This is a genomic window from Pseudomonas sp. AC172 (assembly GCF_979258595.1).
Map to the genome: position 1 here is coordinate 4,280,001 of NZ_OZ409868.1, position 56,740 is coordinate 4,336,740.

53 protein-coding genes, 4 tRNA genes and 1 pseudogene (1 of these 58 running past the window's edge) are annotated in these 56,740 nt (G+C 58.9%); 32 read left to right on the top strand and 26 right to left on the bottom strand.

Annotated elements, in window-relative coordinates; translation table 11 throughout:
- Positions 1–290: 290 nt before the first annotated feature.
- From msrQ to ACZ0A4_RS19280, 6 genes are all read right to left on the bottom strand, one after another.
- Positions 291–914: a protein-methionine-sulfoxide reductase heme-binding subunit MsrQ gene (gene msrQ, locus ACZ0A4_RS19255; protein ID WP_463576003.1), complete on the bottom strand. Its 624-nt coding sequence runs from the start codon at positions 912–914 to the stop codon at positions 291–293.
- Complete coding sequence (gene msrP, locus ACZ0A4_RS19260; RefSeq protein WP_463576004.1) at positions 914–1,927, bottom strand: protein-methionine-sulfoxide reductase catalytic subunit MsrP; 1,014 nt, start codon at positions 1,925–1,927, stop codon at positions 914–916. Before msrP ends, msrQ begins: the two co-directional genes overlap by 1 nt.
- A 64-nt stretch (positions 1,928–1,991) precedes the next feature.
- Positions 1,992–2,849 carry a CDP-diacylglycerol--serine O-phosphatidyltransferase gene (gene pssA, locus ACZ0A4_RS19265; protein WP_016983477.1) on the bottom strand — a complete coding sequence of 286 codons (858 nt, stop codon included), beginning with the start codon at positions 2,847–2,849 and terminating at the stop codon, positions 1,992–1,994.
- A gap of 150 nt (positions 2,850–2,999) precedes the next feature.
- Complete coding sequence (gene ilvC / locus ACZ0A4_RS19270; RefSeq protein ID WP_053123857.1) at positions 3,000–4,016, bottom strand: ketol-acid reductoisomerase; 1,017 nt, start codon at positions 4,014–4,016, stop codon at positions 3,000–3,002.
- 48 nt (positions 4,017–4,064) lie between these two features.
- Positions 4,065–4,556, bottom strand: coding sequence for an acetolactate synthase small subunit (gene ilvN / locus ACZ0A4_RS19275; protein WP_003176102.1), 492 nt, complete (start codon positions 4,554–4,556; stop codon positions 4,065–4,067).
- Positions 4,557–4,558: 2 nt separating this feature from the next.
- Positions 4,559–6,283, bottom strand: coding sequence for an acetolactate synthase 3 large subunit (locus ACZ0A4_RS19280; RefSeq protein ID WP_463576005.1), 1,725 nt, complete (start codon positions 6,281–6,283; stop codon positions 4,559–4,561).
- Positions 6,284–6,682: 399 nt separating this feature from the next.
- Between ACZ0A4_RS19280 and ACZ0A4_RS19285 the strand changes: the two genes are divergently transcribed.
- The gene (locus tag ACZ0A4_RS19285; RefSeq protein ID WP_463576006.1) at positions 6,683–7,099 is read left to right on the top strand and encodes a DUF4124 domain-containing protein; all 417 of its coding nucleotides are present in this window, start codon (positions 6,683–6,685) and stop codon (positions 7,097–7,099) included.
- A gap of 18 nt (positions 7,100–7,117) precedes the next feature.
- On the opposite strand, the gene ACZ0A4_RS19290 is transcribed toward ACZ0A4_RS19285, so the two are convergent.
- The 3 genes from ACZ0A4_RS19290 to mrcB are packed head-to-tail and all read right to left on the bottom strand — an operon-like array spanning position 7,118 to position 10,543.
- Complete coding sequence (locus ACZ0A4_RS19290) at positions 7,118–7,453, bottom strand: YqcC family protein (protein WP_201231345.1); 336 nt, start codon at positions 7,451–7,453, stop codon at positions 7,118–7,120.
- Positions 7,453–8,202, bottom strand: a complete 750-nt coding sequence (locus tag ACZ0A4_RS19295) for a lipoprotein (RefSeq protein ID WP_038369017.1) — start codon at positions 8,200–8,202, stop codon at positions 7,453–7,455. The genes ACZ0A4_RS19290 and ACZ0A4_RS19295 overlap by 1 nt, the downstream gene beginning before the upstream one ends.
- Before the next feature lie 16 nt (positions 8,203–8,218).
- Positions 8,219–10,543: a penicillin-binding protein 1B gene (gene mrcB / locus ACZ0A4_RS19300; protein WP_463576007.1), complete on the bottom strand. Its 2,325-nt coding sequence runs from the start codon at positions 10,541–10,543 to the stop codon at positions 8,219–8,221.
- Positions 10,544–10,661: 118 nt separating this feature from the next.
- On the opposite strand from mrcB, the gene ACZ0A4_RS19305 reads away from it, so the two are divergent.
- The 4 genes from ACZ0A4_RS19305 to ACZ0A4_RS19320 all read left to right on the top strand — a co-directional run bounded on the left by ACZ0A4_RS19305 (position 10,662) and on the right by ACZ0A4_RS19320 (position 14,040).
- Positions 10,662–12,218, top strand: coding sequence for a bifunctional aminoglycoside phosphotransferase/ATP-binding protein (locus ACZ0A4_RS19305; RefSeq protein WP_463576008.1), 1,557 nt, complete (start codon positions 10,662–10,664; stop codon positions 12,216–12,218).
- 89 nt (positions 12,219–12,307) lie between these two features.
- Positions 12,308–12,652, top strand: coding sequence for a pentapeptide repeat-containing protein (locus tag ACZ0A4_RS19310; RefSeq protein ID WP_007909940.1), 345 nt, complete (start codon positions 12,308–12,310; stop codon positions 12,650–12,652).
- 298 nt (positions 12,653–12,950) lie between these two features.
- On the top strand, positions 12,951–13,223 hold the full coding sequence (locus ACZ0A4_RS19315; protein WP_003228231.1) for a TfoX/Sxy family protein: 273 nt from the start codon (positions 12,951–12,953) through the stop codon (positions 13,221–13,223).
- A gap of 16 nt (positions 13,224–13,239) precedes the next feature.
- Positions 13,240–14,040, top strand: coding sequence for a Crp/Fnr family transcriptional regulator (locus ACZ0A4_RS19320; protein ID WP_463576009.1), 801 nt, complete (start codon positions 13,240–13,242; stop codon positions 14,038–14,040).
- Positions 14,041–14,267: 227 nt separating this feature from the next.
- On the opposite strand, the gene ACZ0A4_RS19325 is transcribed toward ACZ0A4_RS19320, so the two are convergent.
- The 4 genes from ACZ0A4_RS19325 to ACZ0A4_RS19340 are packed head-to-tail and all read right to left on the bottom strand — an operon-like array spanning position 14,268 to position 17,814.
- On the bottom strand, positions 14,268–15,119 hold the full coding sequence (locus ACZ0A4_RS19325; RefSeq protein ID WP_463576011.1) for a ChaN family lipoprotein: 852 nt from the start codon (positions 15,117–15,119) through the stop codon (positions 14,268–14,270).
- A gap of 21 nt (positions 15,120–15,140) precedes the next feature.
- Positions 15,141–15,908, bottom strand: a complete 768-nt coding sequence (locus ACZ0A4_RS19330) for a heme ABC transporter ATP-binding protein (RefSeq protein WP_463576012.1) — start codon at positions 15,906–15,908, stop codon at positions 15,141–15,143.
- Positions 15,908–16,945, bottom strand: coding sequence for a FecCD family ABC transporter permease (locus ACZ0A4_RS19335; protein ID WP_463576014.1), 1,038 nt, complete (start codon positions 16,943–16,945; stop codon positions 15,908–15,910). The genes ACZ0A4_RS19330 and ACZ0A4_RS19335 overlap by 1 nt, the downstream gene beginning before the upstream one ends.
- Complete coding sequence (locus tag ACZ0A4_RS19340) at positions 16,942–17,814, bottom strand: heme/hemin ABC transporter substrate-binding protein (protein WP_463576015.1); 873 nt, start codon at positions 17,812–17,814, stop codon at positions 16,942–16,944. Before ACZ0A4_RS19340 ends, ACZ0A4_RS19335 begins: the two co-directional genes overlap by 4 nt.
- A gap of 166 nt (positions 17,815–17,980) precedes the next feature.
- Between ACZ0A4_RS19340 and ACZ0A4_RS19345 the strand changes: the two genes are divergently transcribed.
- Positions 17,981–18,298 (top strand): Rieske (2Fe-2S) protein, encoded by a 318-nt coding sequence (locus ACZ0A4_RS19345; protein WP_463576017.1) that lies wholly within the window; start codon positions 17,981–17,983, stop codon positions 18,296–18,298.
- On the opposite strand, the gene sfsA is transcribed toward ACZ0A4_RS19345, so the two are convergent.
- Entirely contained in the window at positions 18,295–19,008 is a 714-nt protein-coding gene (sfsA, locus tag ACZ0A4_RS19350) for a DNA/RNA nuclease SfsA (protein WP_463576018.1), read from the bottom strand. The genes ACZ0A4_RS19345 and sfsA overlap by 4 nt on opposite strands.
- Positions 19,008–20,180: a pyridoxal phosphate-dependent aminotransferase gene (locus tag ACZ0A4_RS19355; protein ID WP_463576019.1), complete on the bottom strand. Its 1,173-nt coding sequence runs from the start codon at positions 20,178–20,180 to the stop codon at positions 19,008–19,010. Before ACZ0A4_RS19355 ends, sfsA begins: the two co-directional genes overlap by 1 nt.
- A gap of 334 nt (positions 20,181–20,514) precedes the next feature.
- Here ACZ0A4_RS19355 and dksA point away from each other — a divergent pair, with 334 nt between their 5' ends.
- The 16 genes from dksA (at position 20,515) to ACZ0A4_RS19435 (ending at position 41,465) form a co-directional block, all read left to right on the top strand.
- Positions 20,515–20,958, top strand: a complete 444-nt coding sequence (gene dksA / locus ACZ0A4_RS19360) for an RNA polymerase-binding protein DksA (RefSeq protein WP_008080850.1) — start codon at positions 20,515–20,517, stop codon at positions 20,956–20,958.
- A gap of 197 nt (positions 20,959–21,155) precedes the next feature.
- Positions 21,156–22,052: a tRNA glutamyl-Q(34) synthetase GluQRS gene (gluQRS, locus tag ACZ0A4_RS19365; protein ID WP_463576020.1), complete on the top strand. Its 897-nt coding sequence runs from the start codon at positions 21,156–21,158 to the stop codon at positions 22,050–22,052.
- Positions 22,053–22,129: 77 nt separating this feature from the next.
- Positions 22,130–22,306, top strand: coding sequence for a hypothetical protein (locus ACZ0A4_RS19370; RefSeq protein ID WP_003176118.1), 177 nt, complete (start codon positions 22,130–22,132; stop codon positions 22,304–22,306).
- Complete coding sequence (locus tag ACZ0A4_RS19375; RefSeq protein ID WP_178087436.1) at positions 22,290–25,244, top strand: sensor histidine kinase; 2,955 nt, start codon at positions 22,290–22,292, stop codon at positions 25,242–25,244. Before ACZ0A4_RS19370 ends, ACZ0A4_RS19375 begins: the two co-directional genes overlap by 17 nt.
- A 22-nt stretch (positions 25,245–25,266) precedes the next feature.
- Positions 25,267–26,703 (top strand): sigma-54-dependent transcriptional regulator, encoded by a 1,437-nt coding sequence (locus ACZ0A4_RS19380; protein WP_064392482.1) that lies wholly within the window; start codon positions 25,267–25,269, stop codon positions 26,701–26,703.
- A 735-nt stretch (positions 26,704–27,438) separates the two neighbouring features.
- Entirely contained in the window at positions 27,439–28,842 is a 1,404-nt protein-coding gene (locus ACZ0A4_RS19385; protein WP_463576022.1) for a polynucleotide adenylyltransferase PcnB, read from the top strand.
- A 4-nt stretch (positions 28,843–28,846) separates the two neighbouring features.
- Positions 28,847–29,332: a 2-amino-4-hydroxy-6-hydroxymethyldihydropteridine diphosphokinase gene (gene folK / locus ACZ0A4_RS19390; RefSeq protein ID WP_463576023.1), complete on the top strand. Its 486-nt coding sequence runs from the start codon at positions 28,847–28,849 to the stop codon at positions 29,330–29,332.
- A 398-nt stretch (positions 29,333–29,730) separates the two neighbouring features.
- Complete coding sequence (gene panB / locus ACZ0A4_RS19395; RefSeq protein WP_093434905.1) at positions 29,731–30,531, top strand: 3-methyl-2-oxobutanoate hydroxymethyltransferase; 801 nt, start codon at positions 29,731–29,733, stop codon at positions 30,529–30,531.
- The gene (panC, locus tag ACZ0A4_RS19400) at positions 30,528–31,388 is read left to right on the top strand and encodes a pantoate--beta-alanine ligase (RefSeq protein WP_463576025.1); all 861 of its coding nucleotides are present in this window, start codon (positions 30,528–30,530) and stop codon (positions 31,386–31,388) included. Before panB ends, panC begins: the two co-directional genes overlap by 4 nt.
- A 211-nt stretch (positions 31,389–31,599) precedes the next feature.
- On the top strand, positions 31,600–31,980 hold the full coding sequence (panD, locus tag ACZ0A4_RS19405) for an aspartate 1-decarboxylase (RefSeq protein ID WP_463576027.1): 381 nt from the start codon (positions 31,600–31,602) through the stop codon (positions 31,978–31,980).
- Positions 31,981–32,211: 231 nt separating this feature from the next.
- Positions 32,212–33,876: a glucose-6-phosphate isomerase gene (pgi, locus tag ACZ0A4_RS19410; protein WP_102900508.1), complete on the top strand. Its 1,665-nt coding sequence runs from the start codon at positions 32,212–32,214 to the stop codon at positions 33,874–33,876.
- A 214-nt stretch (positions 33,877–34,090) separates the two neighbouring features.
- The gene (gene acs / locus ACZ0A4_RS19415) at positions 34,091–36,028 is read left to right on the top strand and encodes an acetate--CoA ligase (protein ID WP_463576028.1); all 1,938 of its coding nucleotides are present in this window, start codon (positions 34,091–34,093) and stop codon (positions 36,026–36,028) included.
- Positions 36,029–36,079: 51 nt separating this feature from the next.
- A complete protein-coding gene (locus ACZ0A4_RS19420; RefSeq protein ID WP_463576030.1) occupies positions 36,080–36,952 on the top strand; it encodes an oxygenase MpaB family protein in 873 nt (290 codons plus the stop codon).
- A 138-nt stretch (positions 36,953–37,090) separates the two neighbouring features.
- Positions 37,091–38,107: a class I SAM-dependent rRNA methyltransferase gene (locus ACZ0A4_RS19425; protein WP_463576031.1), complete on the top strand. Its 1,017-nt coding sequence runs from the start codon at positions 37,091–37,093 to the stop codon at positions 38,105–38,107.
- Positions 38,108–38,217: 110 nt separating this feature from the next.
- Positions 38,218–41,169: a DUF748 domain-containing protein gene (locus ACZ0A4_RS19430; RefSeq protein WP_463576032.1), complete on the top strand. Its 2,952-nt coding sequence runs from the start codon at positions 38,218–38,220 to the stop codon at positions 41,167–41,169.
- Positions 41,169–41,465, top strand: coding sequence for a DUF2845 domain-containing protein (locus ACZ0A4_RS19435; protein ID WP_463576033.1), 297 nt, complete (start codon positions 41,169–41,171; stop codon positions 41,463–41,465). The genes ACZ0A4_RS19430 and ACZ0A4_RS19435 overlap by 1 nt, the downstream gene beginning before the upstream one ends.
- A gap of 209 nt (positions 41,466–41,674) precedes the next feature.
- Here the strand turns inward: ACZ0A4_RS19435 and ACZ0A4_RS19440 are convergent, their stop codons facing one another.
- Positions 41,675–42,028 carry a BON domain-containing protein gene (locus ACZ0A4_RS19440; protein ID WP_064118703.1) on the bottom strand — a complete coding sequence of 118 codons (354 nt, stop codon included), beginning with the start codon at positions 42,026–42,028 and terminating at the stop codon, positions 41,675–41,677.
- A 296-nt stretch (positions 42,029–42,324) separates the two neighbouring features.
- A complete protein-coding gene (locus ACZ0A4_RS19445) occupies positions 42,325–42,756 on the bottom strand; it encodes a pilin (protein ID WP_034153877.1) in 432 nt (143 codons plus the stop codon).
- 226 nt (positions 42,757–42,982) lie between these two features.
- Here ACZ0A4_RS19445 and pilB point away from each other — a divergent pair, with 226 nt between their 5' ends.
- Genes pilB through yacG form a run of 5 tightly spaced genes read left to right on the top strand, consistent with a single transcriptional unit; the run spans position 42,983 to position 47,594 of the window.
- Positions 42,983–44,683: a type IV-A pilus assembly ATPase PilB gene (pilB, locus tag ACZ0A4_RS19450; protein WP_463576034.1), complete on the top strand. Its 1,701-nt coding sequence runs from the start codon at positions 42,983–42,985 to the stop codon at positions 44,681–44,683.
- A 2-nt stretch (positions 44,684–44,685) separates the two neighbouring features.
- On the top strand, positions 44,686–45,903 hold the full coding sequence (locus ACZ0A4_RS19455; RefSeq protein ID WP_463576035.1) for a type II secretion system F family protein: 1,218 nt from the start codon (positions 44,686–44,688) through the stop codon (positions 45,901–45,903).
- Position 45,904: 1 nt separating this feature from the next.
- Positions 45,905–46,777 carry a prepilin peptidase gene (locus ACZ0A4_RS19460; protein WP_463576036.1) on the top strand — a complete coding sequence of 291 codons (873 nt, stop codon included), beginning with the start codon at positions 45,905–45,907 and terminating at the stop codon, positions 46,775–46,777.
- On the top strand, positions 46,774–47,397 hold the full coding sequence (gene coaE / locus ACZ0A4_RS19465) for a dephospho-CoA kinase (RefSeq protein WP_463576037.1): 624 nt from the start codon (positions 46,774–46,776) through the stop codon (positions 47,395–47,397). Before ACZ0A4_RS19460 ends, coaE begins: the two co-directional genes overlap by 4 nt.
- Positions 47,394–47,594 carry a DNA gyrase inhibitor YacG gene (gene yacG, locus ACZ0A4_RS19470; protein ID WP_007959585.1) on the top strand — a complete coding sequence of 67 codons (201 nt, stop codon included), beginning with the start codon at positions 47,394–47,396 and terminating at the stop codon, positions 47,592–47,594. Before coaE ends, yacG begins: the two co-directional genes overlap by 4 nt.
- A 5-nt stretch (positions 47,595–47,599) precedes the next feature.
- Here yacG and ACZ0A4_RS19475 read toward each other — a convergent pair whose 3' ends face one another.
- Both ACZ0A4_RS19475 and ACZ0A4_RS19480 read right to left on the bottom strand, forming a co-directional pair.
- Entirely contained in the window at positions 47,600–47,815 is a 216-nt protein-coding gene (locus ACZ0A4_RS19475; RefSeq protein WP_038369048.1) for a hypothetical protein, read from the bottom strand.
- Between the two features lie 65 nt (positions 47,816–47,880).
- On the bottom strand, positions 47,881–48,570 hold the full coding sequence (locus ACZ0A4_RS19480) for an energy-coupling factor ABC transporter permease (RefSeq protein WP_463576038.1): 690 nt from the start codon (positions 48,568–48,570) through the stop codon (positions 47,881–47,883).
- Between the two features lie 117 nt (positions 48,571–48,687).
- Between ACZ0A4_RS19480 and ACZ0A4_RS19485 the strand changes: the two genes are divergently transcribed.
- From ACZ0A4_RS19485 to ACZ0A4_RS19505, 5 genes are all read left to right on the top strand, one after another.
- Positions 48,688–49,314: a DUF1780 domain-containing protein gene (locus ACZ0A4_RS19485; RefSeq protein WP_007909887.1), complete on the top strand. Its 627-nt coding sequence runs from the start codon at positions 48,688–48,690 to the stop codon at positions 49,312–49,314.
- On the top strand, positions 49,311–49,838 hold the full coding sequence (locus ACZ0A4_RS19490) for an MOSC domain-containing protein (protein ID WP_463576041.1): 528 nt from the start codon (positions 49,311–49,313) through the stop codon (positions 49,836–49,838). Before ACZ0A4_RS19485 ends, ACZ0A4_RS19490 begins: the two co-directional genes overlap by 4 nt.
- 51 nt (positions 49,839–49,889) lie before the next feature.
- Entirely contained in the window at positions 49,890–50,063 is a 174-nt protein-coding gene (locus ACZ0A4_RS19495) for a DUF3094 domain-containing protein (protein WP_007909875.1), read from the top strand.
- A 66-nt stretch (positions 50,064–50,129) separates the two neighbouring features.
- A complete protein-coding gene (locus tag ACZ0A4_RS19500) occupies positions 50,130–51,428 on the top strand; it encodes an NAD(P)/FAD-dependent oxidoreductase (protein ID WP_016986237.1) in 1,299 nt (432 codons plus the stop codon).
- A 292-nt stretch (positions 51,429–51,720) separates the two neighbouring features.
- Positions 51,721–52,128, top strand: coding sequence for an HvfA family oxazolone/thioamide-modified RiPP metallophore (locus ACZ0A4_RS19505; RefSeq protein WP_016986236.1), 408 nt, complete (start codon positions 51,721–51,723; stop codon positions 52,126–52,128).
- Between the two features lie 63 nt (positions 52,129–52,191).
- Here the strand turns inward: ACZ0A4_RS19505 and ACZ0A4_RS19510 are convergent, their stop codons facing one another.
- From ACZ0A4_RS19510 to clpB, 7 genes and pseudogenes are all read right to left on the bottom strand, one after another.
- Positions 52,192–53,055: a methyl-accepting chemotaxis protein gene (locus ACZ0A4_RS19510; protein WP_371044025.1), complete on the bottom strand. Its 864-nt coding sequence runs from the start codon at positions 53,053–53,055 to the stop codon at positions 52,192–52,194.
- Positions 53,047–53,817 (bottom strand): annotated as a pseudogene (locus tag ACZ0A4_RS19515) (MCP four helix bundle domain-containing protein); the annotation flags it as partial. The pseudogene ACZ0A4_RS19515 and the gene ACZ0A4_RS19510, both read right to left, overlap by 9 nt.
- Positions 53,818–53,981: 164 nt before the next feature.
- Positions 53,982–54,058, bottom strand: a tRNA-Pro gene (locus tag ACZ0A4_RS19520).
- A gap of 97 nt (positions 54,059–54,155) precedes the next feature.
- Positions 54,156–54,231, bottom strand: a tRNA-Lys gene (locus tag ACZ0A4_RS19525).
- 5 nt (positions 54,232–54,236) lie between these two features.
- Positions 54,237–54,313, bottom strand: a tRNA-Pro gene (locus tag ACZ0A4_RS19530).
- 9 nt (positions 54,314–54,322) lie between these two features.
- A tRNA-Asn gene (locus ACZ0A4_RS19535) sits at positions 54,323–54,398 on the bottom strand.
- 297 nt (positions 54,399–54,695) lie between these two features.
- A protein-coding gene (clpB, locus tag ACZ0A4_RS19540; protein ID WP_242207025.1) for an ATP-dependent chaperone ClpB crosses the window boundary here: on the bottom strand, positions 54,696–56,740 show its 3' portion. Its footprint extends 520 nt past the window's final position; the window shows 2,045 of its 2,565 coding nt (coding positions 521–2,565); its start codon lies off the right edge, out of view; its stop codon occupies positions 54,696–54,698.

The following is a 56,740-nucleotide window of genomic DNA, read 5'->3' on the forward strand; positions in this document are numbered from 1 at the left end:
CGCATTCTACAGCAGCCTCATTTGCTGTCAAGTGATTATTTTCAGAAGTTTTCGAAGAATTCTTCAACAACTTCAACCACTTGCGCTTCCGATCTCTCGTCAGCGGGAGGCGAATTCTACAGCGTTACACGCTGCTGTCAACACCTCTTTTTCAACTTCCTTTTGGCTTCGATGAACTGAAGCGCCCCACTGTCGAAACCTACATAACTCTTTGAATCTCAAGGAGTTTTCCGTTTCGACTGCGCCGGAAGTGGGGCGAATTATAGACATCTGAAATCTGCCGTCAACCGTTAATTTCGCTTTTCTTGCAAAACCGGCTTTTTGGCCAACAATCGCGGGATACGACGCATCACCGGCGGAATACGCAATATCAGAAGCACCGCCCCTATAGAGGCATAGACCGCCCATTCCTCAAGATCGGCGCGCACGATCCACAGCATATGCAGCAAACCCAAGCCCAGAATCACGTACACCAGGCGGTGCAGCTTCTTCCAGCGCGAGCCCAAACGACGCTGACTGTAGCGATTGGACGTCACCGCCAACGCCAACAATCCCAGAAACCCCAACGCCCCCACTATTATGTAAGGCCGCTTGCGCAACTCGACCGCCAGCTGCGACCAATCGAACCCCAGGATAAATGCCATATAGCTACACAGATGCAAAACCACATAGGCAAAACACCAAAGCCCCAACTGCCGGCGAACCGCAATCCACCCCGCCCAACCAGTGAGCTTCTGAAGCGGCGTCATGCCCAGAGTGATCAGCAACAACACCAACGTCCCCAAGCCCAGCCGATCCACCAACACCTTGCCGGGATCAGGCCCGAGTAAATCCTCGAGCGCTTGATACAACCACAGCATTGGCCAGATAGCCGCAGCAATGAATACGCCTATACGCCAGAACGGAAATCGCATCAGTAGTTCTTCCGCAGATCGAGCCCTGTATATAAAGAAGCAACTTCATCCGAATAGCCGTTGAACATCTGCGTATCACGCACATTCGGCTTGAACAGACTGTTCGGCAGACGCCGCTCCCGTGCCTGCGTCCAGCGCGGGTGATCAACTGTCGGGTTAACGTTCGCGTAAAACCCGTACTCATCTGCCGCAATGCTTTGCCAAGTGGTTTTCGGCTGCTCGCTGACCAGACTGATACGCACGATGGATTTGACGCTCTTGAAGCCATACTTCCACGGCACCACCAGACGTAGCGGCGCACCATTCTGATTTGGCAGCTCGCGGCCATACATGCCCACTGCCAGAATCGCCAAGGGGCTCATCGCCTCGTCCAATCGCAAGCCTTCTACATAAGGCCAATCGATCAAGGCAAAACCTGAGCGTTGCCCGGGCATGCTCTTGGGATCCTGCAAGGTTTCAAAGCGAATGTATTTGGCTTTGGACGTTGGCTCGACCTGCTTGAGCAACGCCGAGATCGGAAAGCCAATCCACGGAATAACCATCGACCACGCCTCGACACAGCGCAAACGGTAGATACGCTCTTCCAACTGGTAAGGCTTCATGAAGTCTTCCAGCGCATACCGCCCCGGCTTACCCACCTCCCCGTCTACCACCACACTCCATGGTTCGGTTTTCAACGATCCGGCATTCGCTGCCGGATCGCCTTTGTCGGTACCGAACTCATAGAAGTTGTTGTAGTGGGTGGCGTCTTTATAAGGCGTGATCGCCTCATCCTTGACGTTGACCGCTCCCCATTTAGTAGAAGACAGCTTGTCGTTAAACCAGGCAGGCGCTTTACCGGGTTCGACATCGGCGTACCGCACGGCATCGTCGGCACTGGCCCAACGCGGCAGGCTACTGACGGCGATAACGGCAGCAGTGGCCCCGAGTAATTGGCGGCGAGAGAGATAAGCGGATTCAGGCGTGACATCCGACTCTTGGCAGTCGGACGCTTTGGGGACTTTGATCAACATGGCAACTCCGCAGGCTTTGGAGGACAGATGCACCCATAGACTGCGGAGTATGCGGGAAATTACATCACTCGGCTTTTTTGTGCCGACGAAGATGCAACAGGTACTGCACCGGGCCAGAAGCGGCGTATGCGAGGAACACCAGCAGCAGAATGCGCGGTGGATCGCTGAAGACCACGGCGAACACCAGCACCACCGCAAGGATCGCCACGAACGGTACGCGCCCCTTCAGATCCAGCTCTTTAAAGCTGTTGTACTTGATATTACTGACCATCAGCATGCCGGCCGCCGCGACCATCAGCGCGACCAGAAACGACATCTTCGAACCCTGAATGCCGTAATCGCTGAACGCCCAGACAATACCCGCAACCACACCGGCTGCTGCCGGACTGGCCAGACCGATGAAGTAGCGTTTATCAGCGGTGCCCACTTGGGTGTTGAAGCGCGCCAAACGCAACGCAGCGCCCGCAACATAGATGAAGGCGACCATCCAGCCAACCTTGCCCATGTCGCCCAACGCCCAGCCGAACGCCAGCAGCGCCGGTGCAACACCGAACGCGACCATGTCCGACAGCGAGTCGTATTCAGCACCGAAAGCACTTTGCGTATTGGTCATGCGTGCCACACGACCATCAAGGCCGTCGAGCACCATGGCGACGAAAATCGCGATCGCGGCGAACGCGAAATACTTGCTCGCATTCGCCGAGTCACCGGCACTCAACGCAGCCTGGGCACTCATGGAGTTGATGATGGAGTAAAACCCTGCGAACAGGTTCGCAGTGGTGAACAGATTCGGCAGCAGATAGATACCACGATGCCGGACTTTACGACCTTCTGCGTCGTGCCCTTCTTCGATGTGTTCATCGATGGGCAGCAGGCTTTCGGCGTCAGAAGCCTTGTTCGGCTCTTCGGGACGTTCGCTCATGGACATTACCTTGCAACGGTTTGAAGAAAATTCGACAGGTGCTTGAGGACGACAGTTCGGCCACAAACGCTGCAGCTTTATACCAGAACCACCGCCTCAAACGAAAAAACGCGGCCGAGGCCGCGTTTTTTTCATACAAGGGACAACGACTTAGTTTTTGGCTTTGTCGACGATCTTGTTGGCACCGATCCACGGCATCATGGAGCGCAGTTGCTCGCCGATGATTTCGATACCGTGGGCGGCGTTGTTACGACGCTTGGCGGTCATCGAAGGGTAGCCGGTTGCGCCTTCGCTGATGAACATTTTGGCGTATTCGCCGTCCTGAATACGTTTCAGGGCGTTGCGCATGGCCTGACGGGATTCGGCGTTGATCACTTCCGGGCCAGTCACGTACTCGCCGTATTCGGCGTTGTTGGAGATCGAGTAGTTCATGTTGGCGATACCGCCTTCGTACATGAGGTCAACGATCAGCTTCAGTTCGTGCAGGCACTCGAAGTAGGCCATTTCCGGCGCGTAGCCAGCTTCAACCAGGGTTTCAAACCCGGCTTTTACCAGTTCAACGGTACCGCCGCACAGAACGGCTTGTTCGCCGAACAGGTCGGTTTCAGTCTCGTCCTTGAAGGTGGTTTCGATGATGCCGGTACGACCGCCACCAACGCCAGCGGCGTAAGACAGTGCAACGTTTTTGGCGTTGCCCGAGGCGTCCTGGTAGATCGCGATCAGGTCAGGGATACCGCCGCCTTTCACGAACTCGGAACGTACGGTATGGCCTGGTGCTTTCGGCGCGATCATGATCACGTCGAGGTCGGCACGCGGCACAACCTGGTTGTAGTGGATCGCGAAGCCGTGGGAGAAGGCCAGGGTGGCGCCTTTCTTGATGTTCGGCTCGATTTCATTCTTGTACAGCGACGACTGGAACTCGTCCGGGGTCAGGATCATGACCAGGTCGGCAGCCGCAACAGCGGAAGCAACGTCAGTCACTTTCAGGCCGTGAGCTTCAGCTTTGGCAACGGTGGCCGAACCTTTACGCAGACCAACAGTAACGTCAACGCCGGAATCTTTCAGGTTGCACGCTTGGGCGTGGCCCTGGGAACCGTAACCGATGATGGCAACTTTCTTGCCCTGGATGATCGACAGGTCGCAGTCTTTTTCGTAATAAACTTTCATGAAATTCCCCTATATATCCAGGCCGTTCAGGCCATTCACTAATTTGGTTTAGATGCTGAGTACTTTGTCGCCGCGGGCAATGCCGGTCACGCCGCTGCGGACGGTTTCCAGAATCGATGCGGTGCCGATGGACTGAATGAAGCTGTCGAGCTTGTCGCTGGTACCGGTCAATTGAACGGTATACACGCTGGCACTGACATCGACGATCTGTCCACGGTAAATATCGGTGGTGCGTTTGATCTCGGCGCGCTGGGCGCCAGTGGCCTTGACCTTGACCAGCATCAGTTCGCGCTCGATGTGAGCACTTTCCGACAGGTCCACCAGCTTGACCACTTCGATCAGCTTGTTCAGGTTTTTGGTGATCTGCTCGATGACTTCATCGTGGCCAACAGTGGTCAGCGTCAGGCGCGACAGGGTCGGGTCTTCGGTCGGAGCCACGGTCAGGCTTTCGATGTTGTAGTTGCGCTGCGAGAACAGGCCGACTACGCGAGACAAAGCGCCGGGTTCGTTTTCCAGAAGCAAGGAAATAATGTGCCGCATGATTAAGTACGCTCCGTCTTGCTCAGCCACATATCGCGCATCGAGCCGTCTTTGATCTGCATCGGATAGACGTGCTCGCTGGTGTCGACCGAAATATCGATCACCACCAGGCGATCCTTCATGGCGAACGCTTCTGCCATCTTCGACTTCAAATCTTTCGATTCGGTGATGCGTACGCCAACGTGGCCATAGGCTTCAGCCAACTTGACGAAGTCAGGCAGCGATTCCATGTAGGAGTGCGAGTGACGGCTGCCGTAGCTCATGTCCTGCCACTGACGCACCATCCCCAGAACACCGTTGTTCAGGATGACGATTTTCACTGGCAAGCCATATTGCAGGCAGGTCGACAGTTCCTGAATGTTCATCTGGATACTGCCTTCACCGGTGACGCAGGCAACGTCGTCATCCGGGAAGCTCAACTTGATGCCCATGGCCGCCGGGAAACCGAAGCCCATGGTGCCCAGACCACCGGAGTTGATCCAGCGATTCGGCTTGTTGAACGTGTAGTACTGCGCCGCGAACATCTGGTGCTGGCCCACGTCGGAAGTGATAAAGGCATCGCCCTTGGTCACTTCGCAGAGGGTTTCGATCACGGTCTGCGGCTTGATCACGCTGCCGTCGCCCTTTTCGTAAGGGAACAGGCCGCGATCACCGCGCCATTCATCCACCTGCTTCCACCAACTGGCCACGGACTCCTTGTTCGGGGTCTCGCCGATTTCCTTGAGGATCGCGACCATTTCGGTCAGGACGCTCTCAACCGGACCAACGATAGGCACGTCGGCCTTGATGGTCTTGGAAATCGAAGCCGGGTCGATGTCGATGTGGATGATCTTGGCGTTCGGGCAGAACTTCGCCGGGCCGTTGATCACGCGATCGTCGAAACGCGCGCCGACCGCGAGGATCACGTCAGCATGGTGCATCGCCAGGTTGGCGGTATAGCTGCCGTGCATGCCAAGCATGCCGATGAACTGACGATCAGTCCCCGGGAAACCGCCCAGGCCCATCAACGTGTTGGTCACGGGCAGGTTAAGCATTTTCGCCAGTTCGGTCAGCGGTGCGGAACCGTTGCCGAGAATCACGCCGCCGCCGGAGTACATGACCGGACGCTTCGCCGCCAGGAGCATTTCTGCCGCCTTGCGGATTTGCCCGGAGTGACCGCGAACGGCCGGGCTGTAGGAACGCAGCTTGGCTTTCTTCGGGAAGATGTATTCGAACTTCTCGGCCGGGTTGGTCATGTCTTTCGGGATATCGACCACGACCGGGCCCGGACGACCGGATTGCGCCAGGTAGAAGGCCTTCTTCATGACTTCCGGGATTTCCGAAGCGTGCTTGATCATGAAGCTGTGCTTCACGATCGGCCGGGAGATACCGATCATGTCGGTTTCCTGGAACGCGTCGGTGCCGACCATGGTGCTTGGCACCTGACCGGAAATGATCACCATTGGAATCGAGTCCATATAGGCCGTCGCGATACCGGTAATGGCGTTTGTGGCGCCAGGACCGGACGTCACCAATACCACGCCGGCTTTACCGGTGGCACGGGCATAACCGTCAGCCATATGGGTTGCCGCTTGTTCGTGACGAACCAGGATGTGAGTCACTTCCGGTTCTTTGAACAGGGCATCGTAAACATGCAGGAGAGCACCACCCGGGTACCCGTAGATATATTTGACGCCTTCGTCACGCAAAAAGCGGACGAGCATCTCACCGCCAGATAAAAGCTCCACGTTGTTCACCTCTAAAACGCCAGAATACCGTCCACAAAAAAGGGGCGGGTCTTAATAGGTTTACTTCTCGGCAGAGCATGAGCGACGGTGGTCGCCGACTACGTCAGCACTGACTGAGCAAGTATTGGGATCGTCCCAAGTGTTGCGGGCCTTTCCCACCCAGCGCGAGGTAACGCGTTGCGGGTGTAACAGGTCGGCGCGGATGTGCGCCTCATGATCTACCGAGTGGGTCTGCTTCTGGCAGTCCCTCTACAGCGGACTTTGGATTCTTCTGTTTCGCCCTCTCCAAGTCAAGCCGTCTATGTGGTTAATTGTGGGTAAGCACATGAGAACGCAAGAAAAAACCTGAAAACCGCTACTCTGTTAGTGTCAATTGCGCATTTTTGCCAAGGAATCAGCATGCGAACGCTCCTCCTTACTCTGCTGATCGGCCTCAGCCCATGGTGCATGGCCGCTCAAATCTACAAATGGGTCGATGCTCAAGGCGTTACGCACTTCGATGCGCAGCCGCCGCAGGGTCAGCCATCGACGACAATGCAGACGCCCTCCTCGCCCCCACCGAAACCCGCGGAAATGCCAGGCAGTGGCACGCTCGGTGATCAGAAGGCTATCGATGACAAAGTGAAGAAGCAGGTTGCGGATCAACAGGTGCAGCTCAAACAGTTTTGTGAGCAGGCACGGACGAACCTTGCGCAGTTGCAGAATAATCCGCGATTACGGGAAGAAGTGGAGGGACAATTGCGGAGGCTGGACGACGCACAGCGCCAGGAGCGCATCATAGAAGCGCAGAAACAGATAGCAGAAAACTGCCAGTAATGACTGGCAGCTTCCGGGTTAGCGCGAGGCAGTGATCAGCAGGTCAAACTCTTTGAGCAGCACCTGCAGCTGACGATCCTTGCCCTGCAGATTGCGCTGGGCGAAGACCATTTCAGCCATTTCCTGAATCCCTGAGGCATTCGGCAATGGCAGATCCTGTTCGAGGATCATCTTCATGCGTGGCAGGAAGATCCATTGCAACCATTGCTCGAAGTCCAGCGTATCGACCGAAAAAGGCTCGACACTGCTCAAAGCTTCGGCCGACGGCGAAACTTCGTCCCACCAACCCTGAGTGCGCAGTTCACGCTCGATCAGCAACAACTGATCGGCGATTTTCGGGAAACGGGCATCCATCACAGCGAAACCTTGGCCTTCTGGCGGGCCTGAGCGGCACCGGCCGAGTCGCCTTGTTTCTCACGGGACTGAGCAATGATTTCCCACAGGTTGGCTTGCAGGTCCGGGCGACCGTTGGCCATGGTCAGCGCACGACGGGCGAACTGCTCGGCTTGCGGCGCATCACCTTGAGCCATGCGCACCTGCGCCAGGCGATAAAGCACTTGCGGCTCACGCGGAGCGACACGCTGGGCACGCTCCAGGCTCGACGATGCACCGTTGAGGTCGCCGCCGGCCTGTTGCTGTTGCGCAGTGGTCAGCAAAGCGAGTACCGGACCGTCCAGTTGCTCGTCGGCCGACAAACCGCCGCCACTGCTGGCCGAAGGAATGCCGCTTGGCGTCGACGGCATGCTGTAGCTGCCGGAGTTGATCGGCGCCGATTCAACAGCCGAAGGATTGTACGGCCCCGGCGTAATACCACCAGACGCCGGACCCGGCACAATCGGCGAGGAGCTGATCGGCGCAGAAGTCGTCGCGCCACCACCCGGCACCATCACCACCACGCCAGTATCACCTTGCGGAATCGCCTGAGTCTGGCCCTGCGCAGGACGCTTGACCGTCGTTTGACGGAAGCCGCCATTGGCCGAAATACGTTCGCTGTTGGACACCGCAGTACCGGAATCAACCACCGGAATCGAACCACGCTGTACGGAAGAGCAGCCGCTGAGCAAAGCCACGGCGGTCACCGCTGGAATCAACCACTTGTTCACTTGAAACCCTCTTTGCTTAATTCATCCAGCCCTTGACCCAATCCATCACCGATTCGCCGGAAGCAGGCGTTTCGCCCGCACACGCGGCGCCGGGTGGCGGTTCGCTGCCGCGAATATACGGCATCTGCACCGCCCCCGGGCAGTTGGCGTCGGAGCCCTGCCCGGTGCGCGAATCGACCCACGCCTGCACGACGTTGTCCGGCTGCGGCATATCCAGCGGCAGCGGATCGGCTTTGCGCATGAAACTGGTCCAGACCTGCAGCGCACCGGTCGCACCGGTGAACGGTGTCTTGCCGTTATCGTCGCGCCCCAGCCAGACCACCGCCAGCAGATCCTGACTGAAACCGGCGAACCAGCTGTCACGGGAATCGTTACTGGTACCAGTCTTGCCCGCCAGTGTCAGGGTTTTCGGCAACACGTTATAAACCGAGCTGCCGGTACCTTCACGCATCACGCGTTGCATGGCGTTCTGGATCAGATAAATGGACGCCGGATCGAAACGCTGTTCGATCTGGAACGGATAACGCTTGAGCGGTTCGCCCTCGGCGGTCAGTACGCTGCGAATCCCGCGCATCGGCGTATTGAAACCACCGTTGGCGAGGGTCTGGTACATGGTCGCGACTTCGATAGGCGTCATGCCGCCGGCACCCAGCAACATAGATGGGAATGCCGGGAATTCGCGCGTCACGCCCAAACGGCCCAAAGTCTTGAGCACGTTCGGCACGCCCACTTCCAGACCCAGACGCGAAGTCGACAGGTTGTAGGAATGCGCCAACCCTTGATACAGGAACACAGTGCCGTGGGAACGGCGGTCATAGTTCTGCGGTTTCCACACCTGACCGTTCGCGCCTTTGACCGACAACGGATCGTCGGACAGCCAACTGGTCAGCGTGTACTGGCTCGGTTTTTCCAGCGCAGTCAGATAAACCGCCGGTTTGATCAACGAACCGATCGGTCGCACCGCATCCAGCGCACGGTTGAACCCGGCGTAACTGGCCTGACGGCTGCCGATCATCGCCTGGACTTCGCCGGTTTCCGGATTGGTCACGACCATCGCGGCTTCCACATCATCGGAGCCTTTGCGACCGGACAGACGTTTAAAGGTGTCGTTGACCGACGCCTCGGCTTTCATCTGCAGGATCGGGTCGAAGCTGGTGAAGATGCGCAGGCCCTCTTCGGTCAAGTCTTCGTCGCGATAGTCTTCACGCAACTGACGTTTGACCAGATCGATAAAGCCGGGGAACGAGCTGTCGGCCAGTTTGCCGCGAGTGGTCACGCCCAACGGCATGTTCTTCGCTGCGGCCACTTGCTCGGCCGTCGCTACGCCTTGTTGCTCAAGCACATCGAGCACCAGATTGCGGCGTTCCAGCGCGCGCTCCGGGTTGCGACGCGGGTTGTAGTAGGACGGGCCTTTGACCATGCCGACCAGCAACGCCACCTGATGCAGTTTCAGCTCGGACAATGGCTGGCCAAAGAAGAACTGACTGGCCAGACCGAAACCGTGCACCGCACGCTGACCATCCTGCCCGACGAAGACTTCGTTGAGGTAGGCCTCAAGAATTTCCTTCTTGTCGTAATGCAGTTCCAGCAGCATCGCCATCATCGCTTCGGTGAGCTTGCGGGTCAGGCTGCGTTCGTTGGTCAGGTAGAAGTTTTTCACCAACTGCTGAGTCAGCGTACTGCCGCCCTGCGTCATCTTGCCGCCTGAGGTGTTGACCCAGATAGCCCGGGCAATCGACTTCGGCGACACACCCCAGTGGCTGTAGTAATCGCGATCCTCGACCGCGACCAGGGTTTCGAGCAGATATGGCGGCACCTGATCAAGCTTGATCAGAATGCGGTCTTCGAGATTCTTCGGATAAATACCACCGATCATCAGCGGCTCGAGGCGCACAACGGACAATTTCGAACCGTTGGTCGCCGACAGCTCAGCCACATAATCGCCGGAGAAACGCACACGCACCGGCTGCGGTTTTTCCAGGCCTTCATAGAACTGGAAGCCACGGGTATTCAGATCGACTGTGCTACCGCTGACGGCTGCGGCACCGGGGCCATTGCTCACGGCTTCGCGGCGGTAGCCGAGGGCATCGAGCTCGGTAAGGAAATCGTCCTTGCTGAGCTTTTGTCCGACGAACAGCTCGAGCGGCCGAGCGTAGACCTTCGCCGGGATGGTCCAGCGCTTGCCGGAGAACTTCTCCTGCACCACGGCATCGAGGTATACGGCGAAGCCGGCCAGCACGACAAGGCCGACCAGACTGAGTTTAATGGCCCAGCTCAACCACGGGCTAAGGCCCTTGGAGGGTGGTTTTTTCTTGGTACGGGGGGATCGAGTTCGAGTCATGGCGGCGGATTATACGCACTTTATTCATACTCAACAGGAGCGCTCCGAGGTTTGCGTCAGGCTGGCGAGCGGCCATAATGGCGGCCTCGAATTTCCCCCAGTCTCTGAAGGATCGCCCGTGAGCCAGTCACTGATCGCTGCCCTGCAAAACCCGGCCCTCTACCCGCACCCTGTCGAAGGGTTTCAGGTCATCGAAACGCATATCTCGTGGGTAATCCTCACTGGCCCGTTCGCTTATAAGGTGAAGAAGCCTGTGAACTTCGGCTTCCTCGACTTCACCGGCCTCGAATCACGCGCACATTTCTGCGCTGAAGAGCTGCGTCTGAACCAGCGCTTGACCGCTGATTTGTATCTGGAAGTGTTGCCAGTCACCGGCAGCGTTGAAGCACCGCAAATAGGCGGCGACGGCCCGGCGATCGAATACGTGCTGAAAATGCGTCAGTTCCCGCAGAGCGGTTTGCTCAGCACTCTGCAAGCCAACGGCGAACTGACCACTCAGCACATCGACGAGATGGCTGAGCAGATTGCGCGCTTCCATCTCACTGCACCAAAAGTCCCGGCCGAACACGACGCCGGTACCCCAGCCAGCGTGATGGCACCCGTCTCGCAAAACTTCGAGCAGATCCTGCCGTTCCTCAGCGATAAGAACGATCTGCTACAACTCGAGGCGCTGAAAGCCTGGGCCGAGAGCAGCTTCGAGCGTCTCAAGCCACTGTTCGCCCAGCGCAAAACCGAAGGTTTCACCCGGGAATGCCACGGCGATATCCATCTGGGCAACGCCACCGTCATCGACGGCAAAGTGGTGATCTTCGACTGCATCGAGTTCAACGAACCGTTCCGTTTCACTGACGTCTGGGCCGACACCGGTTTCCTGGCGATGGACCTGGAAGACCGCGGCCTGAAATCTCTGGCGCGCCGCTTCATCAGCCAATACCTGGAATTGACCGGCGATTACCAAGGCCTGGAAGTGCTGAACTTCTATAAAGCCTACCGTGCACTGGTTCGCGCCAAGGTTGCGCTGTTCAGCATGCCCGCGGACGCGACGCCAGTGCAGCGCGCCACCACCCTGCGCCAGTATCGCAACTACGCCAACCTGGCCGAAAGCTACAGCACCATTCCTTCGCGCTTCATGGCCATCACCCACGGCGTTTCCGCGGTCGGCAAGAGCCACGTGGCCATGCGTCTGGTCGAAGCGCTGGGCGCCATTCGCCTGCGTTCGGACGTTGAACGCAAGCGCCTGTTCGGTGAGCAAACTGTCGCCAACGACGTGCAGGCCGGCATTTACAGTGCCGACGCCAGCGCCGCGACCTACGCGCGTTTGCATGAAATCGCTGAAATCATCCTGCACGCCGGTTTCCCGGTGGTGATCGATGCGACTTATCTGAAGCGCGAACAACGCGACAACGCAGCAAAAATTGCCGAAGCCACCGGCACGCCGTTCCTGATCCTCGACTGCAACGCCCCGCAAGCGGTGATCGAGAGCTGGCTGGCGATTCGTCAGGCGGACAAACAGGATCCGTCCGACGCCACACTGGCCGTGATCGAAGCGCAGCAGGCCAATCGTGAAGCGCTGACGCCGGAAGAAATCCTGCGCAGCAAACGCGTGCAGACCAATGAATCCGGCACGCTGGACACGGTGGTTGCGCAGATTCGTCAGCGCCTGCCAGGCCTGTAAAAACTATTTCGGCCGTGAAGCCCTCGCTTGCTTCACGGCCGTCAAATAGTGGCACTATACTGGCGTCATAAAACCAACGGTGATATGACATGAGCCAGCCGAAACTTCTCGACACCCCGCTATATGCCTTGCTGCACAAAGACGACATCACAGGTTTCAACAAGGAGCGTCCACAGGACGGCCCGATTGACATGGTCGGCGGCGATTTTCGCGGTCTTGATCTGCGTGAGCTGAATGCCGATGGCGTGGATTTCCGGGACGCGTACTTCCGTTCTGCCGATTTGCGTGGCATCGATTTCCGTAACGCATCGCTGGAAGGTGCAAGCCTGGCCCATGCGCAGATTTCCGGGGCGTATTTCCCGCCGGAGCTGAGTGCTGACGAGATTCTGATGTCGATGAATTTCGGTACGCGTTTGCGTTATCGCACCCGCTGAAAGTTCTTTGCCTCTCTGACACAACGCCTCCCTCCTGTGGGAGCGAGCTTGCTCGCAAAGGCGTAGTGTCAGTGCCCCTACCGTAAGAGTCAGACCGCTTTCGCGAGCAAGCTCGCTCCCACATTTATCAGCATTTCTCCCCTTCTCCCTGCGCCCGCAGAGCTTTCGCAACCTTATACAGCGCCCTTTCTTAGAAGCGTTTGCGTTGAATCCGACCAAACAACCACGCTTTTCCTACTGATGGCTACACTCCTGAGAAGCTCGCCCACGCACCATTCGGCCGTCGCAAGGAGGCTTGATGAATGATGAACTGCAACACCTGAAGAATCTTGGCAAGACGTCGGCGCAATGGCTGCATGCCGTGGGCATCCACAGCGCCTCGGACTTGCGTCGCCTGGGCGCGGTGGACGCCTACCGGGCCGTGCGTACCCGCGGGTTTCGCGCATCGAAGGTGTTGTTGTATGCGATCGAAGGCGCGCTGATGGATGTGCACTGGAACGACATCCCCGCTGAACGCAAGGACGCCCTGAACAAACAACTCGAAGCCATTTCCTCGCGCCACAAGAACTGAACGGGCATAGGCCGTTATGTATTTACTGGGGGAACAATCGGCCTGGGCCGATGCCTTGATCAATCGTTTGCAGAGCTTGCCTGCGCTGTGGTTGCGCGACCTGGCGCCTTGCGGGCCGCTTATGGAGCTGGAGGTGTCGGATGATTTACTCGCGCAGTTACCCGCCGACCAGTTATTCCTGCTCAATGAAGGTGTGATCAGCGGCTGTCTGGGCGCACGCCCACTGCTTTATTGGCAGGAGGGCGATTTGATCGGCCTTCAGCAGGGTGAGGACTGGGCTGATTGCCGTTTGTGCAGTGATGGGGCATTGCGTTTGACGCCCTATCGGCGCCGTGAGGTTTTTCAGCACTTGTATGCCGACGCTCATCGCGCAGACCAGTTTTTGGAGTATCTGCTAGGGCAAATGGCAATCCTCGCCCATGCCGTCGCAGACCTGAAACCGCGCGAGTTCCGCAGTACCAATGGCTTCAAACGGGTCGAGGCGGGTGAAATTCTGATCAATCAGGGTGACGTGGCTGATCACGTGTTTGTGATCATCGACGGGCATGCCGAAGCGTTTGTGGACGGGCAAAAAGTCGGAGACGTGGCCAAGGACGAGGTTTTCGGTGCCATGGCCGTGTTCACTGGCGAACCACGCAATGCCACGGTCGTGGCCCGAGAGACGAGCACCGTAATGCTGATTCCCGGTGATCAATTCTTGAGCATGACCCGCACCAACCCGAAGATCGCCCACAGCCTGATCGAGAGCATGGCGCGGCGGATCGGCCAGCTTAATCGGCAGATCACGCAAATGAGCCCAACTGAAGCCAAGCGCTGAAGCCCTTTGTTTACCGGGCGTTCCGGCCATTTCCCAGACAAATTCAGGGAAACGGAAAAACAGTTGTTGACTCGGTAATGAGAATCGCTATGATTATCACAACTGGTCGCGAGATCAGTCGATATTCTGAAAAGCCCTTGGTTCGGACTCTCAGATTATCTCCTCATCAGGCTAATCACGGTTATTTGACCCGGTTTTTACCGGGTCTTTTTTTGCCTGTGGAAAAGTCATTTGCCCAACTGTCTGCGCATCTGCTCGCAGTAATCCTGCTTTGGCGTGACAGGCGTGTACCAAACGTAGTCGGCCATCGCGGCCGTTACCTCGGAGCCCTGCTCTGCCAGCATCAACACCGTTGGAGCCTCAGTGGCGCCCAAATCCACAGCATGCAGCGGCATGCCAACATCCTTGCGCGCATGCCACGCACCGGCCAGCAAGATCGAGGGCGTGGGCGCTGCCAGCAGACGCTCGGCCATACGCCGATCACGTTGCTGCTGAACGGCCAGCATTGCCGGCATCTGTGATTCGGGCAACAGGCCACAGTGGGAATCGCTGATCTGTTCCAGCAATACAGTTTTCACCGATTCAGCATTGCTGCGCTTTCCCGTCAACACCGGTGGATCACGATAGAAGGTGCGGATTTCGGCGTTGGTCAGATTCGCCGCCAGCATTGGATACGGTTGCGTGAAAGCGAAACGGACAATGGGCCCGTAGAGATTCCAGTCCCAGCCATCCTGCCAGGCCAATGCGTCAGGGAGGTCAGCGGGCGGCGTTATCGTCTGGCGCACTTGATCAACGCGAGGCTGTTGATCCGGCGTGAGCATTTCCAGGAGCAGACTACCTTGCGGCCGCTGCTCACCGAGCGAGCGCAACAACCACAATTGCGCCGCGTGATGATCGGCATTGTCATGCTGTTCGCCGATAATCACCCGCGCAGGGCCGGCAAGGTGCATCAGCAATTGCTGTGCAGTCAGCTCCTGCCCGCTACGCAGATCGCGAATCTCACCACTGACCGGCGAAGGCGCCACAGCATGCTGACACCCCGCAAGCAACACCACCGTCAACAGCCACAAGCCACGCATGCAATCACCTCAATGATCCAGTCAGCGGGCGATAATCAGCGGATGCCCACGCTCCGGGTGCGGCTGCACCAACACTTCGAGACCGAATACGGCTTGGAGCGTGTTCGGACGCAAAACCTGCTGCGGTGTATCCAGCGCCACCGGGCGCCCGCCTTCCAGCAGTAGAATGCGATCACAATAACGCGCCGCCAGATTCAGATCATGCAGGATCACCAACACCGCCGCGCCACGATCGGCAAACTCGCGCACAGCCTGCAAGGTGGTGTGCTGATGCAGTGGATCGAGCATCGACGTCGGCTCATCCAACAGCAGCGTCTGCCCCGCCTGCCCCGGCCAAAGCTGCGCCAGGACCCGCGCCAGATGCACACGCTGACGCTCGCCACCGGACAGCGCCAGATAACTGCGACCGCTCAAGTGTCCGGCATCCGCCGCCGCCAAAGCCGCCGCGATGATTTCGTCATCCCGGGCCCGACCGCTTTGCCAAGGCAAGCGGCCCATGCCGACCACCTCTTCGACGCGGAAAGCAAAATCCAGGGTCGACACTTGGGGCAACACCGCCAATCGTTGCGCACGCTGCGGGCCAGTCCAGTGACTCAACGCCTGCCCGTCGAGTGAAACCCCGCCCGCGCTCGCCGCCAACTCACCGCACAAGGCGCCGAGCAAGGTACTTTTACCCGCACCGTTCGGCCCGAGCACACCGAGCACTTCACCCGGTTCGAGTTGCAGCGTGACCTCGCTGAGTACGGCTTTGCGACCACGCTGGATGTGCAGATTCTGCGCACGCAACATCAGGCACGCCCTCGCAGCAGCAAATAGAGAAAGAACGGCGCACCGATAAATGCGGTAACAATACCGATCGGCAACTCCGCCGGCGCCAGCGCCAGCCGCGCGACCAGATCAGCCAACAGCAACAGGCTTGCCCCCGCCAGCACCGATGCCGGCAGCAATACTTTGTGATCTGGCCCCGCCAGCAAACGCACCAGATGCGGCACCACAAGCCCGACAAAACCGATCATTCCGGCGGCCGCGACTGCCGCGCCAACCCCCAGCGCCGTGCAAAACACCAATTCACGCTTGAGCCGCTCGACATCAATACCCAAATGCCCAGCCTCGGACTCCCCGAGCAGCAAGGCATTCAGCGCTTTCGCCCGACGCGGCAACCACAACGCGACACCGGCGCTGATGATCAGCAACGGCCACAACCGCGCGTAACTGGCGCCATTGAGGCTGCCAAGGTTCCAGAACGTTAGTGTGCGCAAAGTCGCGTCATCCGCCAGATAAGTGAACAGCCCGACCGCGGAACTGGCCAGCGCCGTTAGCGCAATACCAGCGAGCAACATGGTCGCGACATTGGTCTGGCCGTTGCGGCGACCGAGTCGATAAACCAGCGCCGTCACTCCAAGCCCGCCGAGAAACGCACAGACCGACAACAGATAAGGGCCGAACCATTCCGGCAGACCGCCAAAAAACGAACCGCCGACAATCGCGATCGCTGCGCCCAATGCCGCGCCGCTGGACACACCCACCAGCCCCGGATCTGCCAGCGGATTGCGAAACAAGCCCTGCATTGCCACGCCGGACAACGCCAGCACACCGCCGACCGCCAGCCCGAGCAGGGTTCGCGGCAGACGAATCTGTCCGAGGATCAGTTCAGCCTGCTCCAGTCCATCCGGTGCCAATGGCAGGCCAAGCATGCGCAATGCCGCGCGCAACGTATCGATCAGCGGCAGGCTGACCGGCCCCAACGCCAACGACAACCAGATCGCCAATAAACACAGGAGCGTCAGGCCAATGAACAAGCCACGAGGTTTTACCAGTGTGGTCATTGGCCGCTCTTGGCCGGGTAGAAACCCTCAGTCAGGCTTTTCAACGCCGCTGGCAACCGTGGTCCAAGGCCGCCGACCAGCAAAGTCGGGTCAAGCTCCAGTACCCGACCGGCCTTGGCCGCGCGGCTTGAATTTAGAATCGGGTTTTCCTTGAACAGCGCCGCTTTCGCCGCCTCACCGGTCAATGCACGGTCGGCGAACACCAGCACTTCAGGATCGAGACTGGCGAGGGATTCCACGGAAAACGGCTTGTAACCCGTGTGCGTCGCCAGGTTATGTCCGCCCGCTAGTTGCAGCAGCCAGTCAGCGGCGGTGTCCTTGCCGGCGATCAATGGTTTGCCACCAGCATGTCCAAGCAACAGCAGCACACCCGGCGCTTTTTGTTTGATTTGCGCATCCGCAACACGCACTTTCTGCGCATCAAGTTGCTGTTGATAACTTTGCAGTAGCTGCTTTGCCTGGGCTTCTGTGCCGAGCAACTGGCCCAGATGCGTAACGTTTTTCTCCAGCGTCGGCAGATCCGGCTGAGCCGAGAACAACACCACCTGAACCTTGGCCGCTTTGACTTGCGCCAGAACTGGCGGCGGGCCCATTTCTTCAGTGCCAATCAAGATATCCGGGCGCAGACTGAGAATGCCTTCAGCCGAAAGACTGCGCTGGTAACCAATGCTCGGCAGCGCCTTCAACGAGTCCGGATGCTGACTGGTGGTATCGACGCCAAACAGTTTCGCCTCGCCGCCCAAGGCACTGACCCACTCCGACAGCGCACCGCCAGCGCTGACCCAACGTTGCGGCAAATCCGCCGCTGCAGCCTGGTGGCTGACCAAAAGTCCGACACACAGCACAGCAACGCGGGTACTCAGGCGCATACACAGCTTCCTTGAACATGGTTTTTCCCGGGCATCGGGATGAGAGGCCAAGTATCCTCGACATCTGCCAGCCGCCCTGCGGACGAAGGCCGTCATTTGATAATTGTTTGCATTTAAACGTCAAGCTCGGACATATCCAGACACGAGCCGACACTAGAGGATAGTCATGAAGTTTCTCTGCGCAGGCGCCGATCTGGCCGAAGCGAAAAGCCGTGGTTTCGAGATCGACGGCAACAAGCTGTTCGCCGTGCGCCGCAGCGGCCAGGCCTATGTCTACCTCAATCGCTGCCCGCATCGGGGCGTCGGGCTGGAATGGCAGCCCGACCAGTTTCTCGACCCGAGCAGCAGCCTGATCCAGTGCGCCACCCACGGCGCATTGTTTCTGATCGAGGACGGTGAATGCGTGGCCGGGCCTTGCGCCGGGCAATCACTCACCGCCATACCTTGCCGGGAAGATGTGCAAGGGCTGTGGATCGATGTTTAACCGTTAAGCAGCACGTCAAGACGCCGGTCGATGACCATCTCCTCATGGTCCAGCCGCACGCCATACGCCAGCACCTCAACGCCGCAGGCCACTGCTTCGAGAAGCGCATCGGCGTAGGCCGAATCGATTTCCTTCGCCGGCCGCACCGCTTCAATCCCGGTCAGATTGACGCAATACAACTGCACCGCCCGAATTCCGTCCCGCGCCAAATGTGCCAGCTCACGCAAATGCTTGGCGCCGCGCTGGGTCACGGCATCGGGAAATGCTGCCACCGCAGTACCGTCGAAACCGAGGGTGACGCTTTTCACCTCTACATACGCCGGACCACTGGGGTATTCGAGACGGAAGTCGATACGGCTCTTTTCCTGCCCGTACGCGACTTCACGTTTCAACGCGGTAAAGCCGTTCAACTCGCTGATGACGCCGGCCTGCAGCGCCTCCTCGACCAAACCGTTGGCCCGTGCGGTATTCACGCAAAACAACCGACCCTGCGGGGTTTCGCCAATTTCCCAAGTACCGGGCAATTTACGCTTGGGGTCATTTGAGCGACTGAACCAGACCTGCCCGCCCTCGACCTGACAGTTGAGCATCGAACCAGTGTTGGGGCAGTGAATGGTCAGCAACTCGCCGTTAACAGTTTCGATATCGGCGAGAAAACGCTTGTAACGACGGATCAGTCGCGCCTCTTCCAGAGCAGGATAAAAGCGCATCAGCCTTGCCAGCTCTTCAAGCCACGGGCGATTCGCTCCACCGCTTCCTGTAAGCGAGGGAGGTTTTGCGTGTAGGCAAAACGCACATGGTGACTGGCCTGATACCGGCCGAAATCCAGGCCTGGGGTGAAGGCAACGTGCTCGGTTTCGAGAAAATGTCGGCAGAACGCGAAGGCATCGCCGCCGAACTGGCTGATATCGGCGTACAAATAGAACGCGCCCTCAGGCTCCACGGCGATGTTGAATCCCAACTCGCGCAACGCCGGCAGGAGGAAATCGCGACGACGGCCGAACTCGGCGCGGCGCTCTTCGAGAATGGCGATGGTATCCGGTTCGAAACAGGCCAACGCCGCATACTGGGCCATGCTCGGTGCGCTGATGTAGAGGTTCTGCGCCAGTTTTTCCAGCTCGCTGACGGCCGCATCCGGCGCCACCAGCCAGCCGAGACGCCACCCGGTCATGCCGAAGTATTTGGAGAAACTGTTCAATACGAACGCACTGTCATCGACTTCCAGAACGCTGGCGGCGTCGGTGCCGTAAGTCAGGCCGTGATAGATCTCGTCCACCACCAGATGCCCGTGTTTCGCCTTGATGGCTGTGGATAACCCGGCCAGCTCATCTCGGGTCAGGATCGTTCCGGTCGGGTTGGCCGGCGAGGCAACCAGCGCGCCGACGCTGTCGTGATCCCAGTGCCGCTCGACCAGATCAGGAGTCAGTTGATAACGCACGTCCGGACCAACCGGCACCAGTTGCGCCGCGCCTTCGACCAGACGCAGAAAGTGCCGGTTACACGGGTAGCCCGGATCCGCCAGCAGCCAGTGTTTACCGGGATCGACCAGCAACGCGCTGGCCAGCAACAAGGCGCCGGAACCGCCCGGGGTGATCAGAATTCGCCGCGGATCAATGTTCAAGCCATAACGCGATTGATAAAACCCGGAGATTGCCTCGCGCAGCTCCGGAATCCCCCGCGCAGCGGTGTAACGGGTCTTGCCCGCCGTCAGCGCAGCCTGCCCGGCACGAATGATCGGCTCGGCCGTGGTGAAGTCTGGCTCGCCGATTTCCAGGTGGATCACGTCATGCCCTTCAGCTTGCAACTCATTGGCCCGCGCCAGCAGCGCCATCACATGGAACGGTTCGATCGCACGACTGCGCGCACTGTAAGGCTGAGCCATTGGTTTTCCTTCGGCAGGGAAAAAGAGACGATTCTACCCATCTGCCGGAACGAGCGAGAACCCGCAGCGGTCACAGCCTCAAGAACGCTGGACTGTAACGATACGAGCGTACGCTCCAGGATTGACTAAAATCAGTGATTGAACAGGTCTTCAACACCACCAGACACGGCTTGCCAAACATTTGCAAGCGCCACCCGCCGGGGCCTCGACATCCGGGAGTAGCGCAGGCCGAATTGATCTGGTAAGTTCGCCCGCTTGCAGCCGCAGGGCCGGCAGGTGTCGGTGATGGAGCAATCCTGCGCAATGGATTACAAGAGTAGAGGCGGTCCATTTCATGCCCACCCAAGCAAAGCAACAGCAGAATCAGACGATCAGCGGTTTCGAACCTTATGTTCCGGCGAAAGGTGAGGAGTACATGGGCGCCCCGATGCGCGCGCACTTCACCAAGGTCCTGAACAAGTGGAAACAGGAGTTGATGCAGGAAGTCGACCGCACCGTTGACCACATGAAGGACGAAGCTGCCAATTTCCCGGACCCGGCCGACCGTGCCAGCCAGGAAGAAGAATTCGCCCTCGAGCTGCGCGCCCGCGACCGCGAACGCAAGCTGATCAAGAAAATCGACAAGACACTGCAACTGATCGAAGACGAAGAGTACGGTTGGTGTGATTCGTGCGGCGTCGAGATTGGCGTAAAACGCCTCGAAGCACGTCCTACAGCCGACATGTGCGTCGACTGCAAGACACTGGCGGAGATCAAGGAAAAGCAGGTCGGCAAGTAATCTCGACCTGAACGAAAAACGGAGCGTGCGAACGCTCCGTTTTTGTTTCTGCCTTTTGCCTTTTGCCTTTGTGGGAGCGAGCTTGCTCGCGAAGGCGTCGGATCAGGCACCTTAATGCTGAATGACACACCGCTTTCGCGAGCAAGCTCGCTCCCACAGGTGTTGTGTGCACGCGCTGAAAAAGTACTATCGCATTCATGACTGCCAAAAAATCCCCCGCCTACGTCGGCCGCTTCGCCCCAACCCCCAGTGGCCACTTGCACTTCGGTTCACTGGTTGCCGCCCTCGCCTCCTACCTCGACGCACGTTCGGTCGGCGGTCGCTGGCTGGTACGCATGGAAGATCTCGATCCACCCCGTGAAGAACCCGGTGCGCAAGCCGCGATCCTCAAGGCGCTGGAAAGCTACGGCTTCGAATGGGATGGCGACATGGTGCGCCAGAGCGATCGGCACGCTGCCTACGCCGACGTGCTCAACAGCCTGTTCAATCATGGCTTGGCCTACGCTTGCACCTGCTCGCGCAAACAGCTCGAACCGTACAACGGCATCTATCCGGGCCTGTGCCGCAATGCCGGCCATGACCAGCAAGACGCCGCCATCCGCCTGCGCGTGCCAGAACTGGAATACCACTTCATCGATCGAGTGCAGGGTGAATACCGTCAGCATCTGGGTCGCGACGTCGGCGATTTCGTCATCCGCCGTCGCGACGGCCTCTATGCTTATCAACTGGCCGTGGTGCTCGACGACGCCTGGCAAGGCATTACCGACATTGTGCGCGGTGCCGACCTGCTCGACTCGACGCCGCGCCAGCTCTACCTGCAGGAATTGCTGGGAATGCGCCAGCCGCGTTACCTGCACCTGCCGCTGATTACTCAACCGGACGGCAACAAGCTCGGCAAGTCCTACCGTTCACCGCCGCTTGAAGCGGATCAAGCCACGCCATTGTTATTGCGAGCCCTGCGCGCACTAGGGCAAAACCCCGGCGCCGAACTGGCTCACGCCTCGCCGCAAGAGTTGCTGGCGTGGGGCAGCACGCACTGGGATGCCACAAAGATCCCGCGCACACTGACTCTGCCCGAGGCGCAACTGCCATGACGACACTTGCAGTCGCGCGCCCATCCGTTACCATCGCCGCACGTTTTCGGGCACGCGCATAAAAAAGAGAGGCCGGGATGTACATCTATCGCTTGGTCCTGCTTTTAGTCGTGGGGATCTACCTGTTTTCCCCCGCCATCATGGATTGGTGGATCGACGCTACGGGCGCCTGGTATCGCCCCTATCTGCTCTGGCTGATCCTGATTGTCGTGACCTTCATCCTGCAGAGCCAAAAAGATGCCGATGAGCTTTAGCCTGACCCAGATGATCCTGATCAGCGCCGCGTACCTGGCGGTGCTGTTCGGTGTTGCCTGGATCAGTGAACGGGGCATGATCCCGCGCGCGATCATTCGCCACCCGCTGACGTACACCTTGTCGCTGGGGGTTTACGCCAGTGCGTGGGCGTTCTACGGCACGGTCGGCCTGGCGTATCAGTACGGCTACGGTTTTCTCTCCAGTTACCTCGGTGTGTCCGGCGCGTTTCTATTGGCGCCGGTGCTGCTCTATCCAATTCTGAAGATCACCCGCACCTATCAGCTGTCGTCGCTGGCGGATCTGTTTGCCTTCCGCTTTCGCAGCACCTGGGCTGGCGCGCTGACCACGATTTTCATGCTGATCGGTGTGCTGCCGTTGCTGGCGCTGCAGATTCAGGCAGTGGCCGACTCCATCGGCATCCTCACCGGAGAGCCAATTCAGAGCCGCGTGGCGTTGGCGTTCTGTGCGCTGATCATCCTGTTCACGATTTTCTTCGGCTCCCGGCATATCGCCACCCGCGAAAAGCACGAAGGCCTGGTGTTCGCGATTGCCTTTGAATCGGTGATCAAACTGGTCGCCCTCGGCGGCGTCGGCCTTTACGCACTGTACGGCGTGTTCGACGGCCCGCAGCAACTTGAGCTGTGGCTGCTGCAAAACCAGACCGCCCTCGCCGCATTGCACACGCCATTGCAGGAAGGCCCTTGGCGCACACTGCTGCTGGTGTTCTTCGCCTCGGCGATCGTGATGCCACACATGTATCACATGACCTTTACCGAAAACCTCAATCCGCGCTCGCTGGTGAGTGCGAGCTGGGGCTTGCCACTGTTCCTGTTGCTGATGAGCCTGGCAGTGCCGCTGATTCTCTGGGCCGGTCTAAAGCTCGGCGCCACGACCAATCCGGAATATTTCACCCTCGGCATCGGCATTGCCGCCAACAGCAAACCGCTGGCGTTGCTCGCCTATGTCGGCGGCTTGTCGGCAGCCAGCGGGCTGATCATTGTCACCACACTGGCGCTGTCGGGCATGGCACTGAACCATCTGGTGCTGCCGCTTTATCAACCGCCGGCCGAAGGCAATATCTACCGTTGGCTGAAGTGGACCCGCCGTGCGCTGATCGTCGCGATCATCATGGCTGGTTTCGGTTTCTACCTGATGCTCGGTGCCGAACAGGATCTGGCCAACCTCGGCATCGTCGCTTTCGTCGCCACGTTGCAATTCCTGCCCGGTGTGTTGTCGGTGCTGTACTGGCCGACCGCCAACCGTCGCGGTTTTATCGCCGGTCTGCTGGCGGGGATCCTGGTCTGGGTGGTGACCATGCTGTTGCCGCTGGTCGGCAATCTGCAGGGTTTCTATATCCCGCTGCTGAACATGATTTACGTGCTCGACGACACCAGTTGGCACATGGCGGCCATCGCCTCGCTGGCGGCCAACGTATTGATGTTCACCCTGATCTCGCTGTTCACCAACGCCAGCCCCGAAGAAGCCAGCGCTGCCGAAGCCTGCGCTGTGGATAACGTCCGTCGCCCGCAGCGGCGTGAGCTGCACGCCGCCTCGCCTCAGGAGTTCGCCACACAACTGGCGAAACCGTTGGGCGCCAAGGCTGCGCAGAAAGAAGTCGAGCAAGCGCTGCGTGATCTTTATCTGCCGTTCGACGAACGCCGGCCATACGCCTTGCGTCGCCTGCGTGACCGTATCGAAGCCAACCTCTCCGGCCTGATGGGCCCGAGCGTGGCCCAGGACATGGTCGAAACCTTCCTGCCTTATAAGGCCGGCGGCGAAAACTATGTAACCGAAGACATCCACTTCATCGAAAGCCGCCTCGAGGATTACCACTCGCGCCTCACAGGTTTGGCCGCCGAACTCGACGCCTTGCGTCGTTACCACCGCCAAACCCTGCAGGAACTGCCGATGGGCGTCTGCTCGCTGGCCAAGGATCAAGAGATCCTGATGTGGAACAAGGCCATGGAAGAACTCACCGGGATCGCCGCGCAACGTGTGGTCGGTTCGCGCCTGAGCACCATTGGCGAGCCGTGGAAAGAATTGCTCCAGGGTTTCATCAACCTGCCCGATGAGCATTTGCACAAACAGCATCTGGCCCTCGACGGACAGACCCGCTGGCTGAACCTGCACAAAGCGGCGATTGATGAGCCGTTGGCACCGGGTAACAGTGGTCTGGTGTTACTGGTTGAAGATCTGACCGAAACGCAAATGCTCGAAGATAAACTGGTGCACTCCGAGCGCCTGGCGAGCATTGGTCGTCTTGCGGCCGGTGTGGCCCACGAAATCGGCAACCCGATCACCGGCATCGCCTGTCTGGCGCAAAACCTGCGCGAAGAACGTGAAGACGATGGCGAGCTGACGGAAATCAGCGGACAGATTCTCGAGCAGACCAAGCGTGTGTCACGCATCGTCCAGTCGCTGATGAGTTTTGCCCACGCCGGCAGCCATCAGCACAGTGACGAGCCCGTCTGTCTGGCCGAAGTCGCGCAGGACGCCATCGGGCTTCTGGCGTTGAACCGACGCAATTTCGAAGTGCAGTTCTACAACCTGTGCGATCCCGATCACTGGGTCGAAGGCGATCCGCAGCGACTCGCCCAGGTCTTGATCAACCTGCTCTCCAACGCCCGCGACGCCTCGCCGCCACACAGTGCGGTACGGGTCAAGAGCGAAGCCGGCGAACACACGGTCGATCTGATCGTCGAAGACGAAGGCAGCGGTATTCCGAAGAACATCATGGATAGATTGTTCGAACCCTTCTTCACCACCAAGGATCCTGGCGAAGGCACCGGTCTGGGCCTTGCACTGGTCTATTCCATCGTTGAAGAGCATTATGGACAAATCACCATCGACAGCCCGGCTGATGTACAAAGCCAACGCGGCACCCGTATCCGGGTGACCTTACCGCGTCATGTCGAAGCGACGTCCGCTGTGAACTGAGACCGTCGAGAGTATCGAATCAATGCCGCACATTTTGATCGTCGAAGACGAAACAATTATCCGCTCCGCCTTGCGCCGCCTGCTGGAACGCAACCAGTACCAGGTCAGCGAAGCCGGTTCAGTGCAGGAAGCACAAGAACGCTTCACCATTCCTACGTTCGATCTGATCGTCAGCGATCTGCGTCTACCGGGCGCGCCGGGCACCGAGCTGATCAAGCTCGGCCAAGGCACGCCGGTGCTGATCATGACCAGTTACGCCAGCCTGCGCTCGGCGGTCGACTCGATGAAGATGGGCGCGGTGGACTACATCGCCAAACCTTTCGACCACGATGAAATGCTTCAGGCTGTCGCACGGATCCTGCGTGATCGTCAATCGGCCCCTGCTGCCGGCGAGCCCGTTGCCGTGAAAACGACCAACGGCAGCGGCAAATCCGCCGTCGACAACAGCAACGGCGAGATCGGCATCATTGGTTCCTGCCCGCCCATGCAGGATCTGTACAGCAAGATCCGCAAAGTCGCGCCGACCGATTCGAACGTGTTGATCCAGGGCGAGTCCGGCACCGGTAAAGAACTGGTGGCCCGCGCTCTGCACAACCTGTCGAAACGCGCCAAGGCGCCGATGATTTCGGTGAACTGCGCGGCCATTCCGGAAAGCCTGATCGAGTCCGAACTGTTCGGCCACGAGAAAGGCGCGTTCACTGGCGCCAGCGCCGGTCGAGCCGGTCTGGTTGAAGCGGCGGACGGCGGCACGCTGTTCCTCGACGAAATCGGTGAGCTGCCACTCGAAGCTCAGGCCCGCCTGCTGCGCGTGTTGCAGGAAGGCGAGATTCGCCGGGTTGGCTCGGTGCAGTCGCAGAAAGTCGATGTGCGCCTGATTGCGGCCACTCACCGGGACCTGAAGAGCCTGGCGAAAATCGGCCAGTTCCGTGAAGACCTTTATTACCGCCTGCATGTGATCGCGTTGAAACTGCCGGCGCTGCGCGAGCGCGGTGCCGACGTCAACGAAATCGCCACGGCGTTCCTCGCTCGCCAGAGCGCACGCATCAATCGTACCGACCTGAAATTTGCTGCGGATGCCGAACAGGCGATCCGTCACTATTCCTGGCCGGGTAACGTGCGTGAGCTGGAAAACGCAGTCGAGCGCGCAGTGATTCTGAGCGAAAGCCCGGAAATTTCCGCCGACTTGCTGGGTATCGACATCGAGCTGAGCGATCTGGAAGACGACGAGTTCATCGGTCTGCCGCCACAAACGGCGGGTAACGCCAGCAACAGCAGCCACGAACCGACCGAAGACCTGTCGCTGGAAGACTACTTCCAGCACTTCGTCCTCGAGCATCAGGACCACATGACCGAGACCGAACTGGCGCGCAAACTGGGCGTCAGCCGCAAATGTCTGTGGGAACGCCGTCAGCGTCTGGGCATCCCGCGGCGCAAGACCGGGGTCGCCAGCGAGAGCTGAACGTTATCTGTCGAGCGTGCGGGTAACGCTTGAGAATGTGAAAAAACTGTTACCTCAGTCCTTTCACGTAACAGAAGCCGGGGTTATCGGTAACGAAACCCCGGCTTTTTTTCGCCCCGACAAAACGGTTATATCGACCTAACCCCTTGTTTTATTGGGTTTCACAAAAGTTGGCACGCCCCCTGCTATATGTTTAGTACAAGAACAATAACAAGCAATGCACAAGACAATAAAAATAAGACGAATCGACTCACGCACAATAAAAACAAGACGGCGAGAGGCGTAGCTAACTGATTCTTTTGGAGAGGCGTTGTATTTGGGGCTTGCCCCACGACCAGGCCGAGAACAACAAAAACTGTCCTAAGACAGAGCCTGTACTGGTTGGATCGAGAGATCACTGCAATTCAGCGACCAAAGCAATCCGTTTGCTCTTGGCTCCCGATTGGGAGGGTCACGAAGGAAACACTTCGTGGCGAGGGCACTCAACAAAAACAAGAAGCCCGAATCAATAATAAAAAGAGCACGCAACTACTTCTTGGGGAGCTTCGGCTCCCCTTGTAGTTTCTCCCTTCTGTAAAAAACCCTCTGCTTTACCCCCGTTTCACCCTTGTAGCTTGCGGCTTTCAGCTCGAAACTGCTGTCTCCTACACCATCCCTCGACTAAATGCTAGAATCTGCGCCCATCATGCGGTCATTCTTTGGTATGGCCGAACATTCCTTCAAACAGTGCATCCCATGCTGAAGAAGTTGTTCCAGTCATTCCGAACTCCCGTGCGTCGTACGCAACACATCCGCAGCACCCCTGAAGTGCTCAACAGCGGTCAACATTCGCTGCAGAAAACGCAATTCAGCCGCTATGCGGTGAATATCGTCGAACGCCTGCAAGGTGCCGGTTACCAGGCTTATCTGGTCGGTGGTTGCGTGCGTGACATGCTGCTGGGCATCACGCCCAAGGATTTCGACGTCGCCACCAGTGCCACCCCTGAGCAAGTCCGTGCCGAATTTCGCAATGCACGGATCATCGGCCGTCGCTTCAAACTGGTGCACATCCATTTCGGTCGCGAAATCATTGAAGTCGCGACCTTCCGCGCCAATCACCCGGTCAACGATGACGACGAGGACAGCAACCAGTCTTCGCGTAACGAGAGCGGGCGTATTCTGCGCGACAACGTTTACGGCACGCTGGAAGAAGACGCGCAACGCCGCGACTTCACCATCAACGCCCTGTATTACGATCCGGTCAGCGAGCGCATCCTCGACTACGCCAACGGCGTACACGACATCCGCAACCACCTGATCCGTCTGATCGGCGATCCGAAGCAGCGCTATCAGGAAGACCCGGTGCGCATGCTGCGGGCCGTACGTTTCGCCGCCAAGCTCAATTTCGGCATCGAAAAGCACACCGTGCAACCGATCCGCGAACTGGCACCGATGCTGCGCGAAATCCCTTCGGCGCGTCTGTTCGAAGAAGTGCTCAAGCTGTTCCTCTCGGGGCACGGCGCGATCACCTTCGAAATGCTGGTTGATCTGCAACTGTTCGCCCCGTTGTTCCCGGCCAGTGCCGACGCGCTGGAACACAACCCGGAATACACCCACACGCTGATCAGCGAAGCGTTGACCAACACCGACCTGCGCATCAAGCAGAACAAACCGGTGACCCCGGCGTTCCTGTTTGCCGCGCTGCTGTGGCCTGCCCTGCCGGCCCGCGTGTTGCGTCTGCAAGAACGCGGCATGCCGCCGATTCCGGCCATGCAGGAAGGCGCCCATGAGCTGATCGCCGAACAGTGCCAGCGCATCGCGATTCCAAAACGCTTCACCATGCCGATCCGCGAGATCTGGGACATGCAGGAACGTCTGCCACGCCGCAGCGGCAAACGCGCCGACCTGTTGCTGGACAATCCGCGTTTCCGCGCCGGTTACGACTTCCTGCTGTTGCGTGAAAGCGCTGGCGAAGAGACTGATGGGCTGGGCGAATGGTGGACGGACTATCAGGACGCCAACGACAGCGAACGTCGCGACATGATCCGCGACCTCAGCGGCAAGGGTGATGACGCCAGCGGCGCGCCGCGCAAACGTCGCCGCAGCAGCGGTTCCAAGCGCAAGCGCGCCGGCGCACCGAGCGCTTCGACAGGCGAGTAAAGGCATGGAACGCATCTACATCGGCATGGGCAGCAACCTCGCTGACCCCGCCGAACAATTGCGCAGCGCCGTCGAGGCGCTGGGGCAATTGCCGCAGACCCTACTCGCTGGCGTTTCTGCCTTTTATCAAAGCGATTCATTGCTGCCGGGCCAACCGCGATATACCAACGCGGTCGCGGCGCTCGACAGCGCCCTCGCCCCGCTGGAACTGCTTGATGCGCTGCAGGCGATCGAAAATGATCAGGGCCGAGAACGCCTTGAGCGCTGGGGCCCACGTACGCTGGATCTGGATATTCTGCTGTTCGGCAATCGACTGATCGACGAGCCACGCCTGAAAGTCCCGCACTACCAGATTCAGGAACGCGCGTTCGTGCTCTATCCCCTCGCCGAACTGGCCCCGCAAGATTTGCATCTTGCCGATGGCCGCACCCTGTCCGATCTGCTGGCAGCCTGCCCGTTCGTCGGCCTGGAACGCCTCCCGACAGATTGATTGCAATCCCCTGTGGGAGCGAGCCTGCTCGCGAAAGCGGTATGTCATTCAGCACTGTGTTGACTGATTCGCCGCCTTCGCGAGCAGGCTCGCTCCCACATTGGTTTATTCCAGACCCAGGATTTTTGTCGGACAAAAACCCGTCGAATCAGCCCCGCCGCACCGCTGAATCGCATCAGTAACGCCGGTAACACTCTCCTCGTAACAATGCGGTAACACACGCAATTGACTTCCTGTTGGCTCATCACGACTATAGGCGTCCCGCTGCCGCCAACCCGGCACATACGGGCGCAATCCAGGCCTTATAAGCACGACAAAAGAGCGTGCGCCTGAGTAGATGAAGAATCACGCGCGTTACTCGCAGTAGTTTCCAGAGCGCCTGAACGAGGATTTTTTACATGCCAGCCATCACCCTGACCACGCTCCAGAGCCTCAAGCAGAAAGGTGAAAAGATCACCATGCTGACCTGCTATGACGCGACCTTCGCCCACGCCTGCAACGAGGCCGGTGTCGAAGTGCTGCTGGTGGGCGACTCCCTCGGCATGGTCCTGCAAGGTCACGACAGCACATTGCCGGTGACCACCGCAGAAATGGCCTATCACACCGCCTGCGTCAAGCGCGGCAACACCGACGCCCTGATCCTCGCCGACCTGCCGTTCATGGCCAACGCCACTCTCGAACAAACCATGACCAACAGCGCCATGCTGATGCAGGCCGGTGCGCACATGGTCAAGGTTGAAGGTCAGCTGTGGCTGGCGGAGTCGATCCGTCTGCTCGCCGAGCGCGGTGTACCGGTCTGCGCGCACATGGGCCTGACCCCACAAGCGGTGAATATTCTCGGTGGCTATAAAGTGCAGGGCCGCAACGAGAACCAGGCGCGGCAGATGCGTGCCGATGCGATCTCGCTGGAACAGGCCGGCGCCGCCATGCTGCTGCTGGAGTGCGTACCGAGTGAGCTGGCCGCTGAAATCAGCCAGGCCGTGAAGATTCCGGTGATCGGTATCGGTGCCGGTAACGCCACCGACGGTCAGGTGCTGGTACTGCACGACATGCTTGGCCTGTCGATCACTGGCCGCGTGCCAAAGTTCGTGAAGAACTTCATGCACGGTCAGGACAGCATCCAGTCCGCGCTGAAGGCTTACGTCAACGAAGTCAAAGCCACCACGTTCCCAGGCATCGAACACGGATTCTCTGCATGAACACCGTTAAAACCGTACGCGAACTGCGCGCCGCCGTAGCCCGCGCCCGCAGCGAAGGCAAGCGCATCGGCTTCGTACCGACCATGGGCAATCTGCACAGCGGTCACGTTGCACTGATCACCAAAGCGACCCAACGTGTGGATTTCGTGGTCGCGAGCATTTTCGTCAACCCGCTGCAATTCGGCGCCGGCGAAGACCTCGATAAATACCCGCGCACGTTGGCGGCGGATCAGGAGAAGCTGCTCGAAGCCGGTTGCTCTCTACTGTTCGCGCCAACTGTCGAAGAAATGTACCCCGACGGCATGGCAGGACAGACTCGGGTCAGCGTGCCCCAATTGTCCGAAGGCCTGTGCGGCGCCAGCCGTCCGGGGCACTTCGAGGGTGTCGCGACCGTGGTCAGCAAACTGTTCAACATGGTCCAGCCGGATCTGGCGATTTTCGGCCAGAAGGATTACCAGCAACTGGCGGTGATCCGCGCGCTGGTGCATGACCTGAACATGCCGATCCAGATTATCGGCGAACCGACCGTGCGCGCCGCCGACGGCCTGGCGCTGTCATCGCGCAATGGTTTCCTCAACGAGGAACAGCGCGCGGTGGCACCGGTGGTCTATCGCTCGCTGAGCAACATTGCCGAATCGATCAAAACAGGCGAACGGGACTTCCCGGCGCTGATCGCGGCCCAGATGCAGCAGCTGGAAGCGGCGGGCCTGCGTCCGGATTATCTGGAAATCCGTCATGCGCTGACCTTACGTCCGGCAACGGCGCAAGACCGTGATCTGGTGATTCTGGTGGCCGCGTTCCTCGGCACCACGCGGTTGATCGATAACCTGCACCTGAATCTCGATAGCCCGGTTTAACCAACACCGCAACATCCCCTGTGGGAGCGAGCCTGCTCGCGAATGCGATATGTCAGTTGACGACGATGTCGACTGATCCGACGCCTTCGCGAGCAGGCTCGCTCCCACAGTGGTTTTCGGTGTTATGAACATTGCATTTCAAGGCGTATTGCCGCCTTAAAAGCCTTCGGGCACACTGCCCGCCGTTCGATTCCAACCTGGGAAAACCCTCATGCACTCGATCCTGCTCAAGGCCAAACTGCACCGCGCCGAAGTCACTCATGCAGTGCTCGATTACGAAGGTTCGTGCGCCATCGATGGCGAGTGGCTGGACTTGTCCGGCATCCGTGAATACGAGCAGATCCAGATTTATAACGTCGACAACGGCGAACGTTTCACCACCTACGCGATTCGTGGTGAAGAAGGCTCGCGGATGATCTCCGTTAACGGCGCCGCTGCGCACAAGGCCAAGGTCGGCGACCGCGTGATCATTTGTGCCTACGCCCATTACAGCGAAGCCGAGCTGGTCAATTTCAAGCCGCGCATGCTCTACATGGCGCCCGGCAACGAGCTGAGCCACACCAGCAACGCCATCCCGGTTCAGCTCGCCTGATCGCGAAATCGCCCCGCGCCCTCTCCGTTTGTCGGCCAGTTCCCGGTCTCGATGTTAAAAAAGTACAGGGATCTGGTCAGACAAAGTCAAGACAGAACGCAGCGCGAGGTTTACTGTATTCGCCCTGTGTCCAGAAATCGTGTCGACGCAGTTGATCCCATGCCAAAACATGGCGTGCCGGGTCTGTTCAGTGTTCAAAAGGCCGTTCAAGTAAAAAGGAAAACCGCAGCGATGGCGTATTACCTCACTCCTCAAGACGTTACCGCTCTGCCCGCCTGGCAAGCGTTGAAAGACCACCGCCAAGCCATGCAGGATTTCAGCATGCGCGAAGCCTTCAACGCCGATCCGCAGCGCTTCAATCAGTTCACCCTCAGCAGCTGCGGACTGTTTCTCGATTATTCGAAGAATTTGATCAACGCCCAGACCCGCAACCTGCTGGTCGGTCTGGCCAATGAAGTCGATCTCAAGGGCGCCATCAAAGCGCTGTTTGAAGGCGAAATCGTCAACACTTCCGAAGGCCGCCCGGCGCTGCACACCGCCCTGCGTCGCCCGGTGGGCGACAAGCTGTCGGTCAATGGCGTCAACGTTATGCCGGAAGTCCACAAGGTTTTGAACCAGATCACCGATCTGGTTGGCCGCATTCACGACGGTCTGTGGCGTGGTTACACCGAAAAGCCGATCACTGATGTGGTGAACATCGGCATCGGTGGCTCGTTCCTCGGCCCTGAGCTGGTCTCCGAAGCGCTGCTGTCGTACGCGCAGAAAGGCGTGCGTTGCCATTATCTGGCGAACATCGACGGCAGCGAATTCCACGAGCTGACGCAAAAGCTGCGCGCCGAGACCACGCTGTTCATCGTTTCGTCGAAGTCGTTCAATACCCTCGAAACCCTGAAGAATGCCCAGGCCGCACGTGCCTGGTACCTGGCGCAGGGCGGTTCGGAGGCCGAGCTGTATCGTCACTTCATCGCCGTTTCGAGCAACAACGCGGCGGCTGTGGCGTTCGGTATCCGCGAAGAAAACATCTTCCCGATGTGGGACTGGGTCGGCGGCCGTTATTCGCTGTGGTCGGCCATCGGTTTGCCGATTGCCCTGGCGATCGGCATGTCCAACTTCAAGGAATTGCTGTCCGGTGCCTACACCATGGACCAGCATTTCCAGACCGCGCCGTTCGAACAGAACATGCCGGTGCTGCTGGCCCTGCTCGGTGTGTGGTACGGCAACTTCTGGGGCGCGCAAAGCCACGCGATCCTGCCGTACGACCACTACCTGCGCAACATCACCAAGCACTTGCAACAGCTGGACATGGAATCCAACGGCAAGAGCGTGCGTCAGGACGGCACGCCGGTGTCGACCGATACCGGTCCGGTGATCTGGGGCGGCGTCGGCTGCAACGGTCAGCACGCTTACCACCAGTTGCTGCATCAAGGTTCGCAACTGATCCCGGCCGACTTCATCGTGCCGATCGTCAGCTTCAACCCGGTCTCCGACCATCACCAGTGGCTGTACGCCAACTGCCTGTCGCAGAGCCAGGCGCTGATGCTCGGCAAAACCTTGCCGGAAGCCGAGCAGGAACTGCGCGACAAGGGCATGAGCGAAGAAGAAGTGCACAAACTCGCACCGCACAAGGTGATCCCGGGCAACCGTCCGAGCAACACCATCGTGGTCGAACGCATCAGCCCGCGTCGTCTCGGCGCACTGGTGGCGATGTATGAGCACAAAGTGTTCGTACAAAGCGTGGTCTGGGGCATCAACGCCTTCGACCAGTGGGGTGTGGAGCTGGGCAAGGAACTGGGCAAAGGCGTTTACAACCGTCTGGTCGGCAGCGATGAAACCACTGCTGATGACCCTTCCACTCAGGGCCTGATCAACTACTTCCGCGGTCGTCACCGCGGTTGATGTGAATGGGTTGCCCACAATTCCCGTGGGCAACCCATATCCAATGTGGGAGCGAGCCTGCTCGCGAATGCGGTGTGTCATTCAGCATCTTTGTTGACTGACACACCGCATTCGCGAGCAGGCTCGCTCCCACAGTTGTTTTACACATGACTTGAACCTCTGCATCGCTCGGCGCATCTTTATTCCTGTCGCACCACAAGAATAAGGAACCGTCATGTTCGATATCAGCACGTTCCCCAAAGCCGATGCCGTCCGCCGGGCTGCCCAGTTGAGTCAGGAAGACTATCGGCGCCTGTACCGCGAATCGATTGAACACCCCACTGCCTTCTGGGCCGAGCAGGCCATGCGTTTCCTCGACTGGAGCACACCGTGGCAGACCGTCCAGCGCTACGACCTGAAAACCGGTGAGGCCGCCTGGTTTGCCGGGGGCAAACTGAACGTCAGTTACAACTGCATCGACCGCCACCTCGACCAGCGCGGCGAGCAGACCGCCCTCCTCTGGGAAGGCGACGACCCTGCCGAATCGGCGAAAATCACTTACAAAAAACTTCACCACCATGTCTGCCGCTTGGCCAACGTGCTGAAAAGCCGTGGCGTGAAGAAAGGCGACCGGGTGTGCATTTACATGCCGATGATCCCCGAGGCCGCTTACGCCATGCTCGCCTGTTCGCGGATCGGCGCGATTCATTCGGTGGTATTTGGCGGCTTCTCTCCTGATTCCCTGCGTGACCGTATTCTCGATGCCGACTGCCGCACAGTGATCACCGCCGACGAAGGTGTACGCGGCGGCAAGTTCGTGCCACTCAAGCAGAACGTCGACAAAGCCCTGCAAAGTTGCCCGGACGTCAGCACCGTCGTGGTGGTCGAGCGCACTCAAGGCAGCGTCGATTGGGTCGAGGGCCGCGACCTTTGGTATCACCAGGCGGTACGCGATGTCAGCGACGATTGCCCACCGGAACCGATGGACGCCGAAGATCCGCTGTTCATCCTCTACACCTCGGGCAGCACCGGCAAACCCAAAGGCGTGCTGCACACCACCGGCGGCTATTTGCTGCAAGCGGCGATGACCTTCAAATACGTGCTCGACTACCGTGACGGCGAAGTGTTCTGGTGCACCGCCGACGTCGGCTGGGTCACCGGCCACAGCTACATCGTTTACGGCCCGCTGGCGAATGGCGCGACCACGTTGATGTTCGAAGGCGTGCCAAGCTATCCGAGCAGTTCGCGCTTCTGGCAGGTGATCGATAAACACAAGGTCAACATTTTCTATACCGCTCCGACGGCTCTGCGTGCGTTGATGCGTGAAGGTGCCGAACCGTTGAAGGAAACGTCGCGCGCCAGCCTCAGATTACTCGGCAGCGTCGGTGAGCCGATCAATCCGGAAGCGTGGGAATGGTATTTCAATGTCGTAGGAGAACAGCGCTGCCCCATCGTCGACACCTGGTGGCAGACCGAAACCGGCGGCATCATGCTCAGCCCGTTGGTCAGCGCACAACGAATCAAACCCGGTTGCGCCACGCAACCGATGTTCGGCGTGCAACCGGTGCTGCTCGACGAACACGGCAAGGAAATCAAGGGCGCCGGCAGCGGCGTGCTGGCGATCAAATCCAGCTGGCCGGCGCAGATCCGCAGCGTCTACGGCGACCCGCAGCGCATGGTCGACACCTATTTCAAACCCTACCCCGGCTATTACTTCACCGGTGACGGCGCACGCCGCGATGAGGATGGCGATTACTGGATCACCGGGCGCATCGACGACGTGATCAACGTCTCCGGCCATCGCATCGGCACCGCCGAAGTGGAAAGTGCTTTGGTGCTGCACGACAGCATCGCCGAGGCAGCCGTGGTCGGTTATCCGCACGACGTCAAAGGTCAGGGCATTTACGCCTTCGTCACGCCCATGAACGGTGCCGAGCCCAACGACGAATTGAAGAAAGAACTGCTGGCGCACGTCAGCAAGGAAATCGGCAGCTTCGCTAAACCGGACTTGATCCAGTGGGCGCCGGCCTTGCCGAAAACCCGTTCAGGCAAGATCATGCGGCGCATTCTGCGCAAGATCGCCTGCAACGAACTCGACAGCCTCGGCGACACCTCGACCCTGGCCGATCCGAGCGTGGTGCAAGGCCTGATCGACAAGCGTCTCAATCAGTAACGCTTCGGGCGCGGTCAACGGGCCGCGCCCGCCCTTCTTCACTGAGTAGTCATGGAATTCATCCGCAGTCGTATCGAAAACCAACTGATGAGCCTGACCGGGCTTTCACTCGGCCAACTCGACCTGGAAAACCCCAAGGGCGATCCCGGCCTGTTCGGCCCGGATTCGGTCAGTTGGCAGGTGCACGGCGATTTCAGCAGCATGTTGATCGGCGGCATCAGCGCGTTGTTGCTGCAAGCTTTGCATCCACTGGCATTGGCCGGGGTTTGGGATCATTCGAATTTCCGTGAAGACATGCTCGGGCGCTTGCGGCGTACCAGTCAGTTTGTTTCCGGCACCACGTTCGGCTCGCGAAAGGACGCCGACTGGCTGATCGAGAAAGTGCGCACCATTCACCTGCAAGTGGTCGGCACTGCGCCGGATGGTCGGCCTTATGCGGCGAGCGATCCGGACTTGCTGACATGGGTGCATGTGGCCGAGGTCAGCAACTTTCTCGCGGCACATCTGCGCTATCGCAATCCGCAGTTGTCGGGGGCGGATCAGGATCGTTACTACGCGGAAATCGCGTTGATCGCCGAGCGTCTGGGTGCGCGGGATGTGCCGAAATCGCGGCAAGCCGTGGCCGACTATCTGCAACGCATGCGCCCGCAGTTGTTGTGCGATGAACGCAGCCGCGAGGTTTTGCGATTGTTGCTTGCAGCACCGGCGCCGAGTGTTCTGGCGCGACCCTTTGGTGATTTGATGATGAAGGCCGGCATCGACCTGCTGCCGGACTGGGCCAGCGACATGCTTGATGTTCGACAGAGCTCGCTGCAACGGCAATTGATTCGCGCCAGCGTGAGGCGCAGCGCACCGATGCTGCGCTGGGCAATGCGCAATGGCTCAGTGCAAAGAGCTAAACGCCGGATGGGCTTGCTGACCTAAAAGCTTCGCGAGCAGGCTCGCTCCCACCTTTGGAATGCATTCCCATGTGGGAGCGAGCCTGCTCGCGAAGGGTGCAACTCGATTGCCCGCCAAGCTGCTAAACTCCCGCGCCCCCATTCTCTCCAGCAAGGCGCCCGCATGTCTTCCTTGAATCAGGCGCTGCGCGCCGCCCTCGATCAACGCCAGGATCTGCTGGCCGAGTTGCACAGCCAGGGCACCGATTGCTATCGGCTGTTCCATGGCAGCCAGGAAGGCGCCGGCGGTTTGACCATCGACCGCTACGGCCCGCAACTGCTGGTACAAAGCTTTCACCAGACGCTGGAACGTGACGACCTGGTGCAACTGCACGCCATGGTCAATCAGACGCTGGGCCTGGAAACCTTGCTGGTCTACAACGACCGCTCCCGTGGCAACTCGCGCATCGACCGCGAAGATAGCGTCTACAAAGCCGACGACGCCGCACTGGCGGATCTGGTCGGCCACGAGTGGGGTTTGAACTACCGTGTGCGCGGCCGCCATGCCGGGCAGGATCCGCTGCTGTTCCTCGACCTGCGCAACACGCGCGGCTGGGTCAAGGATCACGCCAAAGGCAAATCCGTGCTCAACCTGTTCGCCTACACCTGCGGCGTTGGCCTCAGTGCCGCCGCCGGCGGCGCGCGTGAGGTGTGCAACCTGGATTTCGCCGAAGGCAATCTGGCGGTCGGGCGCGAAAACGGTCTGCTTAACCCGCAGTTACCGGAAATGGAGTTCATTCAGTCGGACTACTTCCCGGCCATTCGCCAACTCGCCGGTCTGCCGATCAGCCAGCGCCGTGGGCAAAAACTGCCGAGCTACCAGCGCCTCGATCAGCGCCAATATGATCTGGTCCTGCTCGACCCGCCCGCCTGGGCCAAAAGCGCATTCGGCACCGTTGACCTGCTGCGCGACTATCAGAGCCTGCTCAAACCGGCCTTGCTGACCACCGCCGACAACGGCGTCCTGATCTGCTGCAACAACCTGGCGAAAGTCAGCATGGACGACTGGCGCGAACAGGTCCTGCGCTGCGCCGAAAAGGCTGGCCGGCCAGTGCGCGAGTGGAGCGTGATGACCCCGGGCGCCGACTTCCCGTCCATGGACCAGCAACCGCCGCTGAAAACCCTGATCCTGCAGCTCTAAATCCCACATGGGATTTGTTCCTACAGAAGAATCTGAACAATCCTGCAGCACGGCTATTACTTCGGAACCAGAATCGCGTGCCATACTCCAAGGCACTCCGATTCAGACAGATGAAGCCGCACATGCCCAAAGGATTGATTCGCGCGATTGGCGCCTTGTTGACTGCTCTGGCCCTCTACAGCCTGCTGGGGTTTCTGATTTTGCCGGGCATCGCCCTGCGTGTGGCCAATCAACAACTGGCCAGTTACGCGACGGTGCCTGCGCATATCCAGCGTATCGAGCTCAACCCGTTCAGCCTTGAAGTCACCCTGTGGGGGCTGGTCATCGGTGAGCCAGGCAAGGAGCAGATCGGTTTCGATCGCCTGTACGCCGACCTGCAAATCGACAGCCTGTGGACCAAAGCCCTGCATCTGGCCAACATTGAGCTGGACAAGCCGAAGACCGAAATCCTTTTCGCCAAAGACGGCAAGCTCAACCTGCTGGGCCTGTTCAATGTGCCGGCCAGTGAGCCGACGCCGGCCGATCCGAACGCCAAGCCCTTCCCGCTGCGCATCGACAACATCAAACTCGCCGGCGGCGTCGTGCACTTTGAGGACGTGCGCCCGAGCGAGCCGATCGAATTCCTCTACGACGACCTGAGCTTCGAACTGAAAAACCTCAGCACCCTGCCCGAAGACAGTGCCGACATGACCCTGGTCGCCATCGGCCCGGCCGGTGGTCGGATCGACTGGAGCGGTAATTTCAGCCTGATCCCGTTCACCTCCGAAGGTACCCTCAAAGTCACCGACGGCAAGATGAAAGCCTTCTGGCCTTACGTGCGTGATTCGGTGCCGCTGGTGCTGGAAGACGGCGTGATCAGCCTTAGCACCGACTACAAACTCAATCTGTCGAAAGAAACCGAACTGCTGCTGAACAACGTGGCGGTGAGCATCGCGCCATTCGCCATCAAGGCTCCGGACGGCCGGCCACTGGCGAAACTCGAGCGCCTCGACGTCAGCGAGACTTCGGTGGATCTGGCCAAGCAACAGGTCGTGGTCGGCAAGATCCGCAGCAACAAACTGGAAACCTGGGCGGCGCTCGAAGCTGACGGCCAACTGGACTGGCAGAAACTGTTCGCCAACCAACCGTCGAAACCGGCCGCCAAAGCCGCCGCAGAACCGGCAAACACGCCGGCCGCTGCCGACTCGCCGAAAGCTGAACCGACTGCGCCGAGCAAGCCTTGGCAAGTGCTGCTCAAAGACGTGCAATTGCGTAACTACACCGTGCATCTGGCCGACCGTTCGGCAACACCTGCGGTGGCACTGGATATCACCCCGCTGAATGTCGACCTGCAAGACTTCGACAGCCTCAACGGTTCGCCCTTCAAGCTCAAGCTCGATAGCGGCGTGGGCAAGCAAGGCAAGATCACGGCCGACGGCACCGTCAATCTCGCCCCGGTCAACGCCCAGCTCAACGTGAAAACCCAGGACATCGACCTGCGCGTCGCACAGTCCTACATCAACCCGTTCATTCGTCTGGAACTGCGCAGCGGCATGCTCGGCAGTGATCTGAAGGTCAATCTCAAGAGCACCGCACCGCTGGCGCTCAGCGTGACCGGCCGCGCGCAAATCGATCAACTGCACACCCTCGACACCCTGAAAACCCGCGACTTCCTCAAGTGGCAGCAAGTGGTCGTCGAAGGCCTGAATTATCAACACGGCGACAGCCTGTCGATCGACAAGGTCAACCTGTTCCAGCCGTATGTGCGGTTCATGATCAACGATGATCGCACCACCAACATTGACGATCTGCTGATTCCGCAGCCCGCCGACAGCGGCACCAAAACCACAGCGGCGAAACCGGCCAGCAACGAAAAACCGCTGGGCATTCACATTGGCGGCATCGCCATCAACGATGGCTCGGCCAACTTCGCCGACTTCAGCCTGACACCGAACTTCGCCACCGCCGTGCAGCAACTCAACGGCCAGATCGGCACCATCGACAGCCGCCAGGCGAAACCGGCCAGCGTCGACATCAAAGGCAAGGTCGACCGCTACGCACCGGTGACCATCAAGGGCGCGGTCAATCCCTTCGACCCGATGGCCAGCCTCGACATCGCCACCAGTTTCAAACGCGTCGAGCTGACGACGTTGACGCCCTACTCCGGTAAATTCGCCGGGTACCGCATCCGCAAGGGTCGGCTCAACCTCGACCTGCATTACCTGATCACCAAGGGCCAGCTCAAAGCCGAAAATAAAGTGGTGGTCGAACAATTGCAGCTCGGCGAAAAAGTTGACAGCCCGGATGCCGTGAGCCTGCCACTGAAGCTGGCAATTGCCCTGCTCAAGGACGTCGATGGCAAGATCTCCATCGAATTGCCGGTGACCGGCGACTTGAACAACCCGCAATTCAGTGTGATGCCGATTGTCTGGCAGACCCTGCGCAACCTGATCGTCAAAGCCGCTGCCGCGCCATTCAAAATGATTGGCGGACTGATCAGTGGCGGCGGTTCGGAAGATCTCGGCACCGTGTCGTTTGCACCGGGCTCAAGCGATTTGAGCAAGGATGCCGAAGCGGCGCTGGTCAAACTGTCTCAGGCACTGAAGGAGCGTCCGGCACTGCGTCTGGAGATCGAAGGCACGGCCGCCAAAAGCAGTGACGGCCCGTTGCTCGCCGAGCAGCGTCTGGAGCGTGAATATCAATACAACTACTACAAGATGCTCCAGCGTCGAGGCGATAAAGTCCCGGCTCAGGCGTCGTTGTTGCAAGTGCCGGAGGGCGAGAAAGGTCCACTGCTCGAAGGCATCTACCGAACTCGTCTGAAAACCCAGCCGCCGGCCGAATGGAAGGACCTGGGCAAGGAAGAACGCACGGCGAAGATGCGCGAAGGAGTGATCCAGTTCTGGAGTGGCAGCGATGTGTTGCTGCGTCAGTTGGGTCAGGACCGTGCCAGCAGCATCAAGGATTATCTGGTCGATAAAGGCCAACTGGCAGACGACCGCGTGTACTTCATCGACGCCAATCTTGGCGAGGCCGAGAGCGATGGCCGCGTGGTGACACAAATGCATCTGGATGCCGAGTGATGAAACTGCAGTGGCTGGCCTTGCTCGCAATGACGCTCGCGGCCAGTCACGCCTCGGCGTCCGATACGCTGCGCTGTGGTAGCCAGTTGATCAGTCTCGGCGACCGTTCAAGCGAGGTGCTGCAGAAATGCGGTGAACCGGTCAGCCGGGATTTACTCGGCTACAAGCGCAGCGCCAATCGACGCGAAGAGTTTCAGGTCGAGGAATGGACCTACGGCCCGAACAACGGCATGTATCAATACCTGCGCTTCGACGGCAATCGCCTGCGGCAGATCACCAGCAAACGCGGCAACTAGAGCAACTCACTTATCCCATGTGGGAGCGAGCCTGCTCGCTTCCACAATTGTTTTGTGTAGCCCCTGAAATAGAACAGGCCCCGACACAAGTGGCGGGGCCTGCAATGGTCACATCCGTGTGACCGTTCGCATGAACTCTAAAGTTGCGGCAGACGTATTGCTCGGCCCGTCTGTCGCGCCTTCTCCCGGTCCAGGCGAGAAGTCATGCCTTACTCGGCTTTCAGGCCGTCAGCGGAGACCGCTTTGACGCCTTTGATTTTCTTGGTGATGTTAACGGCTGTGGTTTTCTGAGCTTCGGTGATAGCTACAGTCGACGACAGCGACACAACGCCTTTGTTGGTTTCTACTTTGATGTCAGTGCCTGGAATGCCTTTTTCGGTAACCAGGTCGCTTTTGACTTTGGTGGTGATCCAGGTATCGGAAGTAGTTTCTTTAGCCTTGGTCATTTCACCGGCGGCCAGAGTCATTGGAGCCTGGGTGGCCTGAGTGGTTTGTGCGAAAGCGCCGGTCATGGTCAGGGTCAGCGCGGTAGCAGCAGCGGCAGTGATAGCGAACTTCTTCATACGAGTAACTCCTGTTTTTCTGGAAAGTCTGCTGGTTGTCTTGTCAGCAGGGTTACCGAGGTAGTTGCGAACGCTGTGCCAACTTTTAAATTTTCAAAATACCCTTATAAATCAACAAGTTGCGATTAATGGAAATTCCCGAAATCATGCAAATTGCATGACTTGTGCATTCTTCACATGCAAGTTGCGGTTTTTGGAAAAGTTCCTAAGGCGCTGAAATTATTGAAAGTTTTGTGAAGTATCGCGCAATGAAAAATGCCCCGCAGAGCGGGGCATTCCGGTCAGCACAGCACGGCTCAGGTACCGCTTGCAGTACAGCCCTTAGGCGAATAGTCCGGAGCAACGGTGGTACCGCAGGTCCATACACCCGCACCGGTCCCCGACGAACGAGTCAGGGTGATGGTTTTGCTCAGCACCGGGCCAGGGGCATTGAGCAGTGTACAAGTGATGGTCCCGGCGCCCGTGGACGCAGTACCGGATGCAGCCAGCGTGCAGTTGGATGTCGCCGCAGTCGCACTGCCCGCCACCAATGTCAGCGTCGGATCGGTGCCTTGATTGATGGTGTCTTCGAACGGCACCTTCAGCGCACTGATCTCCGCCAACCCCGCCGTCACCTTCGACCGCGCCTGATATTTGGAATACTGCGGCAAGGCGATGGTCGCCAGAATCCCGATAATCGCCACCACGATCAGCAGTTCGATCAGAGTAAAACCTTGTTGTTTTTTCATAGAAACGCTCCATGCATGAGTCGAAATCTCATGATCTGAAAGGGGTGCAGCATAGGCCATGCCAATCCCTTCCAGGCCCCGGCCATTGGGCGCGAAACCTGCGCAGCGCCATTTCCTACAACCTGCAACCGCACTATCTGACACTTTTTGTCACCTGCACCGGCCGTGTTTGGCGCTGTCACTTGACTAGGCTATAAGTCATGAACTGCAAGTGTGCGGAATTCCCATGAATGACATCGCTCTGAGCGGTCTGGCCAAGCAATTGGTGCAGGCTGAACTGCTGACAGAAAAAAGTGCCCAGCAAGCCTGGCAACAGGCCCAGCGTAATCGCTTGTCGCTGGTCAGTTATCTGGTGCAGAACAAACTGGTCAAGAGCTGGCAAGTGGCCGAGATTGCCAGCGAGCATTTCGGCATGGCGTTCCTCGATCTCAACTGCCTCGACAAGGAAACCCAGCCCAAGGGCCTGGTCAGCGAAAAACTTGTGCGTCAACACCATGCCCTGCCCTTGTGGCGACGTGGCAACAAGCTGTTCGTCGGCATCTCCGACCCGAGCAACCATCAAGCGATCAACGACATTCAGTTCAGCACCGGGCTGAGTACCGAAGCCATTCTGGTCGAGGACGACAAACTCACCGATGCCATCGAAAAGTTCTTCGACACCCACGCCAGTGGTCTGGAAGACATGGCCGATGTCGATCTCGACGGCCTCGATGTCGAATCCGTCGACGACAGCAAGCAGGACGCCATCGGCGGGCTCGACGCCGACGATGCGCCGGTGGTGCGTTTCGTTCACAAGATGCTGCTCGACGCGATCAAGAGTGGCTCTTCCGACTTGCACTTCGAGCCTTACGAGAAAAACTACCGGGTTCGGGTGCGCACCGACGGCATCCTGCGTGAGGTGGCCAAGCCACCGATTCAACTGGCCGGGCGCATCGCTGCGCGCCTGAAAGTCATGGCCAGCCTCGATATCTCGGAACGGCGCAAACCGCAGGACGGGCGGATCAAGATGCGCCTGTCAAAGAACAAATCGATCGATTTCCGCGTCAACACCTTGCCGACCCTGTGGGGCGAAAAAGTGGTGATCCGGATCCTCGACCCGTCCAGCGCACAGATCGGCATCGACGCGCTCGGCTATGAGCCGGTGCAGAAAGACTTGTACATGGCCGCGCTCAAGCAGCCACAGGGGATGATTCTGGTCACCGGGCCCACCGGTTCGGGTAAAACCGTGTCGCTGTACACCGGCCTGAATATCCTCAACACCGTCGACATCAACATCTCCACCGCCGAAGACCCGGTGGAGATCAACATGGAAGGCATCAATCAGGTCAACGTCAATCCCAAACAGGGACTCGACTTTGCCCAGGCGCTGCGCTCGTTTCTGCGCCAGGACCCGGACGTGATCATGGTCGGCGAGATTCGTGATCTGGAAACTGCAGAGATTGCGATCAAGGCTGCGCAGACCGGTCACCTGGTGCTCTCGACCCTGCACACCAACAGCGCCGCGGAAACCCTGACCCGTCTGCACAACATGGGCATTCCCGGCTTCAACATTGCCACCTCGGTCAGCCTGATCATCGCCCAGCGTCTGGCGCGCAAGCTCTGCGGCCATTGCAAGAAACCCATCGAGATCCCACGCGAAACCTTGATCAAGGAGGGTTTCCCCGAGGAACGCATCGGCCATTTCACGATCTACGAGCCGGTCGGTTGCGATCACTGCAACGGCGGCTATAAAGGACGCGTGGGGATATATGAAGTGGTGAAAAACACACCGGAGCTGCAACGCTTGATCATGGCCGAAGGCAACTCGCTGGAAATCGACCTGCAGATGCGCCGCGACGGCTTCGACGACCTGCGCACCTCCGGGCTGCACAAGGCCATGCAAGGCATCACCAGCCTTGAAGAAATCAACCGGGTCACCAAGGACTGAACATGGCGGTCAAGGCAGCGAAAATCAGTATTTATGCCTGGGAAGGCACGGACAGGAAAGGCAGCAAAGTCACCGGTGAACTAAGCGGACAGAACCCGGCACTGATCAAGGCACAACTGCGTAAACAGGGGATCAATCCCGGCAAGGTGCGCAAAAAATCCGCTTCGTTGCTGAGCTTTGGCAAACGCATCAAGGCCCAGGACATCGCCCTGTTCACCCGGCAGATGGCGACCATGATGAAGGCCGGCGTACCGCTGCTGCAATCGTTCGACATCATTGGCGAAGGCTTTGAAAACCCGGCCATGCGCAAGCTGGTGGACGAGGTCAAACAGGAGGTCGCGGCCGGTAACAGCTTTGCCACAGCCCTGCGCAAGAAGCCGCAGTATTTCGACGAGCTGTATTGCAACCTGGTCGACGCCGGCGAACAGTCCGGCGCGCTCGACACCTTGCTCGAACGTGTCGCGACTTATAAAGAAAAAAGCGAACGACTCAAGGCCAAGATCAAGAAAGCCATGACCTACCCCACCGCCGTGGTGCTGGTGGCGGCAGTCGTGACCGGGATCCTGCTGGTCAAAGTGGTGCCGCAATTCCAGTCGGTGTTTTCCGGCTTCGGCGCCGAACTGCCGGCCTTCACCCTGGTGGTGATCAGCCTGTCGGAATTCATGCAGCAATGGTGGTGGGCGATTCTCGGCGCGCTGGTCGCGGCGACCTTTGGTACTCGCCATGCACTGAAAACATCTCAGGCATTACGCGACCGCAAAGACACGTGGCTATTGAAACTGCCCTTGGTGGGCACGCTGATGTACAAGTCCGCCGTGGCGCGATTCGCTCGAACCCTGTCGACCACATTCGCCGCCGGTGTGCCGCTGGTGGAAGCGCTCGACTCAGTGGCCGGCGCTACCGGCAATGTGGTGTTCAAGCGTGCTGTGCTGCGGATCCGCCAGGACGTCTCCACCGGCATGCAGCTGAATTTTTCGATGCGCAGCACTGGAGTCTTTCCCAACATGGCCGTGCAGATGACCGCGATCGGCGAAGAGTCCGGCGCGCTGGACGAGATGCTCGACAAGGTCGCGGGGTTTTACGAAGAGGAAGTGGATAACATGGTCGACAACCTCACCAGCCTCATGGAGCCGTTCATCATGGTCGTGCTGGGGGTGATCGTTGGCGGGCTGGTGGTGGCCATGTACCTGCCGATCTTCCAACTTGGCTCAGCGATCTGACATGCCTATCGACGAACTGTTCGCCCTGTATCCGCTGGCCTTTGTCTTCACCGCCCTGCTGCTGGGTCTGGTGGTCGGGAGCTTTCTTAATGTGCTGATCTGGCGCCTGCCGAAAATGCTCGAGCGCGACTGGCGCCAGCAGGCTCACGACGTGCTCGGTTTGCCCGGTGAAACGCCGCTGCCCACCTACAACCTGATGCTGCCGCACTCCGAATGCCCGCATTGCGCCCACCGGATCCGGCCGTGGGAAAACATTCCCCTGTTGAGTTACCTGTGGCTGCGCGGGCGCTGCTCTGCGTGTACCGCACCGATCAGCAAACGTTATCCGCTAACCGAACTGGCCTGTGGGTTGCTCTCGACCTTCATCGCCTGGCACTTCGGTTTCGGTTGGCCGGCGTGCCTGCTGATCGTCCTGACCTGGGGTTTGCTGGCGATGAGTCTGATCGACACCGAACATCAACTGTTGCCCGATGTACTGGTGCTGCCGTTGCTGTGGCTGGGACTGATCATCAACAGCTTCGGCCTGTTCGTGCCGTTGCACGATGCGCTGTGGGGCGCGGTGGCCGGTTATATGGCGCTATGGTCGGTGTTCTGGCTGTTCAAGTTGCTGACCGGCAAGGACGGCATCGGCCACGGTGATTTCAAGCTGTTGGCGCTGCTCGGCGCGTGGGGCGGCTGGCAGATTCTGCCGCTGACCATCCTGCTGTCATCGCTGGTCGGCGCCATTATCGGAGTGATTTTGCTGCGCCTGCGCGAGCAGAAAAGCTCGACGCCGATCCCCTTCGGCCCCTATCTGGCAATTGCCGGCTGGATTGCCTTGCTCTGGGGTGGTCAAATAACCGACTTCTATTGGCAGTTTGTCGGTTTGAAATGAATACCCCTTTGGAAAAACCCTGGATTCTCGGCCTCACCGGCGGCATCGGCAGCGGCAAAAGCGCGGCGGCCCAGCATTTCATTGATCTGGGTATCCACGTGGTGGATGCCGATCACGCGGCGCGCTGGGTGGTTGAGCCGGGGCGTGCGGCGCTGGCGCAGATTGCCGAGCATTTCGGCACTGGTGTTTTGCAGGTCGATGGCACACTGGACCGCGCGGCCCTGCGCCAGCTGATCTTCGAAGTGCCGGAGCAACGGCGCTGGCTCGAAGCCCTGCTGCATCCGTTGATCGCCGAGGAAATCGCCCATCATCTGGCGCTGGCAAAATCGCCTTACGCGATTCTGGTTTCGCCACTGCTGATCGAATCCGGGCAATACGCGATGACACAACGCATCCTGGTGATCGACGCACCGCAACAATTGCAGATCGAACGCACCTTGCAGCGTGACCAGACCAGCGAGCAGCAGGTTCAGGCGATCCTCAAGGCCCAGTCGAGCCGCGAAGACCGTGTGAGCCGTGCCGACGACGTGGTGGTCAATGACCGCGACCTCGCCTGGCTGCACAGCGAGGTCGAGCGTCTGCATCACTTTTACCTGACTTTATCCGGAGGCCAAGCATGAGCCAGATCCCAACCGTTGAATGCCCAACCTGCGGCGCGCCCGTTGAGTTCACCCCTGAAAACAAGTTTCGGCCGTTCTGTTCCGATCGCTGCAAACTGATCGACCTCGGCGCCTGGGCGTCGGAAGAACACAAGATTCCGGTCGCACCGGATGCCGAGGACGAACTGTTTTCCGGCGATTTCGATCCGCGCCACTGATCCTCTCAAGGCCGCATAAAGCCGTAGTCCTGATTGTCGTCGAGGTTTTCCGCCAGAAAGCGCAACTCATCGGCCAGGTCTTCGGCGTTGCGCACGGCCTTGCTCTGTTGTACCACGGCACTGAGCAAGGCGCGCAAACTCAACCCCGGGTCAAAGCCTACCTCCTGCGCCATGTCCAGACTCTGCCGGGTTTCCTGCCTCGCCCACTCGTAAACACTCATGCCGCTGCTCCTGAAGGGATTTGCGCGAGCATGAAATTTCCCGCGCACGGCGGGTTTGATATGGATCAAGACTTGGGGTCATCGTCCTTCCACGGCGCCGAAAGGTAGCGCGTGCGATTGAATGTCTCCAGCCATTCCGGGCTGAATACCACTAGCGCACTGACCACCATGCCGTTGATGAACGCCTCGGGAAACAGCAGCAGCCACAGATAACCGACGAAATCCTCCAGCCACTCTGGCATGGCAAAGAGACCGTCGTACCACAGCAGCGTCAGACTCAAAATCAAACACAAAAGTGCTGAAAGCGCGGCAGCGAAAAAACCGGAACAGAAGATGTACACGAACGGGTTACGCGGCTGAGCACGCTCTACGAGAATTGCCACGCATTCGGTAACCAGCACCGGCAGCAAAATGAACAAAGTACCATTGACCCCGACGGCCAGCAGATCCTGACGCCCGAGCAGCACCAGACCCATTTGTGCGACCAGCCCACCGACAATCGCCAGCGGCCAGTCCAGCAGCAACGTTACCGCCGTCATGCCGATGAAATGATAAGACACGCCCGTGTCGAAATCCCTGCGCACCAGCCACAACAGGAACAACGCGAACACCGTCCCGAACAGCAGATGCTGACGCCGGCTGTCACTGAACAACTCGACCCACGGCGCACGCAAAATCGCCCAGAGCAGCACCGGCACATAAATCAGCCAGCCGAGCGTCAGGCTCGCCGAGGACAACAGTTCGGCACCGATCATGATTCCCTCACTTTATCCGTGGGTTTACGTCCTTCGCCGCAGTCTACACCGCCACCCGACAAGCATTAGCCAAGCAAAGCTTTCTGCTTGTCGCAATTGAACGCTAAGCTTGGGCCTATGGATGACTCAGATTATTTACGCCTGCTGACCATCGCGGCCGAGCAGGCCAACGCCTTTCTGTCCAATGCCCGCAAATGGGAGCGTGAGCGTTGGGTCTGCCAACGCCTGCTGCAAGGCCTGAACATTCCCTATCGTGCTGACGAATTCGCGCCGGCCGGCGAGCCACCGGACGTGCTGTTTCGCGATGCCAATTTCGAGGTGTTCTTCGTGCTCGATGAGGGCCGCCGTCTCAACGACGAATGGCGCGATGAGTTGCAGCGGCGGCGCAGTGCCTTTTCTCTCAGTCAGTTGGTGCGCCGCGAAGCCAAGCCGAAACGCATTCCTGCCAATGAATTCCTGCTGCGACTGGCGCCGACCCTGCGTAAAAAAGCGCACAACTACAAAGAACGTGGCATGGATCTGGGCGAATTGGACATCATTGCTTTCGCCAGTCTTAAACGTGAGGTGCTGGATTTGAACAGCCATTTCCCGCCGCCGACCGAATATCTGCGCCAAGGCTGGCGTTCGTTATCTCTGGTCGGCCCAACCTTCGCCCGCGTGCTGTTCGCCCACCCGGACGCGCCGGACTTTCTGCGCAGCAACCTCGGCCGCAGTATCGTCTTCGACGTCGGGATCAGCCTGTGACGCCACTTCAGCAACTGATCGCCGATGTGCCACAGACCGGTCAAGTGCGCTGGATCGGCGTGCGTCCAGAATCCCGTGGGCCGATGATCGAACTCGATGCGGTGGAAGCTCGGCTGGAAGCAGGACTGACCGGCGATCACGCCCGTCCCGGTGTGCGTAACGCACGACAGGTGACACTGATCCAGTGGGAACATTTGGCGGTGATCAACGCCTTGATGGGCCGCCCCGACGATCAACCTGTGAAACCTGAAGATCTGCGGCGCAATCTCGTTATCAGCGGTATCAATTTGTTTAGTTTGAAGGGTCGGCGCTTTCGCATCGGTCAGGCAATATTCGAAACCACGGGCTGGTGTCAGCCCTGCGCACGCTTGCAGAACAACCTCGGCCCGGGCACGTTTCAAGCGATGCGCGGACATGGCGGAATTACCGCGCGGGTGTTACAAAGCGGGATCATTCGCCTCGAAGACCGGGTGAGCGTCGAGCCGGTTCCGGACAGCGGCTATGCTGCGTTCAACCCCGGATAAAAACCGCTGTAGCTTCTGCCCATTCAGCAACGTCTACCTGACGAGGCAAATATGACCAGCCGCCTGAACCCTGAAGACCAGAAACATGTCGAAGAGTACCTGCAACTGTCCCAACACCGAGTCGAGCGCCGGCCTTTCCGGCCGTGGATGCTCCTCGTGCTGGTGCTGGCAGTGACCATTGGTCTGGGCCTGTTGAGCCGATTTATCAGTTACCTGACGCTATGAGCTGCCTCGCGCTCGCTTGGGTAATGACGACAAAGATTTCCTTTAAAAACCTTGCGAGTTATCCCTATGTCCCATCGTATTGTTATTGTCGGCGGCGGCGCCGGCGGTCTGGAGTTGGCTACCCGTCTGGGTAAGACTCTGGGCAAGCGTGGCACCGCCAGTGTGATGCTGGTCGACGCCAACCTGACGCACATCTGGAAACCACTGCTGCACGAAGTGGCCGCCGGATCGCTGAACTCTTCCGAAGACGAACTCAACTATGTTGCCCAGGCAAAATGGAACCACTTCGAGTTCCAGCTGGGGCGCATGAGCGGGCTCGATCGCGCGCAGAAGAAAATCCAGTTGGCCGCCACCTACGATGAAAATGGCGTAGAACTGGTGCCGGCGCGTGAAGTGCAGTACGACTCGCTGGTGATCAGCGTCGGCAGCACTACCAATGATTTCGGCACGCAGGGCGCGGCGCAGCACTGCCTGTTCCTCGACACCCGCAAACAGGCCGAGCGCTTCCATCAGCAACTGCTTAATCACTATCTGCGTGCACACGCCGGGCAAACCGATGTGGTCGAGCAAATCAGCGTTGCGATCGTCGGCGCTGGCGCCACGGGCGTTGAACTGGCGGCAGAATTGCACAACGCAGCCCATGAACTGGCGGCTTATGGTCTGGACCGGATCAAACCGGAAAACATGCACATCACTCTGATCGAAGCCGGTCCACGGGTGCTGCCCGCACTGCCGGAGCGCATCAGCGGGCCAGTGCACAAGACCCTGGAAAAACTCGGGGTCAATGTGATGACCAATGCTTCGGTCAGCGAAGTGACCGCCGACAGCCTGATCACCGCCGACGGCAACGAGATCAAGGCCAGCCTGAAAGTCTGGGCTGCCGGTATTCGTGCACCGGGGTTCCTCAAAGACATCGACGGCCTGGAAACCAACCGCATCAATCAACTGCAAGTGCTGCCGACGCTGCAGACCACGCGCGATGAAAACATCTTCGCCTTCGGCGATTGCGCCGCGTGCCCGCAACCGGGTACCGATCGCAACGTGCCGCCACGGGCGCAAGCCGCGCACCAACAGGCGTCGCTGCTGGCCAAATCGCTGAAACTGCGCATCGAAGGCAAGACCTTGCCTGAATACAAGTACACCGACTACGGCTCGCTGATATCGCTGTCGCGTTTTTCGGCTGTGGGTAACTTGATGGGCAACCTGACCGGCAGCGTGATGCTCGAAGGCTGGCTGGCGCGGATGTTTTACGTGTCGCTGTATCGCATGCACCAGATGGCACTGTACGGGCCGTTCCGCACGGCGATGTTGATGCTGGGTAGCAAGATTGGTCGTGGCACCGAGCCGCGTCTGAAACTGCATTGATGTAAACCTGTGGGAGCGAGCCTGCTCGCGAATGCGTTGTGTCAGCTGAATTTAATGTCGACTGATACGACGCCTTCGCGAGCAGGCTCGCTCCCACATTATTTTGTATTGATTGCAAGATCTGTTTCCTAGTGTATCCCCGCCGCGCTTTCCCCACCTTTGGTTACAAACTCCCCCGCTGCGCGACACAGTCGCGATACACCGCCACCGCTTAATGGCCACACCCGAGCAACACCTGCTCAGGCAATCGTCCTTAACGTGTGGTTGCGCAGTGCAGCCCAGGAGAATGTAAATGTCCCGTACTTCGACCCTCGGCAAAAAATCCATTGGCCTGATCGGCGCCGCGCTGGCTGGCGGCCTGATGTTGTCCGGCTCGGTATTTGCCGCCCAGCCACTGGCGCAGGGCTACATGGTCGCCTCGGCAGAAACTTCGGTGAAAGCACCGGAAGGCAAATGCGGTGAAGGCAAATGTGGCGATGCCTCGATGGCCAAGACTGACAGCGATGGCGACGGCAAGGTCTCCCGCGCCGAATTTCTGAAGGTCGCGCCGAAGTCCGATTTCGACAAGATCGACACTAACCACGATGGCTTTATCGATGAGCAAGAGGCCTACAACAACGTGAAGGCCAACTTTGAAGCCAATGGCAAGAAGATGCCGAAAGGCCTGTTCGAGCACCTGAAAGATCAAGACGGCGCCTGATCGGCAGTAAAAAACAAGCCGCGCTTCTCCTGAGAGAAACGCGGCTTTTTCACGTCTGCCCGTTTACAACTGGAAGCGCCGGACCATGCCCTGCAGAGCGTTGGCCAGTTGCGACAATTCATGGCTGGAAGCACTGGTCTGGTCAGCGCCTGCGGCAGAACGTACCGACAAATCACGAATGTTCACCAGGTTGCGATCCACTTCCCGCGCGACTTGCGCTTGTTCTTCTGCAGCGCTGGCAATCACCAGATTGCGCTCATGGATCTCATGCACCGACGCGGTAATGGTTTGCAGCGCCTCACCGGCGCGTTCAGCCAACGCCAGGGTGGTCGTGGCACGCGCGGTACTGGCCTGCATCGAATCCAGCGCCAGGCTCGAACCGCTGCGCATGCCCTGGACCATTTGCTCGATCTCCTGGGTCGATTGCTGCGTACGATAAGCCAAAGCCCTTACTTCATCAGCCACTACGGCAAAGCCTCGTCCGCTCTCGCCGGCCCGTGCCGCTTCAATCGCGGCATTGAGCGCCAGCAGGTTGGTCTGCTCGGCAATCGCCCGAATCACGTCGAGCACCTTGCCAATGTCCTGCGACTGGTTGGCCAGTGATTGCACCAACTCGCCGGTCTGTTGCACATCGCTGGCCAGGGCGTTGATGGCCGTGGCGGTCTCACTGACGCGTACCTGCCCCAGATGCGCCGACTCGCTGGACTGACGGGTCGCGTCAGAGGTCGACACCGCATTGCGTGCGACCTCCTCCACCGCTGCGGTCATCTGGTTGACGGCAGTCGCGGCTTGTTCGATTTCGTTGTTCTGCTGTTGCAGCCCCTGCGTACTGTCGAGTGTCACCGCGTTGAGTTCATCGGCAGCCGTCGCCAGTTGCGTGGCCGAACCGCTGATGCCTTGCAGCGTCTCGCGCAGGTTCTGCTGCATGGTCGCCAAGGCTTTGAGCAAACGGCTGACTTCATCGTTGCCATCAGTTTCGATCGGCCGGGTCAGATCACCCTGCGCCACACTTTCTGCGGCGCTCACGGCACTGCTCAGCGGACGAACGATACTGCGCGTGAGCATCATTGCCAGTGCCACCGTGGCCAGCGCGGCCAAGGCAATGAACAAGCTGACAATCGTGCGCGAGTTTTCGTAGTGTGCTGCAGACTTCTGGCTTTCGGCGGCGACCTGTTTGGCGAACAGGTCCGCCAGATCAGTGAGTTGCTTGCCGGAGCCATCGACCACGGTTTTCATGTCGACCAGCAACAATTTGGTCAGCTCATCACGCTTGCCTTGCTCGGCGAGGGCGAAGGACTGAGCGATGCCACTGCGATACGCGGCGAAGGTCTTTTTGAACTGGTCGTATAGCTGCTGCCCTTCCGGGGTGTCGACCAGTTTGTCGTAGGCGGCGATTTTCTCGCTCAGCTCCTTATCGCGGGTGTCCATCTGGCTGCGGTAGGTGGCGATATTGTTCGCGTCCTGGTCCAGCGCCATGCGCAATGAGATGGTGCGGATGCGCAGCATGATCTCGCGAATCTCGTCGCCGCCACGAATGCTCGGCAGCCACTGATTTTCTACCGCAACTTCACTGTCGCGAATACTCGACATCTGCCCCAGCGCAAACACGCCGAGCAAGGCGACCAACACCGCAATCAGGGCAAATCCCAAGGCAGCCCGGGGGGCAATATTCAACTGACGAAGCAACATGACGAACGCCCTTATTCTTGTATTGGCCAGATTCAAGGGGCGAAGCCATGGCAGTCCCCTCGTGTTAGCGGGCTATCGGCAGGTTGTATGATGACTTGAAGGGGAAATGAGTTTTTGTCGGACAAAAAAAATCCCCGTATCTTTCGATACGAGGATTTTTAATATGGTCGGGGTAAGGGGATTCGAACTCCTGACATCCTGCTCCCAAAGCAGGCGCGCTACCGGACTGCGCTATACCCCGGTAAAAAAAAGGCGACCTTTCAAAGATCGCCTTCTTCGATCAGCGCTTTTGGCCTCTGATCTTAAGATTCGATCCCAGCGTTAACTGGTTTCAAAAATGGTGGGTCGTGTGGGATTCGAACCTACGACCAATTGGTTAAAAGCCAACTGCTCTACCAACTGAGCTAACGACCCAAAAATGGTCGGGGTAAGGGGATTCGAACTCCTGACATCCTGCTCCCAAAGCAGGCGCGCTACCGGACTGCGCTATACCCCGGCTTGAAATTGGCTCCGTGACCAGGACTCGAACCTGGGACCCAATGATTAACAGTCATTTGCTCTACCGACTGAGCTATCACGGAACTACATATTTCAATTTACAACGGTGAAACTTACTGCTTCCAGTCACTCGTTCGCATCGCTGCGTTCGTGTGTCTGAGGCGCGCTATTCTACAACCTAGAACACCTCTGTCAACCCCCTAAATTGCTTTCAAGTTAATGATTTGCAACTTATTTCAGATTTCAACTCAGTGAGCTGAGACCGTCCTGGCGACTGACTGCGGGGCGCACTTTACAAGCCTTTTCCTTTGAGTTCAACAGCCTAACGAAAAAAAAGGCCCCACAATGTGGGGCCTTCCAATTTTCATTGGCGTTTGGACTTAGTTGAAAACGATTTCGTCGTTCTCGACCTTGCCGGTCGCCGTGTCGCCTGGCATGAAGTGACCCGAAAGGATCAACTGCGCCAGCGGGTTTTCGATCCAGCGCTGGATCGCCCGTTTCAAAGGACGTGCGCCATACACCGGGTCGTAACCAACGGCGATCAACTTGTCCATCGCCTCCGGGCTGAGTTCCAGCTTCAGCTCGCGCTCGGCCAGACGACTGCGCAGACGGCCCAACTGGATCTCGGTAATGCCCGCGATCTGATCCCGCGCCAAAGGCTCGAAGATCACCACTTCGTCGACCCGGTTAATGAACTCCGGACGGAAGTGCGACGTCAGCGCATCCATCACCGCTGCGCGCTGCGCCTCACGATCACCGACCAGTTCCTGAATCTGCACAGAACCGAGGTTCGAAGTCATGACGATCACGGTATTGCGGAAGTCCACCGTGCGGCCATGGCTGTCGGTCAGGCGACCATCCTCGAGCACTTGCAGCAAGATGTTGAACACATCCGGGTGCGCCTTCTCGACTTCGTCCAGCAGGATCACCGAATAAGGCTTGCGACGCACAGCCTCGGTCAGGTAACCGCCTTCTTCATAACCGACGTATCCCGGTGGTGCACCGATCAGGCGAGCCACGGAATGTTTCTCCATGAACTCGGACATGTCGATCCGCACCATCGCCTCTTCAGTATCAAAGAGGAATTCGGCCAGCGCCTTGCACAGCTCGGTTTTACCGACACCGGTCGGGCCGAGGAACATGAACGAGCCGCTGGGACGATTCGGGTCAGACAACCCGGCACGCGAACGCCGTACTGCGTTAGCGACGGCGACCACCGCTTCTTCCTGGCCGATGACCCGTTTGTGCAACAGGCTTTCCATCTTCATCAGTTTGTCGCGCTCGCCTTCGAGCATTTTCGACACCGGAATGCCGGTCCACTTCGATACGACTTCGGCGATCTCTTCTTCAGTCACCTTGCTGCGCAGCAGCTGGTTTTCGCTCTTGCCGTGCTGGTCGACCATTTGCAGGCTGCGTTCCAGGTCCGGGATCACCCCGTACTGCAACTCGGCCATGCGGTTCAGGTCGCCTTTGCGGCGCGCGGCTTCCAGTTCCTGACGCGACTGCTCGATCTTCTGCTGAATCTGCGCAGAACCCTGCACCTCGGCTTTTTCCGAGTTCCAGATTTCTTCCAGATCCGAGTACTCACGTTCGTGACGGACGATTTCTTCCTGGAGTTTCTCCAGACGTTTCATCGCCGCTTCGTCGCTTTCTTTCTTCAGCGCCTGGGATTCCACCTTCAACTGAATCAGGCGACGCTCCAGACGATCGAGCACTTCTGGCTTGGAATCGATTTCCATACGGATGCGGCTGGCGGCCTCGTCGATCAGGTCGATGGCCTTGTCCGGCAACTGCCGGTCAGTGATGTAGCGATGACTGAGCTTGGCCGCAGCGATGATCGCGCCGTCAGTGATCGCCACCTTGTGGTGAACCTCGTAGCGCTCTTTAAGGCCACGCAGGATGGCGATGGTGTCTTCTTCGCTCGGCTCATCCACCAATACTTTCTGGAAGCGTCGTTCGAGCGCCGCGTCCTTCTCTATATATTGGCGGTACTCGTTGAGCGTGGTCGCGCCGACACAGTGCAACTCACCGCGAGCCAGTGCAGGCTTGAGCATGTTGCCAGCGTCCATCGAGCCTTCGCCCTTACCGGCACCCACCATGGTGTGCAGCTCGTCGATGAACAGAATGATCTGCCCTTCCTGTTTCGACAGCTCGTTGAGCAGCGATTTCAGGCGTTCTTCGAACTCACCGCGATACTTGGCACCGGCAATCAGCGCGCCCATATCCAGCGAGAGCAGACGCTTGCCTTTGAGGCCATCCGGCACTTCGCCGTTGATGATGCGCTGGGCCAGACCTTCGGCGATGGCGGTTTTACCCACACCAGGTTCACCGATCAGCACCGGATTGTTCTTTGTGCGCCGCTGCAGAACCTGAATGGTGCGACGGATTTCGTCGTCACGGCCGATCACCGGATCGAGCTTGCCGT

Bases quoted from the DNA above. Each gene is read 5' to 3' on its own strand.
- ilvN (WP_003176102.1), bottom strand. From the start codon at position 4,556: ATGCGGCACATTATTTCCTTGCTTCTGGAAAACGAACCCGGCGCTTTG.
- ACZ0A4_RS19495 (WP_007909875.1), top strand. From the start codon at position 49,890: ATGACCAGCCGCCTGAACCCTGAAGACCAGAAACATGTCGAAGAGTAC.
- panC (WP_463576025.1), top strand. From the start codon at position 30,528: ATGAACACCGTTAAAACCGTACGCGAACTGCGCGCCGCCGTAGCCCGC.
- ACZ0A4_RS19430 (WP_463576032.1), top strand. From the start codon at position 38,218: ATGAAGCCGCACATGCCCAAAGGATTGATTCGCGCGATTGGCGCCTTG.
- pilB (WP_463576034.1), top strand. From the start codon at position 42,983: ATGAATGACATCGCTCTGAGCGGTCTGGCCAAGCAATTGGTGCAGGCT.
- ACZ0A4_RS19445 (WP_034153877.1), bottom strand. From the start codon at position 42,756: ATGAAAAAACAACAAGGTTTTACTCTGATCGAACTGCTGATCGTGGTG.
- ACZ0A4_RS19375 (WP_178087436.1), top strand. From the start codon at position 22,290: ATGCCGATGAGCTTTAGCCTGACCCAGATGATCCTGATCAGCGCCGCG.
- ACZ0A4_RS19475 (WP_038369048.1), bottom strand. From the start codon at position 47,815: ATGAGTGTTTACGAGTGGGCGAGGCAGGAAACCCGGCAGAGTCTGGAC.
- pssA (WP_016983477.1), bottom strand. From the start codon at position 2,849: ATGAGCGAACGTCCCGAAGAGCCGAACAAGGCTTCTGACGCCGAAAGC.
- ACZ0A4_RS19420 (WP_463576030.1), top strand. From the start codon at position 36,080: ATGGAATTCATCCGCAGTCGTATCGAAAACCAACTGATGAGCCTGACC.
- ACZ0A4_RS19380 (WP_064392482.1), top strand. From the start codon at position 25,267: ATGCCGCACATTTTGATCGTCGAAGACGAAACAATTATCCGCTCCGCC.
- acs (WP_463576028.1), top strand. From the start codon at position 34,091: ATGTTCGATATCAGCACGTTCCCCAAAGCCGATGCCGTCCGCCGGGCT.
- ACZ0A4_RS19485 (WP_007909887.1), top strand. From the start codon at position 48,688: ATGGATGACTCAGATTATTTACGCCTGCTGACCATCGCGGCCGAGCAG.
- ACZ0A4_RS19285 (WP_463576006.1), top strand. From the start codon at position 6,683: ATGCGAACGCTCCTCCTTACTCTGCTGATCGGCCTCAGCCCATGGTGC.
- msrP (WP_463576004.1), bottom strand. From the start codon at position 1,927: ATGTTGATCAAAGTCCCCAAAGCGTCCGACTGCCAAGAGTCGGATGTC.
- sfsA (WP_463576018.1), bottom strand. From the start codon at position 19,008: ATGCGCTTTTATCCTGCTCTGGAAGAGGCGCGACTGATCCGTCGTTAC.
- coaE (WP_463576037.1), top strand. From the start codon at position 46,774: ATGAATACCCCTTTGGAAAAACCCTGGATTCTCGGCCTCACCGGCGGC.
- ACZ0A4_RS19500 (WP_016986237.1), top strand. From the start codon at position 50,130: ATGTCCCATCGTATTGTTATTGTCGGCGGCGGCGCCGGCGGTCTGGAG.
- ilvC (WP_053123857.1), bottom strand. From the start codon at position 4,016: ATGAAAGTTTATTACGAAAAAGACTGCGACCTGTCGATCATCCAGGGC.
- ACZ0A4_RS19460 (WP_463576036.1), top strand. From the start codon at position 45,905: ATGCCTATCGACGAACTGTTCGCCCTGTATCCGCTGGCCTTTGTCTTC.
- folK (WP_463576023.1), top strand. From the start codon at position 28,847: ATGGAACGCATCTACATCGGCATGGGCAGCAACCTCGCTGACCCCGCC.
- ACZ0A4_RS19505 (WP_016986236.1), top strand. From the start codon at position 51,721: ATGTCCCGTACTTCGACCCTCGGCAAAAAATCCATTGGCCTGATCGGC.
- ACZ0A4_RS19340 (WP_463576015.1), bottom strand. From the start codon at position 17,814: ATGCGCCTGAGTACCCGCGTTGCTGTGCTGTGTGTCGGACTTTTGGTC.
- ACZ0A4_RS19455 (WP_463576035.1), top strand. From the start codon at position 44,686: ATGGCGGTCAAGGCAGCGAAAATCAGTATTTATGCCTGGGAAGGCACG.
- mrcB (WP_463576007.1), bottom strand. From the start codon at position 10,543: ATGACTCGAACTCGATCCCCCCGTACCAAGAAAAAACCACCCTCCAAG.
- ACZ0A4_RS19335 (WP_463576014.1), bottom strand. From the start codon at position 16,945: ATGACCACACTGGTAAAACCTCGTGGCTTGTTCATTGGCCTGACGCTC.
- ACZ0A4_RS19345 (WP_463576017.1), top strand. From the start codon at position 17,981: ATGAAGTTTCTCTGCGCAGGCGCCGATCTGGCCGAAGCGAAAAGCCGT.
- ACZ0A4_RS19370 (WP_003176118.1), top strand. From the start codon at position 22,130: ATGTACATCTATCGCTTGGTCCTGCTTTTAGTCGTGGGGATCTACCTG.
- ACZ0A4_RS19425 (WP_463576031.1), top strand. From the start codon at position 37,091: ATGTCTTCCTTGAATCAGGCGCTGCGCGCCGCCCTCGATCAACGCCAG.
- ACZ0A4_RS19320 (WP_463576009.1), top strand. From the start codon at position 13,240: ATGTATTTACTGGGGGAACAATCGGCCTGGGCCGATGCCTTGATCAAT.
- ACZ0A4_RS19510 (WP_371044025.1), bottom strand. From the start codon at position 53,055: ATGCAGCAGAACCTGCGCGAGACGCTGCAAGGCATCAGCGGTTCGGCC.
- panB (WP_093434905.1), top strand. From the start codon at position 29,731: ATGCCAGCCATCACCCTGACCACGCTCCAGAGCCTCAAGCAGAAAGGT.
- ACZ0A4_RS19355 (WP_463576019.1), bottom strand. From the start codon at position 20,180: ATGGCTCAGCCTTACAGTGCGCGCAGTCGTGCGATCGAACCGTTCCAT.
- ACZ0A4_RS19440 (WP_064118703.1), bottom strand. From the start codon at position 42,028: ATGAAGAAGTTCGCTATCACTGCCGCTGCTGCTACCGCGCTGACCCTG.
- panD (WP_463576027.1), top strand. From the start codon at position 31,600: ATGCACTCGATCCTGCTCAAGGCCAAACTGCACCGCGCCGAAGTCACT.
- dksA (WP_008080850.1), top strand. From the start codon at position 20,515: ATGCCCACCCAAGCAAAGCAACAGCAGAATCAGACGATCAGCGGTTTC.
- ACZ0A4_RS19385 (WP_463576022.1), top strand. From the start codon at position 27,439: ATGCTGAAGAAGTTGTTCCAGTCATTCCGAACTCCCGTGCGTCGTACG.
- ACZ0A4_RS19480 (WP_463576038.1), bottom strand. From the start codon at position 48,570: ATGATCGGTGCCGAACTGTTGTCCTCGGCGAGCCTGACGCTCGGCTGG.
- gluQRS (WP_463576020.1), top strand. From the start codon at position 21,156: ATGACTGCCAAAAAATCCCCCGCCTACGTCGGCCGCTTCGCCCCAACC.
- ACZ0A4_RS19290 (WP_201231345.1), bottom strand. From the start codon at position 7,453: ATGGATGCCCGTTTCCCGAAAATCGCCGATCAGTTGTTGCTGATCGAG.
- ACZ0A4_RS19325 (WP_463576011.1), bottom strand. From the start codon at position 15,119: ATGCGTGGCTTGTGGCTGTTGACGGTGGTGTTGCTTGCGGGGTGTCAG.
- ACZ0A4_RS19310 (WP_007909940.1), top strand. From the start codon at position 12,308: ATGAGCCAGCCGAAACTTCTCGACACCCCGCTATATGCCTTGCTGCAC.
- ACZ0A4_RS19315 (WP_003228231.1), top strand. From the start codon at position 12,951: ATGAATGATGAACTGCAACACCTGAAGAATCTTGGCAAGACGTCGGCG.
- yacG (WP_007959585.1), top strand. From the start codon at position 47,394: ATGAGCCAGATCCCAACCGTTGAATGCCCAACCTGCGGCGCGCCCGTT.
- ACZ0A4_RS19330 (WP_463576012.1), bottom strand. From the start codon at position 15,908: ATGTTGCGTGCGCAGAATCTGCACATCCAGCGTGGTCGCAAAGCCGTA.
- ACZ0A4_RS19435 (WP_463576033.1), top strand. From the start codon at position 41,169: ATGAAACTGCAGTGGCTGGCCTTGCTCGCAATGACGCTCGCGGCCAGT.
- pgi (WP_102900508.1), top strand. From the start codon at position 32,212: ATGGCGTATTACCTCACTCCTCAAGACGTTACCGCTCTGCCCGCCTGG.
- msrQ (WP_463576003.1), bottom strand. From the start codon at position 914: ATGCGATTTCCGTTCTGGCGTATAGGCGTATTCATTGCTGCGGCTATC.